This is a genomic window from Sphingobium sp. HDIP04, assembly GCF_000445085.1.
In the GTDB taxonomy this organism is placed as follows: domain Bacteria; phylum Pseudomonadota; class Alphaproteobacteria; order Sphingomonadales; family Sphingomonadaceae; genus Sphingobium; species Sphingobium indicum.
On sequence record NZ_ATDO01000086.1, the window covers coordinates 57,672 to 111,374 of the forward strand.

Here is a 53,703-nt window from a genome sequence, read left to right on the forward strand (position 1 = left end):
ATATCCAGGCGTCATGCCCTTGAGAGGCACCGCTGTTCCCGATGTGACGTTCGCCGACACCAAGGGCGCGCCGGGATTGCCGGTGTCGAAGTCGGGCTGTGGCCATTCCATCCGAAGGCGATCTTCGCGCGCGCGAAGCAAGCGGGACTGGACGATAAGCGCCTTGTCGCGCGTCGGCACGGGCGGAAGCGTCACGCGAAGGCCGAAGCGATTGCCGAGGCGATTTATGCGCTGCTCGGGGCCGCCGAGGAATGGGGTCAGAACGCCGCCAAAGTCGCGCAGGAAAGGCTCGGCGGCGCTCGGCACCACCCAATCGGGCATGGTGATGACAGCCATTATGGCACGCTATTCCAAACGACCGCGGCAACCGCAGCGAAAGACAGGACCATGCCTGTCGCAAACCAGCGGTTACCACTGATGGTCCTGCAGCGCTCGGCATCTATCCGCCCTTCGATTTCATGCTGGCAGGCGATGGTGAAGTGATGCTGCGACAAGAACGCGCAGTTGAAGGCGAGCATGGCGAGGAACAGGCCAACGCCCCATTCGGCGCGGGTGGCGGGTTCAATAAATAGGCCAACGCCGTTGATCAGCAGCAGGGCCAGCAAGAAATTCTCCGCAAGCGATGCTTGGATGCGGACCCGCTCGATATATTCCGCTTCAGCCTTGGTGGTCATATCATCTCCCCGGGATACGGCGGCGTGCCGCGCGCGCAGCGTCAGCCCCGGCCGCGCTGCGGGCCTGCATAGAGCCGGCGACCGCCATAGGCGCGGCCACGCCGGCAGCGCGCCGCTCGACGATCACGTCGAAGTAGGGTGAAGGGACAATATCAATCCGGCTGCGGCCGCCATTGTCGTTCGCGCCCGCCTTCTCGACGCGAATCCGCTCGCTTGCACTGACCTTCGCCGCTCCGACGCCGTTGATCGATAACAGGTTATTGTCTACGCCGCCGAAGCCGCTGATCGTCCCGCCGGTGGCAAGCCCAGGAAGGCGCCATGCACCGACGCTGTCGGCGAGATTTGCAACATTGGCGTTAGCGGCACTGATCGACCCAGCGAGTGAATTACCCCCACCGAACACCGAGGTTGCGGCGTTCAGCAGGCCCCCGATGATGCCTCCACTTCCCCCCGCTGCCTGCTGGATCTGAAGTTTGATCAGGTCCGCGATCAGCTGGTTGAACAGTTGCCCGGCCAGCCCCTTGAGCTTCAGCGTGTTTGCCGCGGCGTTGGCCAGCTGGTCGTTCATGTTGGCAAGCCCGTCGGCCGCGACCTTCTCGAATGCCTCGTTCACCTCGGCGGCCGTCTGGGGGAGGCTATCGAGATAGGAGGCCATGGGGCCCATGTTCTGCTGATTGATGTTTGCCGTGTCGATTGCGCGCTGCTGACCTAGCTTGCCCTTCTGCATGGCGGCCAGATCCTTTTCGGCCTGGCTGCTCTCTTGCGAGTTGATGACCTGATCGAGCTTGGCTTCCCGCAGCTTATATTCGAGGTCAAGGATCTCCAGTTCGATGCGGCGGCGAGCGTCTGCCGTGCGGGCAAGATTTAGCTGGCCCTGTAGATTGTCCTTCTGCGCCTCCAGATCGGCGGTGCGGACATCGAACGCTTCACGCGCCAGGCGCTCTTGCAAATCGCGCGAAATGCCTGCCGAAAGCGACTTGCTGCTGCCGCCAACCACAAGATCGCTGCCTTCGCCGGAAACTCCGTAGAGCGCCTTGAGGGCTTTCTGCTGCGCCGCCTTCTGATCGACGGTGAAATGCTCATCATTGGCGATCTGGGCCGAGCGTTCATTGAACTCCTCCAGCAAAAGCTGGCTCTGAAGGTCGGCGCGCTTTTCGGCGTCGGTGGTGAGTTCCAGTTCCGCCTGCAACTGCTCCTGGCGCAGGCGGGACAAATCCTGCTGATGCTTCGCCTCGATCTCGGCAGCGGTCGGTCCAGTGGACCTCTTCGGCCGCTCTGCCACCGTAGGCAGAGCGCCATCGCCGGGAGCCGGACGAGGTGTCCGCTTAGCGCGATCAGCAGCCAGGCGGTCCATTTGGTTGACGCGGTTCATGACGTTATTCAACGCCTTGAACTCGCGATCCAGGGCGGCGTTCGTGCTCGCCGAGTTGTTCGGGTTTCGCCGTGCTTCGGAGTTTGCCTGCAACTTATTTGCGGTCTCCGCCCTCAGGGCGTAGCGACCCTCAGGTGTGGCGAACAGGTTCTTGGCAGCTTGCGTGCTGCCCGCTAGAAAAACGCCTCGTAGATTACGAAAGTTGGAGAAATTCTGATATGCCTCGCCGGCCTTCTGCGCCAGCCAGCCGAGACCATCAGCAAGGTCATTGATTAGCTGCGAGTTCTGCGCGACTGCGCCCGCTATTTTCGCTTCCAGAACTTGCTTTAGTTCGGCCACCTTGTCGGCGGAGCTGTCCGCATTCGCGATTAGTTCGTCCGACAGAACGATGCCCAAGCGCTGCGCAGCATCAGTCAGTTCATTGACCCCCCCACTCCCACCAGAGAGCAATGTGTCGAGCTTCTGACCGGCCTTGCCGAACAGGTCTATCTCGACGCGCGCGCGGGTGGCCGGGTCTTTGATCTTGGAAATGGCGTCGGCCAGCTTCGGGATCAATTCGCCTGCGGTATATACGCGACCGTTGGCATCCTGAATAGCGACGCCAAGTTCCCGGAATACGGACGCCTGCGCTTTGCTGCCCGCCTTCGCCTCGCCGACCGTTCGGGTCAGCTTGGCAAGGCTCTTATCCATTTCCTCCTGAGAGATGCCGGCCTGTGAGGCCGCATAGCGGTAGGTTTGGAGATCTCTGGTAGTGACGCCGAGTTGCTGCGCGACCTCGCCCAGGCTGCTGGCATAATCCAGCGCGCGCTTTCCTGCCGCGACAATCTCGCTGCTGGCCCAAATGCCGGCAACCGACGCACCGAGATTGCGCAGCTTGGCGAACTCCGCCTGTATGGCGGAAACCTGCGTCTTAGCGGTCGAGCGAGCGCGCTTTGTGCCAGCCTCAAATTCAGCAGAATCGAGGCCCAGCGTAACCCTAAGCGCGCCAATCAATGCACCGCCTGTTGCCATATAGAGTTCCACCGTTGAATAAGGCCGGACCCGGAAGGAGACCGATCAGTGAAAAAGTGCCCGCAATGCGCTGAGGAGGTGCAGAACGAAGCGAAGAAGTGCCGCTATTGCGGGCACGAATTTGGACTGAAGCCGCCTCAGATCGGCTGCTGCGGGATCATGGTTCTGGCTTTTATAGCGTTTGTGGCATGGGCCTTGCTCAGGACACCTTCGCCTGAGGAAACTGCCAAGAACGATCAACTGATGAGGGACGCGCAGACGAGAGTGCGGGCAGAGCGCCTTGTGAAGAGCCGTTTGCGCGATCCATCCTCCGCTGAATTTCAGCATTTCGGGAACGGGTGCGGGCTGGTGAACGCGAAGAACGGGTTTGGCGGGATGGCTGGCGAGCAAGGATTTATAGTCACGAGCGACGGCGTGGTGGCTTTGCAAGGCCAGAGCGCCAATTTCAGCAAACTATGGGACGCCCATTGTAAATAAAAAGCCGCAGCAACTAGCGGCTCGTGGCTGAAACCCATGCCTGCATAATTTGCAGCATATCGTCCGGCGTTTGAGGCTGCGCCTCGCGCTCCTCACCCAGCATTGCTGCCAGGCTGGGGAACTTCTCCGTTCGAGGTAGGGCTGCGATATGCCACGCCTGCCACGCCGCCAGCCGTTGCTGCTTATCGATGCGGGCCTGATAAGCATCAATGACCGAGCGGATCAGCCTTGGAGTTTCGCTCCAGAAATGCCGGCTTTCCCCACCCGCTTCGACGTAGAGGCCGTGGAGCCGGTGCCAGTCCCACGGGTCGGCTTCGGAGGGTTTTCCCCGTCCTTACCCTCCGTGCCCGGTTCGCGAAGACCGAAAGCAGCGACCATCATATCCGTCAGCGCCGCCCGGACGGAGGGCACCCCGACCTCGCCGAGAATGTCGCCGGCCTCTAGTTCGTGGCAGGGATGGTTCCGCTGGAGCGCTGCCCACAGCAATGTGCGGGTTAGAAGGATGTCGTCACCGTCGGCAAGGAACGACGAAACCATTTCCAGCGGCTTCATTGCAAGCGCCGACTGCGCATAGCAGAAGGCGTTGACATCAAGCACCAGATGGTAAGCCGTCTCGCCGATAGCGATAGACGCCTCCCCGCGCAGTGGATTGGCGGCCGTCATGCGCCGGCAGCCGCCTGCGTCACAGCACCCGCGACGCGGATGGTGATGGTCGCAGTCTGGCGATCATCGATCGGGATGGTCTTTTCGTAGCCCTTCACGATGCCAGGGAAGGTGAATTCCTGGTTCGCGCCGGACACCGTCGGGATGGAGATGGTCACCTCGATCGGTGCCGTCTCGGCCATGGCGTCGTTGACTACGGTATCGGTTGCGGAGCCAGCGTCATAGTTGATGCCGATCGTGATCTCGCCGTTGTCCTTCAGACCGGGGATATATTCGCGGGCGCGATCCGGGCTCTGGAAGTGCGTCGCTTCGACGTCGGCGATTTGCGGATTGGGCAGGCCGATCGCCGTGACCTGACCCAGAAGAGCGGCGGCGGCCGCGCCGATCTTGAAGGACACGGTCGAACCGTGACCAATGGTAACATCTGCCATCTCAGGCTCCTTTTTAGAGGGACTTCCACCAAACAAAGAAATCAGCGCTGATGCCGCCGACCGCGCCCACGCCGTCCACGTCGACAAAGGGCATATCCCGCTCGCCTTCGAGGAAGGACATGCTGAATGCGGTTTGGCCGACCGTCCTGGGCTGCTCCATCTCGGCCTTCAGCGCGTCGAAGAGTGGCTCAAAGTCGCGCACCTCCAGACCGATGCTGTCGAACTGGATGTGACTGCCATAAAGGCCGCTATCGCCATCGAAGGTGTATTGGTTGCCGGGCGTAATCTTGTAGAGAACCATGGCGGGCAGAGGGTCGCCCTGCTTCCGCTTGTTCCAATAGATGCGCGGGCCCACGATGGCGCTGATCGCGGCGTTCGCCACCAGCCGGGAACGCAGATCAATGCGCATGGTCACCTATTCCGCCTCGCCAGCCGTTGGGCCGATTTGTAGATCTCGTCCCAGAGCAGGGTGCCAATGCCGTCGAGGACTTCCTTCTGCACGCCGTCCCATGCTGGCCGGGCGTGCGGCTGCGGCGCCTGATGGGCATTGCCGAATTCCGTCTGGATGCCTGCCGGATCATTGGTGCCGGCATAGACCTCCGCGAAGTTCTTCCCCTCCTTGCGGGCTGTTTTCGCCTGGCTCTTGTTGAGCTTCGTGCCGATCACATAGCTATCGCGCAGCGTGCCCGGCGGGCGGTTTGGCGTGCTCTCCGGATCGGCGTCGACCGGCGCGAGGTGGCGAACGTCGTCAATGAACGGCTCCAGCGCCTTCTTGCCCGCGCGAACGAGTGTGGCCCGGGCGGTCGACTTCGGCAGGTCGCCAAGGGCAAAATCCAGCGCGGCCAACCCCTCGATCGTCTCCGCCATCACCCCGCCGCCCTAATTGCCGTAAGCCGGACGCCCTCATTGAGGCCCAGATCCTGCTTCGCGGTGATGTTCCAGATGCCGCCGTCGAACGCGATGCGATGATTGATCACGCTGATGGCGCGGGTTTTGCTGTTGCTCAGCACCTCGAATGATGCCGTTTGCGATCCGCCCTGCTGCGCGGCTTCGCGCTGCTCTTTGCCGGATCCGTAAATTACGTCAGCCCAGGGTCGAGCATAGGGAGACCACGTTTCAACCTCGCCGCCATAGCCGTCCTCCGAGACGGTCCGCGCTTCAATCGTGATGCGCTTATCGCGGGCACCGGCATCGAGCGACATCAATACCAGACCCTGTACGGGGCAAGTAGCCGCTCAACCGTGACGGACATTGGCACCTGCGCGACCGTCATTGTCGCGAAGCTTGCGCGGCTGCGGAACAGATCGGCGACCATCAGGAGGATGGCCGCCTTGATCGGTGCAGGAATGATCTCATAGCCCGCGCGGTAGCTGATCTTGACGGCTTCCTGATCGTCCAGCCAGGTCGGCCAATTCGCACCAGACTTCCGCCAGACCTCCGCGCCCCGCAAATCATAGATGCTGGGATCAATTACATCCCAGCCGCTGCCGGTGCGGGCCTCGATACTCGTCACATCGATGATCGGCGGAAACGGCAGATGCAGGATGCGGTCGAACTCAGGCGCGGGAAGATAGGCCTCCAGCTCCTGCTCGCCAATGGCGCGGCCAAGCCAGCCGTCCGGCCCGTCGATATGTCCGGTCGCCGCGGCGATCAGGCTTTCGACGAAGAGCTTCTCCTCCTCATCACCTCCAAGGCGCAGGTGCGCGTCAGCCTCCTCCCAAGTCACCACCGGTGTGGGAGGAGTGACGACGACGACGCGCATCAGGAGTTGCTCGCGCCTTTCGTCTTGTCGTTTGCCTTGGGCTCCGCCTTGTTGCGCGGGGCGTGGGCCGCCTTATTGGCGATCGGCTGGATCTTCTTCTCGTCCACTTCCTCGTCCTCCTTGCCATCATCGGGGTGTTCGTCTTCGCCGACGATCTCGACGAGGCCGACCGCCTTCAGTTCTGCCGCGCGGGCGCGGGTGACGATATGGGTTGAACCGGCGATCACATTCTTGTCGACGTCCGTACCTTCGGCGCCGCTGTAGTCACGAAGAACCTTGATTTTCATGGGGCTTCTCCTTTTCGGACCGTCGCGGACGGCGGTCTGAAAAAGAGGGCCGCCGAAGCGGCCCCCTCACGCATACTGATTAAGCGACGTTGCCGAAGTCACCGTAGATCAGCGCCTCCGGGCGATAGACCGCCAGGCCCAGCCGCTCTTCAGCGCGGATCGTGACGAGGTTCTTGATGAAGTTGTCGCGATCCTCGGTCGACAGTTCGACATTGGCGTCTTCGCGGTCGAAGACCTGAGCGGCGAGCTTGAACGCGCCCGTCAGGAACTTGTCGACCGTCATCGCCGGGGTTTCGACGACCGGCAGGCGCCACAGGGTCGGCGTCGCACCGTTGGTGGGATTGCCGATGATGTAGCGGCCCTCGCCGTCCTTCATCGTCTCGATGCGAGCCCAGTCAATCGGGTTCAGCACGTGGCCGGTCGCAGGATATTCGGCCAGCACCGCCTGAAGCATGGCGTAGCGAAGCTGATCGATCATGTTGTCTGCGACGAGGCCGCCCGGCGCAGCATAGGCGGTAGCCTGCGGGATGATGCCCAGCAGGTTCGAGCCGGTGCCGTCGCCCTTCAGAAGCTGAAGCTCTTCGGCATAGGCCAGACCGTAGCGCAGACGACCGTCGATGTAGCTTTCCAGCATCGGCGCGTCGGCCAGGATCTGCTTCGACGCCTGCACCCAGTGCGCGATGGTCGCGACCGGCAGGGTCTTCAGATCGAACTTCAGTTCGGACTGAGCCTTCTGCGTGGTTTCGGCCGCCGTCGCCGCATTGTTGGTGAAGCCCGTCTCCTGCACAAACTGGATCGCGTTGGAGCTGGTGCGGCCCGGGGTGATCAGGTCGCGGACGGTCAGGCGGCGCTCCGGAGGAGCGACAATGCCGGACTGACGATCGGGGATGATCAGGTCGCCGGCCGAGCCATCGGCATCGGTGGTCAGCGAGGTGATGATGGCCTTGCATGCGAAGGCGACAGAGCCCTTCGACGGGGCGCGGTCCATAAAGGACTTGATGCCTTCGTCCGCGACGACCATCGAGCCGACAGACTTGCGCCCACCGTTGCCATCGGGATTGCCCGACCGCGCCAGCTTCTGCTCGATCTCGGTCATGGTGGCCGAAAGCTCGTTGAACTTCACCAGCGCTTCGTCCGCCTTTTCCTTCGCGGCGGCGGTGAGCTGCTCGCCCTTTTCGAGGCGGCCCTTCGCGTCTTCTGCGAATTCCTTCACCTTGTCGGTGGCGGCCTTCAGGTCGCGCGAAAGCTGTTTGATGTCCGGCTCGTCCGCTCCGCCGTCCTTGCGACCGAACTCGCGCGGCTGGAATTCGGGCGACACAACGGCGCCCATGGCCAGTGCCGCCATCGACGAGGCGGCCAGAATGTTGGGATGCTTCATTTTCTACTCCTCAGAGCTTGGGCAGGTTAAAGCCTGCAATGGCGTCGGAAATTGATTTGATGTCGCCGGCGCCCTCGGACTCTCTCCGGAGCAGGTGATCTAGGCCGTGGCTGGCGATTGCCGCGGCCTGCGATTTCGAGAAGGGGAAAGCCTCGCGCAGTGCCTTCTCGAATTCGGATTTCGTGGGGAGCTGTCCGCGTTCCAGCTTGAACTTCACCGCTTCGATACGGGCGTCGTCGTTCGCGGGGAACGTCACCAGGCTGACCTCCACCAGGTCCAGCTCGGTCAGCGTGCGGACCCCGGTCTTTTCGTCGTAGCTCGACTTGCGAACCCAATAGCCGATCGACAGGCCCGACACGGCACCGGCCTTCAGCAGCGCATGGGCCTCCCTCGCTTTGGGCACATCGTCGATCAGCAGCCGACCCGAAACTTTCAGGCCGTGCTCGTCTTCGGAAAGGGCCTCATAGACCCCCAGCGGCGCGGAGGACTGATGCTGCCACAGGACGGGGACGGGGCGCCCCTTCGCCGCGATCTCCTTCAGGCTCTGCGTGAACGCGCCGGCCGCGACGATCTCGCCGTAGCTGTCGGTCACGCCGAAGACAGAGCCATATCCCTCGAAGGTGCCGTCATCCTTCACAGCCTCGGCCTTGATCGACAGGCTGAAGTCGCGGACCTTCAGTTGCCCATGCTTGAAGTGCATCAGCATTCGATTTTCTCCGGTTCGAGCATGTGGCGCAGACCCAGCCAGTCGATGATCGACCGCTTTGCTGCCTCGCTTCCGGTGCTCGTGAGTTCGCCCAGCCGCCCGGCCGGGATCATGTTGGACTGGATCGTCAGATCGTCTCCGCCTTCGATCGGTGGCAGGTTCTCTAGGCGACGAACCTCGTTGCGCGTCATGATGCCGTTTTGCACCATGGCTGCGTAGAAGGAGGCGCGGCCGGCACTGTCGGCGCGCAGCAGCCCCTCGAAATTGATCTCGACCGTCACGGTGAGACGCTCGGCAGGCGTCAGCAACTGCTTCATGATCGCCTGTTCGATCCGCTTCAGCCGCTCGCGAAGGCCGAACATCAGCCATCCGAGCGTCTGCTGCTCGATGCTGCTCCCCAGATTGGTGTTGCCTGCCGTGTGGCCAATCATATGGGGCGGGACACCGAACCACCGGCAGCCGTCCTCCACAGAGAACTGCCGGCTTTCAATCATCTGCGAATCGACGGCCTTCATCTCGATGGCCTGCCAGCTCAGGCCGGCTTCGAGGACGAGCGGCTTGCCATTGTTCTCGCCGGCGAAGGGGTCGACGACATATTTGTAGATGTCATCGCGCTGGTCGGGCTTCAGCGTCTGATTGTTCTGCGTTGTCAGCACGCCCGAGGGACGGAGGCCGTTCTTGTATACTTGGGCGGCAGCTTCATCTGTTGCCATCGCCAGGCCGAAGGAGTGGCGGCCGAAGGCCAGCGTCGAAAGGCCGCCGAGCGGCGAGCCGCCGAACCCCCGGATGTGGAACATCTCGTCTTGCCCGATGTCGACGGTCTGGCCGGCGTCGACATAGCGATACCGGATTGAGCCATCGGCAACGCGACGAACCTGCACGATCTCGGGGCGGACCGGCGTCAGCGCGACCACCTTGCCACCCCGCCCGCGCGTGATCCGGGCGAAGGCGTTCCCCCAAAGCTCCAGGCTGACGCACATGAACTGCCAGAAATCCAGCGCCGACTGGTCGGCATTGGGGCTATCGTGCAGAATCCCATAGAGCGGGTGGGATTTGAAGATGGAGCGGCTGTCGTTCGGCCCGTCCTGATAGACCATGAACGGCAGCGACGAGATCGTGCCAGACACCAGCCGGACGCAGGCCCATACGGTCGATAGTGTCAGGGCGTTCGAGGCATTTACCGTCTTCCCGCTCGACGACGTGCCTACGAGCGCCGCCTTCCAGGCACTCGGGCTCAGCAGCGAGAGCGCGGTTCGGAACCCACGCCACATTTTCCGGCCGAGCGTCACGCGGCGCGCGCCCTGGCTGCGGCCAAGAAGTCATTCATGCCGTTGTCCTCTTCGGCGGGCAGCAGCATCGGGGCGGTCGCGTTGATCATGCCGTCCACCCCGTCGATTTTGTTCGGACTATTGGCCGTCTCCTTCTTCGGAAGGAGGCTGCCATCGGTTCGGCGATCGACAACCGCGTTGCCGATCATCCAGGTCATCACCGGATTATCGTCATGCTGCAGGCGGTGTGGCCCTGCCTTCACGCGCGCCTCGATCGCCTTCGCCGGATCCGTCGCATTGCGCGCGTTCTTCGCGAGCTGGACGGCGAACGGATGATCGGGTTCGCCGAAATCTTCGTTGAGGCGGCTCGCCATCGCTAGGCCGCTGTTCCATTGGTCGAACGTCGCCTTCTTGGCGGCCGTCCGTTCCTTCAGTTCGCGGATCAGATCCTCGATGCGGCGGTGATCGATGAAGTCCCCCTCTGTCGTCGTGAGGAAGCCTTCCTTTGCCCAGCGCCGGTACAGCTCAGTAATCTGCTTGACGTTGGTATCTTCGGACTTCAGCCGCGCTTCTGGCACGAAGAACCATGTCTTGACGAGCAGACGATCCTCCCGGTCGACGGCGGCCAGCACCACGGCGGAAAGGTCATCGACGTTGGAAAGGTCGGCGCCTATCCAGCAATCCAGCCCCTCGAAATCATCCAGCGACAGGTTCGAATCGCCGCACTTCTGCCATTGCGTGACGTTCAGCCAGGCGGACAGCGCGCCAATCCAGACGTTCAGGCGCTTGGTCTTGAACTCGCCTTCCGCTGCCGGATTGTTCTTCGCCTCGATCGCATAGGCGCGCAATTCTTCCACCTGAACGGCCGACCCAAGCAGCGGGTTAGCCTTGCACCAGTTGCGCTCATCGAATGGATCATCGCCGACCTTCCGGCCGTCGTCATAATCCTCGGCGCGATCCAGCGTGAAGATGATCGCGAAATAGTGCTCCGCCTCGATCGCCCGGTTCAGCACCTTGGCGGCGAAGGTGCGTTCCTCGTAACACGGCCCGTTGATGTCGGACCCGGCCGTGGTAATCGCCCACATAAGCGGCTGCTTCCGCGCGCCGAAGGCCGAACGCATCACGTTGTAGAGGCTGCGATCCTTGTGCGCGTGGAACTCGTCGAGCGTGACGAGGTGCGGGTTGTGTCCGTCCTGGCTCTTCGACTTCGCGTGCAGCGGTTGCATGTAACCGCCGTTGTCCGCGCAGGTGATTGACTTCGCCCAGGGCGTGACGCCGAACGCCTCCTGAAGGTCCGGCAGCTTTTCGACCATGCGCTTAGCCGGGTAGAAAACCTTCTTGGCCTGATCGAACGTCGTGGCGACCGTCAGGATTTGAGGACCGGCCTCGTTTTCGCAGCATAGCGTGTAGAGCGACACGCCTGCCGTCTTGGTCGACTTCGCGTTTTTGCGAGCGACCTCTTCATAGACCATCGTGAACCGGCGCAGGCCGTTGTCCTTGCGCCGCCATCCGAAGACGGTCGACAGGACGAAGATTTGCGCCGGCTCAAGGTCGATGCACCCGCAGCGATCGTCATGGACACCATCGGCAGCGCCGGGACATTTGCACCAGTTGCCCTCGATGTGCGGCAGCTTCTCGATGAAGTCGCAGACATCGTTCCCGTGCCAGTCCGAATAGGTGTAGGCGAACTCCTTGGTCTTCGCCCGTTTCAGATCGTCCAGATGGCGCTGGCATGCCTGCCGGACCATCTTGCAGTGCCGCTTCTGCTGCTTGTCCGCCACCGCCGCCTTAGCATAGGCCAGCGCGATAGCGGTATAGTCCCTAGCGTGACCCGTTGCGGGCGAATGGGTTGCGGTTTTTCGTCGGGTCATCGGTCACCTTGCCGACCCGGCTTTTGCGTCCAGCGATCCCCAGCAGCTCGGCATATTGCCGCAGCAGCGTCAGATAGGCGGCGCTGGGAGGCTCGCCGCCCGCCTTGAACGCCATGCGCACTAGCGCTTCGGCGGAGCAGTATCGGGCGAACAGGTCGCTATCGAGTTCGGACGTGCCGGCCGCCATCACGCGGCCGATGTTTTCCTGCCAGACATCGATCGCCTCGGGCGTCAGATAGTCCGGCATAGCCGGGGGACTGCCCGGCACAATGATCTCGGTTTTCAGTCCGTCGCGCACCGGCTGGAGGGTGCCGCGCGCCGCTTTCACGGCCTTCGGTTCAGGTTTTCGCCCTCGCTCCATGATGCCTCGCAACATTGTTGCGGGCCACGGTCGCAAAGTTTTAGAGGCCCGAAAGTTTAAATCGCACGCGCAGAAAAAGACCTCCGGCCCCGGTCCTACGCGCTAGGGGGCCTGACTTTCGACCCGCCCCACCCATTGGGTCCGATCCGGCCCGGTTATGGTCTCGCCCGTGCCCTCCGCGCCCTCGCCGCCTCCTCGGCCGTCTTGATGTCGTGACAGGGCTTGCAGATGCCTTGATAGTTCGCCCGGTCGCCCGTCCCGCCTTCGCTTAGGGGCTTGATATGGTCAGCGATGGTCGACGGGGTCACGCGGCCGGCGTCCGCACAGGGACGGCACAGCGGTTCCTCTTGCAGCACCATGACCCGCATCAGGTCATGCTCGCGGCCATAGCCGCGCTCCTGCCTGCTCTTGCGCGTGGTGGACCAAGCCTTGGCGCGAGGCTTAGCCTTCAGGCTGGGTGGGCGGCTTGGCATCAGATCGCATGGTCACGGTGACGACGCCCCGCACCTCCTCTCTCACCAACTCGTCGTCCCCCACGATAGCCTTGCCGTCTGCGTCTACGGCGAACTTCACGACCAGGCCGGCGTCCATGTCATAGGAGATGACCTGATCCTGCACGACGCCATCCACGCTGATCGACAGGCGCGGAGCAATAGACCAATCAACCGTCTCGTCATCAACCGACATGCGGCGCGGGATGGTGTCGGGCATATCGCCTCCTGAATGACTGCCGCTGACCCCTCCATCTCAGGGGTTACCGAAAGGCCAGCGGCTTCCACCGTTGCCGGGGGAACTGGAGCGAGTGGAACCAATTGTTCCGAAATGTCGTGACGCGGGCCGGGCTTGATACCGGCTGCTGGCGGGTGTCCCTCTGGCTGTACCCATCCGTTGCTGATCGGGGGCCTTGGCTGGTGGTTCGGTTAAGCCAGCGTTCCATGGCCTGCGCTTCCTTCAGCGCCGCCGCGTCGGGGGTGCCGGCCAGATTTCCTCTCGGTCTGTCCGGTCGGCAATTATGACCCGTCACCAGCGCGGACGCTCATAGCACGTCTGCCTTACCGCCCGCCGTGGCGACGGATTAGCTGCTGGCCTTGGGCAAGCCCGATAACTGGAACGGCGCATGCGCCGGGATAAACCAGTCAGAGCGGGAACATGAAGCCAACGAAAAAGGCCCACGCGTATCGCTGGGCCTTCGCTGGACACAATGGTCCTTGGGCTTTTTTGGACGATTTCGTGGCCACTTGCAAGAGGGTTTTTATAACCCTCGCGTAGACTTAAAGCTCTTTGCGTCTGCCTCCAATTGCGCAGCCCACGCTTCCTCCGCCATCGTGAAAGCTGCGTCGGGATGGAGGCGCTTCACAGCGCAGAGCAACGGTCGTGCGAGATACTCCATAACGCGGAGTTGCCCTCCCTTGCCGTCGGTGATGTCCCAGCCGAGCCGCCCCCAATATTCGTCAGCCTCGTCGCGCATCAGCTTGAGGAACTCGAAACGGGGATCGTCCATGGCGATCTCATCCTCGATGTCGATCTCGCACACGCCGAACAGATCTTCAGCGAGATCGTGAGCCCACTCGATTGTCTCGTCCTTCCAGCCGTGCTGCTCCACTTCCCATTCAAGCACCCCCACGCCAGGTTGATCACGCAAGCAAATTAACGCCATCAGGTTACCCCGCTAATCCTCGACCGAATGATGTCAGCGATGTCGGTCCAGTCCCGCAACATACCACGATCATCCAAGAACGCAGCATCGATCGGCGGCATCGCAGACGCGACGGACGTATCTGGACCGAGACGATTTTCAGGCTGCTCGTCGACTTCGTTAGACGCCAGCCGGATCGAAGGATTGAGCCAAGTCGGCTCGACTATCTGGCCATGGTTCATGGCGTCGATTTCCTCGGGCCCGACCAATGAGAACGCGGCGGCCACGCACAATGGCCAGCGATCTATTGCCGCTATGAGTTCGCGCCGAGCCCGCCGATTATGGACCCGGTAACGACGCGCCGCCACGGTGAACCCGATCGCGTCGCCTACGATCATGTCCAGCACCATCTGCTTGGGCATGGGCAGCATGTCTCGCCAATAGCCATATGCCAGGTGCATTCGGACCCTTAGCACGCCTTCTGCCGCCCGACCGCCACCGCGTGACTGATCGACGCGGGCCTCAAGGCTCGCCACCTTCACCGCCACGTCGGCCTCCAGGCTGCGATAGACGTTCGCGATCTGCGCTGCCCATTCGAGCTGGTCTTTGTCGATGGTGCCATTGCGGTGCAGTTGGACGAGTGAGCCATCATGCGTGCGGGTCGAGCGTTCCCACGTCTCAGGCGTGCCGTAAGCCTTGTGATTCCACGCCTCGCGAACCTGCACGGCTTCCTCGATGCCGGGTTCCAGCCGCATAGGACGCTCAACCATCTTCGGCTTTCTGCGGCCCTTCCGCTTACCCTCAATCACGCGTTCAACCGGGCGCGGAAGGCCCAGCACCAGATGCTCGACCCGCTGCTGCTCACGCTTCCGCGCCGCCGCCAGGCGCGCCATGCGGGCGTTGAACCGCGCCACGCCTTCCGGGTCCGCCGCATAGGCCGCCGCGAGATCAGCGCGAGCCTTTGCGATCCGTTCTGCCCGCGTCATCGTCTTGTCCGTCACCGCTTCATGCTCCCCAGGTCGTCAATCACGTCGTCTATTCGTTCGCAGGCTTCCCGCCGCAGTTCCGCCGCCAACGTCGGCATGGCGCCGTTCATCCCCTTGATGAGCAGCTTGACCGCCGTCAGAGACGCAGCAAGGTCGGCGGGGGTCGGACGGGAGCGCTTCACGATTTGCGCCTCATCCGGCGCATCATCTCGCGCACCGTCACTGGCGCATGATCGATGACGGAAAGCGGGAGTCGAAGATCGCCCCGCAAGGCCCGCTCGTCCACGTCCGATAAATACCGAGACGGGCTCGCCTCGACCTCATCGGCCATTCGCTCTGCCCAGGCGACCGTATCCGCAGAGGGAATACCGTCCCCACCTACGGCGATCTTGCGCCGCAGTGAACGGTATCGAAGCGAGTAGACGAGAGACGCGGCGGCGAAGCCCCAGGCTATTCCAACAGCCAGGGCGGCGAGCGGGGTAAAAGTCAGCGCGGCGGCAGGGGTGGGGCGGGGCTTACTCATGCGACCAGTTCCAGAGGAACATCGGTGCAGGCGACGAGTGCGCGCCGGACCTTCGCCGGGTCGACGCCGTCGCGGCAGATGATCTGCCCGACGACAGTCCAGAGCTTAACCACCCGTTCGTGGTGCTCCAGTTCGTGCCAATCTTGGCAACAGGCGAGGTCGCTCCGGAATAGGTGCGCCGCGACGCCGGCCCTATCGGGCCATTCGACCGCCATGACTTCGCCACCCGGCGTCCAGCAGAGCATCAGCCGGCCGAGGGGGATTTTGCGAACTTTAGCAACAATAGCAGCTTTAGCATCAGCCCTGCTAAAGAGGCTATAAAACATATCAATGTTCATAATATGTTCCATCATTATTATATATATAACAATAGGTTATCCGCCCTCCATTCCCTGTTGGAACGTGGTGGATCAGGCCTGTCGATGAAAACTTTAGCGGCACTTTAGCAGCCTCCTTGCTAAAGCTATGGGCCAGAGCGCGGGGCGAATGCCTGCCACATTGGCACCTGCCCTAAGCGCTCCATCCGGGGGTATCGAAGCAGTGAGCCGCGCTGGTCGGCAAGGTGCCAGCCATCCGCGTCTACTGCGCAGACCGTCAGAGGCGAGAGCATCCGGCCGATCGTCATGGCGACGCCATTTCGATCGACCCTGCGGGCTGCCGGGTCAGGATTGCAGCCGAACATATCCAACATCGTCCAGCCGTACCGCAGGCCGTCATCGGCCCATTCGGTAGCGAACTGGTGAACGCGCCAGCAGAAGGTATCCCAGCCTTGCCGCGACATGAAGGCGGGGTCCGGAAGCCGTAACAGGGCATCTACGCCCTTCGCCCAATCCTTGCCCCCTGCTAAAGCTGCTAAAGCTGCTAAAGTCTCAGCCCGGTTCATGCGGAACCGGCGGAAATCCTCGGCTTTTGCCGATATTTCGAATGCATCAAGACTATCGCTTGGGGCTGCTATAGTTTGCGAAAGAGCGCGGTTACGCATGGCGGACCTGTATCCTCCAGCACTCGCGCACCTTCTTGCCGGACACCATGCCGCCGCCGGTCATAGGGGCGGAAAGATGGTCGTGGCGGACAAGGGCGGCGATGATTTCCTTGATCTGGTCGGCGTTACGCTTTCTGATCTGGGCTGGGCCGCGCTGTTGAATGGCGCCGACCGAAATCAGGTTTTCCTTCCAGTCGTTTTTCAGCCAGTCGGAGACTACCTGGGCGTCGACCAAAACTTGGTTGGGAGAGGCGACGCCGAACAGGCGGACCGCCTCTGTGAGGTAATATCGTGCGAGGGTAATGCCGGACGCGAGCATCTCGTCCTCAATGGCGTCGATCTTCGGCCCGAAATGAAATACCGCCAGCACTGCGGCTATGCGTGCCGCCTGCTCCGGAAGTTTTGTGGCGAATCCGCGAACGTCTGCTAGATCGCCACCCTTGCCGATCCTCCGCTCCAACTCGTTTGCGAATGCCCACCAAATTTCCTTCGCCATCGGCGTCAGCGGAATAGCCTTTGGCTTCAGCGCGCGGGTTTCCTCATCCATCGGAAGTTTCGCCCGGATGATTTGCGCAAGCCTTCGGTCAAAGCCTTCGATCGCCTGAGCTATTGCCGGATCGGCCGGCGCACGGGGATCAACAAGGCGCGTCCCCGCAAGACTTTCCGGCTGGGCAACCAGCAGGCGGCTGAGAAAGCCCTGTCCCTTGAACTCCGCGTCACCGAGCAGCCTGCCGGCGAGGATGGGTTGGATCATCATGTGAAATGTCAGGCGGCGGCCGTACAGGGACGTGGAGCCTTCGCCGGCCGTCAGCCTCTGGACCGGCTTGCCGTCCCAAAGATCGCTGAGCGTCGACACGGTGAACAGGCGGCTGTCTTCCGATAGCCCGTATCCGCCCAGCCATGACCCGCCCTCATCGGACATCAGGCCCAACGATGGCCGGGCGTGCTCGAATTGCTTGATCAGGCCCTGCGTCGTGCCGACGCGGACCGTTATGACCGGCGTCATCGGGTCTTGAGGGCGCGGGCCGAGATCCTTTAGCGCCTGCTCGATCGCCTCCCGGCCCTTCTTCTTCGACTGGGTCAGCGCTTCGCTCTTGCTGGTATCCCAGGCGAGTTTGCGGGCCATGAGTTCATGCTCCATTCGGGCATGCTGCTCCTGAAGGTCGCGCTGATACTGACCGATTTCATTTGTCGCGATGTCGTCGGTTGTCGATTTGCGGTCGCCGCTCTCAGCCACCGTGACCAGAAACAGGCTGACCGGGCGCGCCTGATCAGTCGGCAGCAGGACGTTGACATAGGGCTGAACGGCCAGGGAGCAGGCGCTCAAAACCGAATTGGCGGCGAGCGCCGGGGGCACCATCACCTTGCGCGATATGGCCGCGACAGCCGATCCGATCGTTTCGCCCAACGCCTCCAGCGGGTATTCCTCGCCCTTGCTGATCTCCCCCGTCAACGGCAGGGGTTCAGGGCGGGCAAAATCGGCTTCGTCCATCTTTTGCGCGAGCGTCGCCATCAGTTGCGCACCCCCCGCAATTGATCATTCCAGTCCTTGAAAGGGGGGTCGGGAAAGATGGCGCCTACCGCCAAGCCTAGCCGCATATACGCGGCGGTCGCCTCATCGACCGCAACCCGTCCGGCGCTGCCGTTGTCACCTGCCAGGGTGATGAATTGCACCTCTGAGGGTATCGACACGCGGGGCATGAGCGCGGTGCCGCATGCAACCCAGACCGTTTTGTCCGGAAGCTGCTGCCGCAGCGTCAGTCCGTCCTCTGGACCTTCGCATATGATGAGATGATCGGACGGGGGGCCGATCCGAAACGCTGATCCGATCACAGCCCCATAGCTGAGTTTCGCCTTCGCCCTGGTGCCGTCATCCTTGATGCGTTCGTATTTCCTCCGGCCACCATGAGCGAGGAAGACACATTGCACGCCGACGACTGCCCCGGTTCCGTCCTGTAGCGCGCAAGCCATGGCGGGAAAATCGCGGCCGACCTCCCCCGTCTCCGGATCACGCCAGCGCGGCGTCATGACGAACCGGACCGTCTCCGGCAGGTCCATCGTGATTCCGCGCGACCGGGCATAGACTTCGGCGGGAGTGCCAGATGCAGGTACTGATCTCGACCAGATCGAGCGGGCAAGCGCGATGCGCTCGGCCATGTCCCGTTCGTCCTCGGCCTTTCGCTTCGCGCGCTCCTCGTCAGAGATCACGGGGAAGGCCTCGCCCATCAGGCACTCAACAGCCTGGATGAATGTCATCCCTTCCTTGTTGACCAGGAAGCGGATGGCATCGCCGGCCGCGCCGCATCCCCAGCAATGATAGGTGCCCTTGGCGTCATTGACTTCGAAGCTGGGCGACCGCTCGCTATGGAACGGGCACAGTCCTACCAGCTCGCGCGGGCCGCGTTTCTTCAGGTTGGTGTGGCGCGCGACAATATCGGACAGGCTATGCCTCGCCTTCGCTTCTTCCACGATGCGCTGGAACTGCGCCGCCTCTGCCGCCGACCGCTGCTGACGATATGATCTGCCCCCAGACATCGGCGTCACTCCGCCTCGGCAGGAGCAGCGAAGATGTCGGGCCGAATGAGGTGCTTTGGCACGCCGGTTGCCTGCTCAGCGGCCAACACCCATTCAGCAGGCATGGGATGCCCCTTGCTGAGATGATACCAAACCCGCTGTTGGGATGTTCCGACCTTGCGGCCGAGATTTGCTTGGCCACCCGCCTTCTGAACTGCGGTGGCGAATGCTTCTTGAGGCGACATGGCAGGGACCATAGCCGCTTTACCAGACTTTAACAATTATTTTTGTAGGGATTTCGCGCGTCAGAGGGGGTATGACAAAAAAATGAGTGGATATAAACAAGAGAGCATTGCTGGGCTGGCGGAATTTATCCGCAACTCGCGCCGGACGTTGAACATCTCCACCGCAGAGCTTGCCGATCTCGCGCGCGCGAAAGCGAGGGCAGCGGGAGATAATATCGGCCTCTCACAGCAAACCATCTCTGCCTTTGAGCAGGGCCGGGCAAAGCGCATGCCGGGCTGGGCTCAATATGTCTATGAAGCGCTCAGCGAACTGGCTAGCGATGAAGGAAACCGCACCTTCGAGCGTGGCACCGCGTCTGTCGACGTCGAGGTTCTACCGACGTATGCGGGCGCCGGCGGAGGAGGAACCGGGGAGGGCGATGTTGAGAAGATAGCCTTCTCTCGCGCCCTGGTCGAATATGAACTCAGGGCCAAACCCAAAGACCTTCTTGCAATCCAGATAGAAGGAAATTCCATGACGCCAGACTTTCAGTCCGGCGATCAACTTCTGGTCGACAAGCGGAAAACGTCCCTCGCGCAGCCAGGCGCGTTCTGCCTCTGGGACGGCGACGGCTATGTCGTAAAATATCTGGAGAAGATTCACGACAGCGAGCCACCGAAGGTTAGGGTGATCAGCCGCAACGAGATATATCGAACAACCGAACGATTAGCTGAGGAAGTTCAAATACTTGGCCGCGTCGTGTGGTTCGCTCGCCGCGTGTAACGATTTTTCAACAAAAATAATTGTTGCAGTAACCAGAAAACTGGTTATCTCTTGTCGCGTCACCTGATCGCCCACGGGTCGAAGACGGTGATGCAGGCAGGAGCGCGCTGGCGTCCGTAGCCCCTCGGTAGGGGCAAGCGCACGGTCTCTCCTGTCACTTAGACACAGGAGACCCCGACTATGCCTAACGGCAACACGTCGCGGAGCGATGCTGCTCCGCGAGCAGCAGAATTGCATGCCGAAAAGACGGCGACTTCCATCATAGAGATGGCCCGCCATATCGCCAAAGCCGAAGCGCTCCATACCCGCGCAGAACGACTGGCATCCGTGCGCAAAAACGTCGCATTTCAGAATGTCAGCACCATCTCTTTCAAGGTTTTGACGGAGGCCCAATACGCCCTTCTCCACCTTCACCCCGAAGGTGATGATCGCGACCTCATGATTCTGGCCGGATTGGCATCCGCCATGGCCGATCAATTGCCCGACATCGTGCCCGAAACCGAGGACGATGCCACCAAACTGTGCGAAGGCATCAAGGCAGCGCTCCGCACCATCAGCGCCTATCTGTCGCAGACCTGGCCGGCAGGGGCGGAGTCTGTTGATCCGATCTACCCGGAATTGGCCCGCAATATCCGCCAGGACGTCCTTGTCGTCAACGCGCTCCGCGCCGATGCTGAAGAGGGGGCGCCCCATGTCCGCGCCTAATAAAATCCACATTCACACGGGGCAGCGGGCGCTGCCTGAGTGGATCGCAGAGCGGGTCCTGTCGGAACTAGACGCCGACGGTAGCTTCAATCTTGATGCATCTGACGGAGAGACCCAGGTCCAGCGTGGCTTTGCGGTCTTCGAAATCAATAATGGCGTGTACGCCTGCCTCCCCAAGGTGATGCCCGAAAAGCTGAAGCAGATCGCCGGAGCCGACAATGAGGTCGTGGCCGATCTTAGCGAGAAAACCGAAGCGATGAAGGCGCAGAGGCAAGCCTTTCGGTCCGGCCGCAAGTCGAGGATCGGCATGGATAAGCCGCTGCGGATCAAGCCAGCGATCGGAACGCCCCCAGCGCCACAGTTCCAGCCGCTGGAGAACCTCAAGGTGGATGACACCTATCAGCGCTCGATCGAGGGCGGGGCGTCGCGGACGCTGATCGTGAAGATCGCGGAAAATTGGGATTGGCGCCTCTGCCTTCCCTTGCTCGTCTCGCGCCGCAATGGCGAACTGTTCGTGATCGACGGCCAGCACCGGCTGGAAGCAGCGAGCCTTCGCGGGGACATTCCGCATCTGCCGGTCGTCATATTCGATTTCGATGATCCGAAGGCCGAAGCGGAACTGTTCGTGCAAGCGAACAGGTCGCGGCGGGCGATGGGCATGCTGGACGATTTCCATGCGGCGGTCGTGGCGGGTGACAAGAAGGCGCTGGAGATCAACGAGACAGTGCAGCGCGCCGGGCTGGCCGTAGGCCGGATCGCAGCTTGGCAATATTGGAAGCCGGGCGAAGTTGTTTTCGTCAACGCCATTAAGCGGGCCTTGACGGCGCAGGGACAGGAGGTCGCCGTCCTCGCTCTCTCCACCATGGCTAAGGCCTTCGAAGGGCTGGCGATGGTTGGCGGCAGTTCCATTTTCGACGCGCTGTGTAAGCTCATCCATGAAGCCAACACCTCGGGCAATCCCCTCGATCTTGACCTCATGCAGATCGTGCTGGCGGAAGTCGGCCTGCCCGGTTGGCAGGAGGTCACGCGCGGGGTCGAGGGCGGGATGGAGCGCGCCGAAGTGATGCTTCGGGCGCTGCGCAAATCCTATGAAGAGGCAGGAGCGGAATGATGCACCAGCGTCACGGCGTCTTCTTTGGGGAAACGCAAAAGCTACTGGCTCTTGCCCTGCATGATGCTGGCCAGACTGACCGTGAGATCGCTGATGCGATCCCGACATCGGTCAATAACATCATCCACTGGCGTAAAGATGCTGGACTACCTGAGAACCTGCCCAATGGGCAGGCCGCGCCGGCGCCCGCCCCGGTCAAGCGGTACGTGGAGTCCCGACCGCGCGCTTCAGACTTCGGGTTCGAGGGCAAGCCAAAGGCTGCTCGCCCCGCCGCGCCCCTGCGCGATGCAGCAAGCATCACTCCCGAAGAGGCCCAGATTGCATTTGCGGCACCAGTGCAGCCGCAAGGAGAAAATGCGTTGGAGATCGGCACTTTCTCCGGGCGGACGGTATCGCTCGATCTGGAAGAACTGCTGACCACCAGGCTCTTGGTTCAGGGAAACAGCGGCAGCGGCAAAAGCCACCTGCTCCGGAAGATCATCGAAGAGAGCACCGGGATCGTGCAGCAGATCATCATCGATCCCGAAGGTGATTTTGTCGGGCTGGGCGAGACCTTCGGCCACACAATCATCCATGCCCATGACCATAAGGTCAGCAAGCTCGCGGAGATCGCGATGCGAGCCCGCCAACATCGGGGCTCCGTTGTCCTGAACCTCGAAGCCTACGATGCCGAGCAGCAGATGGAATGCGTCGGCGCCTTCATTGGCGGACTGTTCGATGCCCCCCGCGAACACTGGCTCCCGGCGTTGGTGTTTGTCGATGAAGCACAGTTGTTCGCCCCCGCCAACGACGGAGGCGAAGACAGGGAAATCCGCAAAGGAGTCCTGCTGGCCATGACGAACCTCATGTGCCGGGGCCGCAAGCGTGGGCTTGCCGGCATACTGGCCACGCAGCGGCTGGCGAAGCTGCATAAGAACGTCGCGGCCGAGGCATCCAACTTTCTGATGGGGCGCACCTTCCTCGACATCGACATCAAGCGCGCTGGCGATCTGCTCGGTCTCGTACCAAAGGACGTCGAGCGCATCCGCGATCTGAAGCGCGGGGAATTTCTCGGACTTGGGCCAGCGATAGCTCGGCGCCCCGTTCAGGTCGCGGTCGGCACGGTCATGACGAGCGGCACCAACGGAGCCCAAGGCCTTGTTCCGCTGCCTGCGACATCGGCCGAGGACATGCAGAGCGCGCTTCTCGGTGATGCGGAGGACGAACAGGCCGCCCCAGCGCTGAGGATCGTGAAATGACGCAGGACAATGACAAGCGGATAACGCCTGAGGTCGCGGCGCAGATTGTCGAACTGCTTCCGAGCGTCATGAGCCTGCGCGACCTGCGCGCGATCACCGGATTGCGGCTGGATACGATCCGCCGCGTGGCTGCTCCTTTTCTGGCGATCATGAAATTGCAGGGCACTCATCCCAAATGCGGGTGCGGAAGGGACCGCTTCCATCCCTACGGATGCGTGGACAGCTATGTCAAAGGGCACCGCCACAATCGAGTGCCTGGGCAGTCCTATGCGTCATCGCCAGCCGTACTGGAACGTCGGCAGCGGGTGATCGCGCTTTTGGTCGAGGGTCATCGGTTCGTGGACATCAACACGACCATGGGGTTCAAGAATAAGGATGCGCGAAGGTATCTGCGCTTCCTAACCCCGGAGCAACTGGAGGCCCGCGCCCGCGCCATCGAGGCGCGAGGGCCGATCCCGGCAAAGCGTCGCCAGACCAAGGCAAGCGCCGCAGCACGCAGCCCGGCGAGCAATCAACCCATCAAGGAGGAAGCGCCATGCTGAGACGCTACGGCACTTGCGGTAAATGCATTCATTGGCGCCAGGGCGCTGAAGCGGACATGATGAAGCCTGTCGTCGCTAAAGAAGATGCAGACACGGGCGTTTGCGAAGCTGCATTCCCGATGACCTTTGAGGTCGGCGGCGTGCTGATCAATGCCCAGCCGGAAACCCATCGCTCCCGATCTTGCAGCGACTTCAGCAATGGAGACCGGCGGCCTGACGGTGGCGATGACGACGGTCCAGATGATGGCGACGGGGAACCCGTCCCCGCCCCGCGCAGTCGCGTCAGGCAGCTTTTCCCGATCACCCCCGCGCCGATAGCGGCATGAAGGAGCACGGCACCATGTCGAAGAGCAAGGCCGTCGTCGTTCCCCGCGAGAGCTATGCCTTCATGGCTTGGCGGCGCAACCCGGAACGCGATCCCCGGTATCGGCTTCAGACCGAGGGCGAGGCGTTGGCCGAAGCTGAGCGCCTGGCAAAGCAGCGCCCCGGATCAACCTACATCGTCATGCGTGAAATCGCTCGCGTGACATTCAGCAATCCAGTTCCGGCCGCTTCGCCCCCTGCGGCGGCTGGCGGAGCCGGGCAGCATGCCCCCTCGCTGCCCGGCTCCAAAGGGCGGCGCTAATGCATGGTCGCGCCCATTCCGCTGAGCATGAGCGGGTCATGGCCTATCTGCGCCACGTCGAGAACACGAAGGGCACTATGAGCGGGCCAACCGATCTCCAGATCAAGGTCCAGGCTGAAATCGCCAGCGAGCGTCGCGTTCAGGAAATCCTAGCCGACCTGTCTGATGCCCGCCGCATCCAGATCAATCGGCAAGGCCGTGGCCGTGCAATCGTCACTTTCGCGGATCGTTTCGACGATAGTGACGAAATCAGCGCGCGGATCAGGGCTCAAAAACCATTGGATCCGAATAAGGCGGAATCGCCCAGGAACTCGACCTTAAACCCGCAGAAATCTGCGGCTTCTGGGGTGGATTCGGCCCAAAAGGAACTCATTGGAATCGCCCGGCCGCAGTCACCAGGCAGCAGCGGCCAGAAGGCCCGGAAATCTGCCATTTCTTCCCGGCCGGAAACCAGGGCCAGCACCACCCGCAAGAAATGGCCCGCTGCCAAGGGCATGCCGCCATCTATCGAGAACCGGAACCCCGCCGAACTCAACCTTGACGACAGCTATCAGAGGTCGACCGACAACGGCGCCAGCCGGGCGCTGATTACCAAGATCGCCAATGGCTGGGACTGGCGCATGTGCCTGCCGCTGGTCGTTTCGAAGCGCGACGACGGGACGCTCTGGGTCATCGACGGCCAGCACAGGCTCGCGGCGGCGAAGCTGCGCGGCGACATTCCGTTCCTGCCCTGCTGCGTCGCGGTCTATGGATCGGTCGCGGACGAGGCGGCGATGTTCGTCGCTATGAACCGGACCCGAAAGGCAATGAACCGGCTGGACGACTTCCACGCGGCCATCGCCAGCGGCGACAGCGAGGCGATTGTGATCGCCCGGCTGATCACCGACGCGGGCTTCACAGTCTCGCGCAAGACAGGATCGCAGAGTTGGGTGCCAGGCGAGGTCGCCTTTACCAGCGCCATCGCCAAAGTGCTGCGCAAGCATGGTGAGAAGGTCTGCGCCGACGCGCTCCGCACTATGGCCGAGGCGTTCCCCGATGAAGTGCTGAACGCCGGCGCCAGCATGTTCACGGCGCTGACGAAACTCGCGATTTCACCGCCTGAGGCATATGATCCGGATCGCATGTTCCGGACGCTGTTGACCCGCAATCAACGGGAATGGGCAAGCTTCCTGAATGAGACCAAGGGCGGCGGCGATGACCGGGCCATGCAACTCCGCCAGGTGTTGCTGATGGCCTATGAGGAAGTGCCGGATGATCCAGATGCCGCCACCGGGTGCGCTGATGACGCGCTGCCCGGTTCGGCGGAAGATTGGTCGGAGGTGGTCGATGCCTGAGTTTTACGACCTAGCCGCAAAACTCAACGGGCCGAATTTTCGGCCGCCAAGGAGGGCGAGCGAGCGATACTTAGACCTTTCGGCCCCTTGCGAGTGCCTGTCCTGCCTCGACCCGCGCCGCATCTACCCCTGCTTAATTGAGGATAATGATCAATGACCGAGGGCACCGGCATCCTCTTGCTGCTGGCCATCATCTGGATCGGCTGGCCCCTGTCGCGGATCGCGGACCATCTCGGAGCGCTGCGAAAGCTTGCGGAAAGGAACAGGCGATGACGAACCGCCTCATCACGCTCGCAGAGGTCAAGGAGATCACCGGCCTGGGCAAGACAATGATCTATCGCCTGATACGGCAGGGCAATTTTCCACAACAATATAAGCCTGGGGGCTTTGCAAGCCGCTGGAGCGAGTGCGAAATATTGGCGTGGCGCGATTCGCAGCGCGAGGCACAGCAGGGGGAATGATGGAACGACAGAATGAAACGCTGGAACAATCGATCGAGCAACTTGCCGACGATTTTGCCACGGGCATCAGCGATCTGGCGACGGGCGGCTATCTTCGTGAAGGCGTCATGAAGCAAGGCGTTACAGCCGTCATCTGGGCTGTTTACCACGCCTTTCCCGACCAGCGGTTTGAGCTTGCGGAGTTCCTTGAAGATTGGCCCAACGTGATAAATAACGCGATCCGGGACGACAAGAGTGAGGAGCGCGCCTGATGCGGTTCTTCACTGATACCAAAGGCCGATCTTTCCCCGTAAGCCGGGTCAGAAAGGTACATGAGCCTCGCAAGCTGCCCGACTCCAAGGTGGACACTGTTCGCGTCGATCTAGATGGGGACGACGCCGTAGAGGTATACCCCTCGGACGCAAAGACGATAACGGAAGGCCCAATTCAGTTCATTCCGGCCGACGCTGGCACCTACTTCCTTTATGCCGGTGACAGCGCCGATGATGGGGTTTATCGCACCACTGTCATCGGGTGGGCTCTCTGCGCCGATGGCAATGTTCGAGCGGTGACGCCGGACGGCCCCGATGACGGAGGCGTCAGCAACGCAGACACGATCCTGTTGCCGAACGGCAGAGTGCATCGCTACGAGGAAGAACACGCTTCGGAAGCTGCTTGGCTCGCCGCGAAGTTCAAATCGTAACGCGGCCCGGTCCAGTCGCCGCGTACCGTATCGGCTGCCCCAGATGGATTTCGGGTGGCCAGAACCCATCAAGCAATATGTCCGCCCACTCCTGTGCCAGTTCGCGCCGACGTTCCATATAGGCGGCGCGGTTGTACGAGCCCTCTACCCGGTTCGATGGAACATGCGCCAGCATGAGATCAATGATCGCCCGATCATCCACGTTGCCCAATAGCTTGGCGCGCTCATTCATATAGGTCGAGAAGGCGGCGCGGCAGCCGTGGGGCACATGCCGCCCACCATAACCGCCTCGGATCAGCAGTTCCCGCAGCGTATTCTCCGACATAGGCCGGTGCGGATTGCGCTCGCCGGGGAAGATCAGCGGGAAACCACCGGTGACCATCCGGGCCGCATCCAGCACAGCTATTGCCTGCCGCGACAGCGGTACCATGTGATCGCCATCGACCTCGCCCTTACGCCCCTCATCGCCCTTCATGCGGGCGGCCGGAATGATCCATGTTGGCTCCGGACCGTCCAGATCGTGCATCTCATCCCAGCGCGCGCCGTGCACTTCATTGGGGCGAACGGCGGTCAGGGCGATGAAGCGCAAGGCGAGTTTGGTCGTGGCGCGGCAACGCTCCGCTTCGCAGTCCAGCAGCATCTGGCGGATAGCCTCGATCCGGGCCTCCTGCGTCCGCTTGCCGTCGATGATGGAGGGCTGCTTCTTCGGTCGGGGCTTGTCCTTCAGATTCGCGCCCAGCCCGGCCGCCGGGTTCATTTCGCAAAGGCCAGCGCCGATGCCATAGGCGAAGACGCCCGCGCATCGCTGGCGCAGGCGATGGGCCGTCTCGATCGCGCCGCGTTTCTCGATCCTCTGCAAGACGTCCAGCAGCTTGGGGGCCTTGATGACGGTAATGGGGAGCGCGCCGATCTCAGGGAATATATCGCGCTCCAGGCTGGTGATCACGTCGGCGCTGTGGACCGCCGACCACGGCGCCGGGGAGGTCTTCCACCGCTCCGCCGATTTGTGCGACCATTTCCCGGCGTTCGCGTCCCGGTAGGCACGCAACTTCTCCATCGACCAGCCGCTGTTGAGTTCGAACCATCGCTCAGCGACCGCCTGAAAGGTGTTGGCGTTCTCTTCGGTCCTGACCTTGACGGCGATCCTCTTCTCGACGGCCGGGTCTTTGCCATCCCGCAGCAGCAGCTTTGCCGCGTCGCGCTTTGCGCGCGCCTCCACCAGCGACACGGCAGGATAGGAGCCGAAGGCGAGCGTCTTCTGGGCCGGGCTTCCCTTGGCGTTCTTCCCGTAGGTGTAATTCATGCGCCAGTGCTTGCCGCCAGCGCGGGAGACCTGAAGATATAGCTGCCCGGAATCGGAGAGCCGATAATCCTTGTCCCTCGGCTTTGCCGCCTTGATCTTCGCGTCGTTCAGCATCCTGCCCTCGATACCATGGATGCCATGGCCCGATACCATGGCATCTACCATGCCGAGCGGTGAACGATTGTGAACGAATACGGAACACCGCTAAAGGCATATATGCGCGAAAACCCCGGAAAATCAAGGTTTCGTGAACGTATGAGAACCGTTGCGGAAGCAGTTATGGCGGAGAGGGAGGGATTCGAACCCTCGGTACCGTTGCCGGCACGCCGCATTTCGAGTGCGGTGCATTCGACCACTCTGCCACCTCTCCGCAGAAGGGTCCGGCGCGCGCCGTCCCGGTCGAGCGGCGGCCATTAGCGAATGATTCCTACCTTGCCAAGCAGCGGCGAGCATTTTTCTTGTTTCGCAACGCAACCATCCTAAATTGCATCATATGAACGACATGATTCAGATTTTCGGACCCGATGTTACCGCCCCGCCGATCGTCCACGCCCGTTTCAGCCTCGGCGATGTGGTGCAACATCGCCTTTTCGGTTTTCGCGGCGTGGTGTTCGATATAGATCCGGTCTTCGCCAATACCGAAGAATGGTACCAGGCCATTCCCGAGGAGGTCCGGCCGGACAAGCACCAGCCCTTCTACCACCTGCTCGCCGAAAATGGCGAAAGCAGCTATGTCGCCTATGTCAGCCAGCAGAATCTGGTCGCGGACGACAGCGAGGAGCCTGTCGACCATCCCGCCATCTCCGGCATGTTCGGCACCTATGCGAACGGCAAATATCAACTCCGTCCGCTGCATCGGCATTAAGGTCGCGTCCGCGCTGCTCGGCCTTGGCCTGCTGATCGGGCCGGGCGGCGCGTTGCGGGCAGCGGAGCCGCAGGTCCCGGCGCCCACTATTCCGGCGCCCAGGATCAACGCCGACCCCGCCTTCCCCTTTTCCCGGGAGATCGAGGCCTTCGCCAAGGCCAATGAGGCGGGGCCGGTAGTCGCCGACGCCACGCTGTTCCTGGGCAGTTCCAGCATCCGCCTGTGGGACATTGGCGGGAGTTTTCCGGACATCGGCACGGTCAATCGCGGCTTTGGCGGCGCGACCACGCCCGACGTGCTGCATTATTACAAGCGCCTGCTGCCCAGGGCGAAGCCGCGCTCCATCCTGGTCTATGTCGGGGAAAATGATTTGGCGGCGGGCGCATCGCCGGGCGAGGTCGCCAACAATGTCCTGACCCTGCTGAGACAACTCCGCACCGATTATCCCAAGGCGCATATCGCCTATCTGTCCCTGAAACCCAGCCCGATCCGCTGGACGCTCTGGCCGAAGATGGCGGCGGTCAACATGACGGTGGCGGCGCGGTCGCGGGTGACGCGCTTCGATTATCTGGATGTCGGCCGAGTGCTGCTGGCGGCCGACGGCCTGCCCGACGCATCGCTGTTCCGGCCCGACGGGCTGCACATGAACCCGCGCGGCTATATGCTCTGGACCCGGCTGGTCGACGCCTATCTGGACGAGGCCATCGCCGCCGACCGCAAGCCGGTTTCCCCTTCCTGACACTTTCCGATTGATCCACGCGCAAGCAACATTATTACCGGACATCGATAAAACAGCCGCAGGCAAGGGGACAGACAAGTGACAGGTGATTCGGCCAGGGCGGCCCCGATGGCGGAGCTGACGCTTCGCGGCGTGATATTGGGCGCGCTCATCACATTGTTGTTCACGGCGGCGAACGTCTATCTGGGGCTGAAGATCGGCCTGACCTTCGCCACGTCGATCCCCGCCGCCGTCATATCCATGGCGGTGCTGCGGATGTTCGCGACCGGCACGATTCTGGAGAACAATATCGTCCAGACCATCGCGTCGGCGGCGGGCACCTTGTCCGCGATCATCTTCGTGCTGCCGGGGCTGGTCATCATCGGCTGGTGGCAGGGCTTTCCCTATTGGCTCTCCGCCTTCACCATCGCGCTGGGCGGCATATTGGGCGTCATGTATTCGGTGCCGCTGCGCCGGGCGCTGGTGACGGGATCGGACCTGCCCTATCCCGAAGGCGTGGCCGCCGCCGAAGTGCTGAAGGTCGGCGCAGGCTCCCGCGAGGGGCTGGAGGAGAATAAGCGCGGGCTGGCCGCCATCGTCGCCAGTTCGGTCGCCGCCGCCGCCTTCTCCGTCCTCGCCAAGACGAAGCTGATCGCGGAGGAAGCCGCGACCTTTTTCAAATTCGGCGCGGGCGCGACGAGCGTCTCCACCAGCTTTTCCATGGCGCTGATCGGCGTCGGCCATCTGGTCGGCCTGTCGGTGGGCGTGGCCATGTTCTTCGGCCTGCTGATAAGCTGGGTCGGGCTGGTGCCCTATCTCACCGCGCCGCTGCCTTCGGGCGCGGACCTTTCGGAGATCGTCGGCGCCACCTTCCGCATGAAGGCCCGCTTCATCGGCGCGGGCACCATCGGCGTCGCGGCGATCTGGACGTTGCTCAAGATCCTTGGCCCCATCGTCAGCGGCATCCGGTCCGCCCTCGCCGCCGCCAAGGTGCGAAAGGGCGGCAATGCCGGGCTGCTGGAACTGACCGAGCGCGACCTGCCCATCGGCATCGTCGGCGGCACCATTCTCGCCTCTCTGATCCCCATCGCCATCCTGCTGTGGCTGTTCGCGCAGGGCGGGCCGATCGCGGCCAATCCGGTGCCGATCATCGGCCTGACGCTGGCCTATATATTGGTCGCGGGCATCGTGATCGCGTCGGTCTGCGGCTATATGGCGGGCCTGATCGGGGCGTCGAACAGCCCGATTTCCGGCGTCGGCATCCTTGCGGTGCTGGGCGCTTCGCTGATCCTGGCCGCGATCTACGGGTCGGGCGGCGATCCGAAGCAGGCCCAGGCGCTGATCGCCTATGCGCTGTTCACGACCGCCATTATCTTTGGGATCGCGACCATTTCCAACGATAATTTGCAGGATCTGAAGACCGGCCAGTTGGTCGGCGCGACCCCCTGGAAGCAGCAGGTCGCGCTGGTGCTGGGCGTGATCTTCGGCGCGCTGGTGATCCCGCCGGTGCTGGACCTGCTCAACAGCGCCTTCGGTTTCGCGGGCGCGCCGGGCGCCAAGGAGACCGCCCTGCCCGCCCCGCAGGCGGCGCTGATTTCGGCGCTGGCGAAGGGCGTGCTGGGCGGCGATCTCGACTGGGGCCTGATCGGCTTCGGCGCGGGCATCGGCGTGGTCGTCGTCGCCATCGACGAACTGCTGGGCAAGGCTGGCAAGCTGCGCCTGCCGCCGCTGGCCGTGGGCATGGGCATCTACCTGCCGATGGCGCTGACCTTGCTGATCCCGGTTGGCGCGGTGATCGGGCATGTCTACAACCGCTGGGCGCTGCGCCAGTCCAACCCCGAATTCGCCGAGCGCATGGGCGTGCTGATGGCGACCGGCTTCATCGTGGGGGAGAGCCTGTTCGGCGTGGCCTTCGCTGGGATGGTCGCGGCGACCGACAGCGATGCGCCGCTGGCGCTGGTGGCGGAAAATGGCTGGGCGGTGCCCTTGTCGATCCTTGCCTTCTTTGGCGTGATCGCGGCGCTGTACGGGCGGCTGCGGCGTTGGGCGAGCGCGCCGTTGGGGTAAGGAAGAGGGGGAAGGAGCGCGACCTGTGCTGCTTCCCCTCCACCATGCTTCGCATGGTCCCCCTCCCCACGCTTCGCGTAGGGAGGAATGAAAAGGGCGGTGGATCGCTCCACCGCCCTTCCTTTTACCTGGAGGCGAACCAGGCGGTCAGCGCGGGTTTCAGCCGCGCCCGCGTCTCGATCCGCGTCTTGATCGCAGCGATGGAGCGGTCCACCACCTTGCGCGATTCCGGCGTCAGATATTGGGTGGCATAGGCGTCGAGCTTCGTCGCCATCGCCGGATCGGCCGAATTGCCGCCCAGCCGCGCAATCGCCTGGCTGCGCGCCGACACGTCGATCATCGCCTCATATTGCTGCCGATGCGCCAGCACATAATCCACCGCCAGCATCGAATGCTCCCCGCCCACGGCGGAGATGATCGCCGCGCTGGTGGTCTTGCCCGGCTCGTCGGTCATGGCGAGGTCGAGCGCCTTCTTCGCCAGCGCTTCATCCTTCGCCACGCCCAGCAGCGCGAAGACCGTGCTCTTTTCCAGGTCCGACTTCGCGCCATTGGCCATGGCGCGCAGCTTGTCCCAGGTCGCGGCGTCGGCATTTTCAGCGATGATGCGCAGCCAGACATTGCGCAGCGGCCCGTCCAGCGCCGCCGGATTGGACGCCAGCGCGGCGAAGCGCTTGTTCGCCTCCGCCACCACGGCCTTGTCGCCCATGCCGCCCAGCGTGGAGACCAGCGCCGAACGCAGCACCGGCACCTGCGGATTTTCGCCGGGCTTCGCGTCGAAACCGACGGTCGCCAGCACCGGGCTTAGCTTTTTAGAGGCATAGGCCGCGACCCGCGCCTGCGCCGCCTTGTCGCTTTCCAGCATGGTATGGGCGCTGTCGAGATAGTCCGGCACCTCCGCCAGCACGGCGGGGCTGGCGTCGGCGGGCACGGCATCCACCAGGTCGAGCGCCAGGCCCATGGGCTGATAGCCGCCCAGGCCAAGCTGGAAATTGTCCGCCAGCAGGCCGATCTGGTCCATGGAGGCGAGCTTCGTAAAGTCCTTCGCCAGCGCCTTGACGTTCGCTTCCGGATAGAGCGAGCGATAATAGCCGGTCTGGCCCGCATTGATCACATAGGCGCCGCAGCCCGGCAGCGTGACCTGCGCCGATCCGTTCAGGATCAGCCGCTGCTGCGCGCCGCCAACGGTCTGCGCCATGACGGGCACATTCCATTTGAGCGGCGTCTTGTCCTTGCGGTCGCGGCTGAATTCGCCTTGGCTCAGCGACAGCAGGGTCGAACCGCCCTGGCATTGGGCGCTGTCCACCTTCACCAGCGGAATGCCCGGCTGGCTGGTGAAGTCGTGGGCGATGCCGACCACGCCCTTCGCGCCCGCGCCCTCGACTGCCTTCCACAGGTCGTCGGTGACGGTGTTCCCGTATGCGTGCTGCTTCATATAGGCGCGGATGCCCGAACGCCACGCATCCTCGCCGGCAAAGCCCTCCAGCATGGTGATGACCGCCTCGCCCTTTTCATAGGTGATGTCGTCGAACGCCTGGTTCACTTCATCGACGGTGTGGATCTTCTGGAGGATCGGGTGGGTCGTCACCAGCGAATCCAGACTCATCGCCCGCTCGCGGCCATTGACGCGGCTCAGCAGCATTTCCCATTCGGGGTTCAGCTTGTCCGTGACCTTGGTCGCCATCCAGCTTGCGAAGCCTTCGTTCAGCCAGAGATCGTCCCACCAGGCCATGGTGACGAGGTCGCCGAACCATTGATGCGCCATTTCATGCGCGACGATGGAATAGATGGTCCGCCGCGTGCTTTCCGACGTGAAGCGCGGATCGACCAGCAAGGCGCGTTCGAAGGTGAAGATGGCGCCCCAATTCTCCATGGCGGAGAAGAACTGGCTCTGGCCCGGCCCGGCGACATTGTCGAGCTTCGGCAGCGGGAAGGGGACGCCGAAATAGTCGTTATAATAGGGCAGGATCGCCGCCGACGCGTCCAATGCCAGTTGCGCCTTGCCGGTATTCCCCTTGCCGGTAATCACGCCGACTTCGGTCGCGCCGGACATTTTCGTTGCGCGCTCCAGCTCGCCCAGGCCGAAGAAGAGCAGGTAGGAGGACATTTTGGGGCTGGTGCCGAACGTCACCAGCTTTTTGCCCGATCCGGCGTCGGCGCTGCTCTTGACCGGCATGTTGCTGACGGCAAGCTGGTCGGCGGGGATGACGGCGGAAAGGTCAAAGGTCGCCTTGTAGCTGGGCTCGTCGAAGCTGGGGACGAAGCGGCGGGCGTCGGGCGCCTCGAACTGGGTGAAGAGAGCGCGCTTCGCCTTGCCGTCATTGTCGCTATAGTCGAGCGCGAACAGGCCGTTCGCCTGGGTGTTGATGATGCCCGCATAGTCGATGGCGAGCGTGTAGCTGCCCGGCTGGACCGGCTTGCCGAAATCGAAGGTCACGGTCTGGGCGTCGGCGTCGACCTTCGCGGATCCCTTGATCGCCTTGCCCTTGGCCGGGGTCAGGGTGACGCCGCTGACGGTGAGATCGGCGGCGTTCAGCACCAGCGCGGGCATGGCCTGCGCCACGGCGAGGTCGATCTTAACCTTGCCCGTGAACTTCAGATTGGCCGCATCGGGGGTGACGGTGATGGCATAATGGCTGGGCGCGGCACCACGGGGCAATTGGGTGGTGACGCCTGCAGGCGCGGTCTGCGCCAGGGCGGGCGCCGCCATGGCAAGGGGCGCGGCCGCCAGCATCAACGGGAGAATCTTCGAAAAGGACATGAGGTTCGCAACTCCGACAGGTTGGAACGGCGCGGCGGAAACGCGCCGCGCCCGGATGACAGGGGGATCGTCCCTTTCCGCCCACCGGTCAAGCCGGGCGCTCCGCCGTCGATGTCGTTGGTCGAATCTTGTTGTTCGTTTGTCAAACAAAGCGATGTCGAAGCTGGCGTGCTCCTGCGAAGGCAGGAGCCCAGGTCTACGGTCTGAACTGGGTTCCTGCCTTCGCAGGAACACGGTGGAACCGATTTAAACTCACCCCCGGCCGCGATAGCCCGGCACGTCCTGCGGCGGCAGCCAGAGGCCTGCGGGCGGCTCGCTGGATTGCCAGAACACGTCGATGGGAATGCCGCCGCGCGGATACCAATAGCCGCCGATGCGCAGCCAGAACGGGTTCATCTCCGCGAACAGGCGTTCGCCTATTCCCACCGTGCAATCCTCATGAAAGGCGGCATGGTTGCGGAAGGAGCCGAGGAACAGCTTCAGCGACTTGGATTCCACGATGGTCGCGGCGGGCGCATAGTCAATCACCAGATGGGCGAAGTCCGGCTGGCCTGTCACGGGGCAGAGCGACGTGAATTCCGGCACGGCGAAGCGGACAAGATAGGGCTTGCCCGGCCGGGGATTGGGCACATAGTCCAGCACGGCCTCTTCGGGGCGGGTCGGCAGGGCGCTGGTCTGGCCCAGATGAATCGGAGACGGCATGTCAGTCATGGGCAGGCCATCTACGCCATTGCACGCCATATGTCATCGTCGCGCCTCTCTTGCCTTTCGTTCATGGCGGGTTCACTGGGGCTTATGCCTTGGCTGCGACCCATGGGGTTCCGTTTCCTGTCTCTGTTCGCCGCGCCGCTGCTGCTGGCCGCGCCCGCCTTCGCCCAGCAGGACAATGGCGCGGAGCCGGTCTTCAACCTGCCGCGCACGCCCGCGCAGCCGCGGACCGATCCCAATGCGCAGGGGCCGGAACTGGACGTGTTCCGCGGCGCGCCGACCCCAGCGACGCCGCCGCCGGTCGTCGCGCCGACGATTCAGCTTCCGCCCATCGCCGCGCCGGTCCCGACGCCGGCACCGGCGCAAAACCAACCTGTCCAGCGATCCGCCGAGCCGGTGCGCCCGCCGCAAGCCGCACCGCAAAGCCAGGCCCCGGCCGAAAGCGCGGTTCCCGGCGAAGCCGCTCCGCCGCCGCCTCCCGCCGCCGACCAGAACCTCCCCTCTGCCGACAACGGCACTGTTTCGGGTCCGACGCCGGTATCGCCAAGTCCGCCTGAGCCTCCAGCCGCGCCCGCATGGCCCTGGATCGCCGCCGCAGCGGCGGCCGCCATGCTGCTGATCGGGGGCTATTCCTGGCTGCGCCGCCGCAGGCAGGACGCGGCGGAGGAACCGCCTTACGAAGCCGAAGCCGACACCGCGCCGCCGCCGCCCCCTCCGCCTCCCAGCGCAACGCCTGCCCCACCCGAACCCGAAGCCGCGCCGGACGATGCCGACCGCCCATGGATCGAACTTGTCATGGACGTGCAGGCCGCCCGCCTGACATTGCTGGGCGCGACCATCGGCTATCGGCTGACGCTCCGCAATCGCGGCACCCGCGCGGCGGAGGACATCCTCGTCCGCAGCCTGATCGCCAATGCCGATGCGCAGCAACAGGCGCTGTTCCAGTCGTTCTTCGCGGGCGAAACCGGCCTTCCCGTCCATTCGGTGGTATCCATCGCGCCGGGCGAGACGCAGAAGCTCAGCGGGGAAATGCGCCTCGACGCCCAGGCGATCGCCGCGATCCCCATGGGCCAGCGCGCCCTGCTGATCCCGCTGATCGCCTTCGACGCCCATTATCGCTGGACGGGCGAGAGCGAAGGGACGGGACGCAGCGGCGGCGTCTTCATCGTCGGGGAGGAACAGTCGCCCCCGGCCGAGCGCCTTTCCCCCTTCCGCCTTGACCTTGGCCCGCGCCAATACCGCGCGCCGGGCAGCCGCGCGACCGCGCTCAGCCTCTCCAGCTAAGGCCAATCGGCCCTTTCCACCTCCGCCTGCCGCTCCTAGAATGGCTCCGCGCCACCCCTGCGGGTGGCCGAACCAGCCAGGGAGCAAGGGCGCGCATGGACATATTGGTATCGACCGACTGGCTTGAGGGGGAATTGGGCAAGCCCGACCTGCGGATCGTCGACGCCAGCCTGTTCCTGCCCGGCGTGCCCCGCGACCCCAGGGCCGAGTTCGAGGCCGCCCATATCCCCGGCGCCGCGTTCCTCGACCTCCCCACCCTGGCCGATCCCGACGATCCACGCCCCGGCATGCTGCCGACCGACGATTTCATGACGGAACGCTGCCGCCGGCTTGGCATCGACGCGGACAGCCGCATCGTCGTCTATGACAACAGCCCGACCCACAGCGCGGCACGCGGCTGGTGGATGATGCGCCTCTATGGCGTGGGCAAGAGCGCGGCGATCCTGGACGGCGGCCTGCCCAAATGGCTGGCGGAGGGACGGCCGACGGAAAGCGGCATGCCGACGCCGCCCCCCGGCAATGCCGTGGCGAAGCGCGCCGCGGGCCAGGTCCGCACCAAGGAGGATCTTCTCGCCAATGTCGAAAGTCAGGCCGAACAGGTGCTGGACGCGCGCGGCGCGCCGCGCTTCACGGGCGAGGAGAAGGAGCCCCGCCCAGGCATGGCGTCGGGCCATATTCCGGGCAGCCGCAACATTCCCTCCTCCGCCTTCTACCATGCCGACAACAGCATGAAGCGGGGCGAGGAACTGCGCCGCCTGTTCCTTGACGCCGGGACGGATTTCGACCGCCCGATCATCACGAGCTGCGGCAGCGGCGTGACGGCGGCAATCCTGCTCGCGGGCCTCGAACTGCTCGGCAAGACCGACGTCACCCTCTATGACGGAAGCTGGTCCGAATGGGGGCTGGACCCCGCCACGCCGAAAGCGACCGGCCCCGCCGCATGAGCCGCGATCCCGACAAGCGGCGCGACCGCAAGCCCCTGACCCAGATCGCGCAGGCGGGCCGCAAGCCTGAATGGACCGGCATGCCCGGCCAGCCCGGCGGCATCGTCAACCCGCCGGTCTGGCGCGCATCGACCATCCTGTACGACGATGTCGCGCATCTGCGTAGCGCGGCAGGGCGCAGCACGCATGAACGCCTGTTCTACGGCCGCAAGGGCACGCCGACGGCATGGAGCCTGGCCGACGCCCTCACCGAAATGGAGCCGGGCGCCGAAGGCACCATGCTCTATCCGTCGGGCGTGGCGGCCATCGCCTGCGCGCTGATGGCGGTGCTGAAGCCGGGCGACCAACTGCTGATGGTCGACAGCGCCTATGACCCGACGCGCAATTTCTGCGAACAGATGCTGCGGCCGCTGGGGATCGAGACCGTCTATTACGATCCGACCGTGGGCGCTGGGATCGCGGACCTCATCACCGACGCCACCCGCGCCATCTTCCTGGAAAGCCCCGGCAGCCTGACCTTCGAGGTGCAGGACGTTCCCGCCATCACCGCCATAGCCCGCGACCGGGGCATCGCAACCCTGATCGACAACACATGGGCCACGCCCTGGTTCTTCCCGGCGCTCAGCCATGGCGTCGACATCAGCATCCTTGCCTGCACCAAATATATCGTCGGCCACAGCGACGTGATGATCGGATCGGTGACGGCCACCCCGGCCTTCTTCGCGAAAATCCGCCAAGCCGCCTATCTGTTCGGGCAGATGACCAGCCCCGACGACGCCTGGCTCGCGGCGCGGGGCCTGCGCACCCTGGGCGTCCGCCTCAACCAGCACCAGGCCAGCGCCCTGCGCATCGCGCAATGGCTGGCGCCGCAGCCCGACGTCGCCCGCGTGCTTCATCCGGCCCTGCCCTCCTGCCCTGGCCATGCCCTGTGGCAGCGTGATTTCACCGGCTCCAGCGGGCTGTTCAGCTTCGTCCTCAAGGGCGGCGATGAAAAGGCGCGCGCCGCCCTAATCGACGGCCTCGCCCATTTCGGCATCGGTTATAGCTGGGGCGGCTTCGAAAGCCTCGCGCTTCCCGTCGATCCGGCCAGATACCGCACGGCCACCGCCTGGCAGGCGGAGGGGCCGGTCGTCCGCCTCCAGATCGGGCTGGAGGACAGCGACGACCTGATGGCGGATCTGGACGCCGGCCTTGCCCGCTTCCGGGCCGCGCGCGGATGACGCCTGGCCTGCCCGACCTCCTGTCCCTGTTGCCTGGCGATCCGGCTGTCGTCCACCCACTGGTCGCGCTGGCGCTGGCCGTCGCCATCCATCTGGTCGCCAGCGCCGTCGCCCGATTCGCCTCGCCTCGCCTGCGCCGCCGATTCCGCGCTTTGGGGGAGGCGCTGGCCGGGCATCTGCGCCCGATCCTGCGCCACGCCATCGCCGCCGCCGTCATGGCTCTGGCTGTCGCCCTCTGGCCGATCGGGGATTTCGCCCATCTGATCCTGGGCGCCGCGCTCGCCCTCTCGCTCTCGCTGCTGGCGGTGCACATATTGCGCAGCCTCGCAATTCCGCGCCTTGCGGTGCTGCCGATTGCCCTGCTGCTGTTCGTGATGGTCCTTTCCGGCAGCAGCGGCGGCTTCGCCCCGGTGGCGGACATGCTGGACGGCGTGGGCCTGGACCTGGGCAAGCGGCGCGTCACGCTGCTGGGGCTGGTCAGCATGGCGGCGATCTGCGTCGCGCTGTTCGCCTTGGTCCGCCTTGCCAACCGCATCGTCGGGCGCAGCATCACCCGCGCCCATGGGCTGGACGCCACGCAGAAGCTGCTCGCGCAGAAGCTGGCCGCCATAGTCGTTGTCGTCGCCGCCTTCTTCATCGGCGTCGACCTGCTGGGGATAGACCTGACCGCCTTCGCCGTCTTTTCGGGCGCGCTGGGGCTGGCGGTCGGCTTCGGCCTGCAAAAGACCTTCGGCAACCTGATCGCCGGGATCATCCTGCTGATGGACCGATCGATCAAGCCGGGCGACGTCATCGTCGTTGGCGACAGCTTCGGCTGGGTGAACAAGATCGGCGTGCGCGCCGTCAGCGTCATCACCCGCGACGGCAAGGAACATCTGATCCCCAACGAGAACCTGATGACGCAGGAGGTGGAGAACTGGTCCTATTCCGACCGCAACGTCCGCGTCCGCATCCCCGTCGGCATCGGTTATGACAGCGACCTGAAGCTGGCGCAGGAATTGATGCTGCGCGCCGCGCAGGAAAGCCCCCGCGTGCTGCGCAATCCCAAGCCCAATGTCTGGCTCACCGCCTTTGGCGAGAACCGGGTCGAACATGACATATTGGTGTGGATCAGCGATCCGGAAAGCGGCGTCGGCAATGTGAAGTCCGATGTTCTCGGCCGGTTGTGGCTGCTGTTCCGCGAACATGGCATCACCATTCCCTATCCGCAGCGCGTCATTCACGCGGCGCGGGACGCAGCGCCTCCTCTCCGGTAACGGCTGGCCCGTCAATTGCGGCGAAAACCGCGCGGAGCGGCGCGCGGCGCCATAATCATGCCTGATTTTGTTGCAGATCAGCAACATTACAGAATCAAAAGACACCAAATAGCAATAAAATCTTGTGCGCCGCAGCGGGGGCAGGCATCCCTCCCTCGTTGAGGCAACCCGGTCCATCCCGTGCAGGGCAATAGAGATCCGGGACCATGACGCAGGTGGGACGATCGCAGATACCATCAAGGGGAAATCACATGCGTAAGTCCATATTCGGCCTCTCGGCCCTTGCCCTTGCCGCCATGTCGGCGCCGGCCTTCGCCCAGGACGAGCCCGCTCCGGAACTCACCGTGACCGGCAACGCTGCCGTGGTCACGGATTATCGCTTCCGCGGCATTTCGCAGACCGACAAGCGCTTCGCGTTGCAGGGCGGCCTCACCGTGACCCATGCGTCCGGCTTCTATGTCTCGACCTGGGGTTCTTCCATCGATGACTATGTCGCCGCTGGCAGCGACCAGGAACTCGACCTGATCGCCGGCTATTCCAAGACCGTCGGCGCGGCCACCTTCGATCTCGGCGTGCTCTATTACTATTATCCCGGCTCGGGCGGCGGCAACACCGACTTCGTCGAGCCCTATGCCTCGGTCAAGGGCACGTTCGGCCCGGCGACCGCCAAGCTGAGCGCAGCCTATGCGCCCAAGGCGAAGGCCCTGTCCGTCGGCAACGGCAAGGAAGACAATCTGTACCTCGCAGGCGACCTGTCGGCCAGCATCCCGAACACCCCGCTGGGCGTGTCGGCGCATCTGGGCCACAGCTTCGGTCCCAGCTATCTGGTTCCCGTCGGCAAGGGCTATACCGACTGGAGCGTCGGCGCGACCTATACATGGAGCCATCTGACCTTCGGCGTCAGCTATGTGGACACCGACACCCATTTCCGGCCCAATGCTGGCGTCGGCAACTTCCGCGACGCGGCAAGGGGTGGCGTGGTCGGTTCGGTCACCGCGTCCTTCTGATCGACGGAAAAGTCTTGGGGGGCCGTGATCCATTGGATCGCGGCCCTTTTTCCTTTGCCCTTTTTGCGGGTCGCCTGAACAGGCTCCTCGCCCTATAAGGGCGCGCATGAACGCCCTGCCGCCGATCCTGATCTTCCTGGCCACCGTCGCCGCGATGGAGGGCTTCGCCTATGTCATGCACCGCTGGGTCATGCACGGGCCGGGCTGGTTCCTGCACGCCAGCCACCATCGGGAACGCACCGGCCGCTGGGAAGCGAACGACCTCTATTTCGTGATCTTCGCCATGCCCTCCATCCTGCTGCTGCTGGGCGGCGTGCAATGGCAATGGGGCGACTGGGCGACGGCGATGGGCGCCGGCATCGCGGCCTATGGCGCCATCTATCTCGGCTTTCACGACATCATCGTCCACCGCCGCGTCGGCCATCGCCATGTCCCGCGCTCCGCCTATATGAAGCGGATCGTCCAGGCCCATCGCCTGCACCATGCAGTAGAGACGAAACAGGGCTGCGTCAGCTTCGGCTTCCTCGTCGCACCAAGCCCGGAAGCGTTGAAACGCACGCTCGCGCGGAACGGCAAGGCGGGGCTGCGCGCCGCCAAGGGCGTTTTGGAGAGCTGAGCGAGCGAACGGAAGCTGTCCCGTCGTCTAACCACTTCCCACTCCGCCAAAACCCCGGTAAGTGCCGGCAATGGCTTCGCATCCCGCGCCCATCGCGCGTTCGCTTTTCGTCTTCTCGATCTTCTACGGCGGCATGGTCTGCATCGCGGGCGTGCTCGGCAACAAGCAGGTGACGCTGGGGCCGCTGTCGGCCATCGGCCCCTGGTTCGGCCTTGGCCCGCTGGCGGTGGAGGCGGGCATCTTCGCCTTCCTGCTGCTGGTGACGATTTCCAGCGCAGTGGCGGAATTGCACGGCCGCGCCGTCGCCAACCGGCTGGTGCAGGTGGGCTTCCTGCCGCTGATCGCCTCCATATTGCTGTCCATCGCCGTGCTGGCCGTGCCCGCCGCGAGCGACATGGACCCGGCAAGGCGAGACGCCTTCGCGCTGATGATGGGCGGCACGCCGCGCATCTGGCTGGGCGGCATCGTCGCCTACGGCATTTCCCAGACGCTGAACGTCACCCTCTTCGCCGCGCTGAAGGGCAGGGAGGGCGGCCGCCTCCTCTGGCTGCGCGCCGCGGTGGCCAGCATCCTCTCCCAGATCGCGGACACGCTTCTCTTCGTGTCCATCGCCTTCTACGGCGTGTTCCCCATCGGCGAACTGCTGCTGGGCCAGATGCTGGCGAAGGTCGCGCTGTCGGCCCTGCTGGTGCCGCCGGTCATCTACGCGCTGGTCGCGCTGGGGCGGCGGCTCGACCGCTAACTTGCAGCGGGGGGCATAAAGCCCTATGCGCCCGCGCATGAACAGCAAGCACGCCCCCGATCCGGCGCTCCTCGCCAAGGCCGAAACCCTCGTCGAGGCATTGCCCTATATGCAGCGATATGCGGGCAAGACCTTCGTCGTGAAATATGGCGGCCACGCCATGGGCGATCCGGAGGCGGCCCGCGATTTCGCGGAGGACGTGGTGCTGATGAAGGCGGTCGGCATCAATGTCGTCGTCGTCCATGGCGGCGGGCCGCAGATCGGCGCGATGCTCAAGAAGCTGGGCGTCGAATCGCAGTTCGTCGGCGGCCTACGCGTCACCGACAAGGAAACCGCGCAGATCGCGGAAATGGTCTTGGCCGGTTCCATCAACAAGGAAATCGTCGGCTGGATCTCCGGCGCCGGCGGGCGCGCGGTCGGCATTTCGGGCAAGGATGGCGGCCTGGTCCTGTGCGAAAAGGTGCTGGGCAAGCGTGAGGCGGACCCCAATTCCGGCATAGAGCGCAATGTCGACCTGGGCTTTGTCGGCGATCCGGTGAGGGTCGACCGCAGCATCCTGGACACGCTGACCCAGAACGGCATCATTCCGGTGGTCGCGCCGGTGGGCATCGGCGCGGACGGGCACACCTATAATGTCAATGCCGACACCATGGCGGGCGCCATCGCGGCGGAATTGCAGGCGGCACGCTTCTTCCTCCTCACCGACGTGGCGGGCGTGCTGGACAAGCAGGGCCAGTTGCTGACCGATCTCGACCCGGAGGCGATCAACGGGCTGGAGGCGGACGGCACGATCAGCGGCGGCATGATCCCGAAGCTGGAAACCTGCGTCCGCGCGGTCGAAGGCGGGGTGGACGCCGCCGTCATCCTGGACGGCCGCGTGCCGCATGCGATGCTGCTGGAAATCTTCACCGATCGCGGCGCAGGCACCCTGGTGCGCCGCTAACCCATTCCTCCCCATGCCTGCATGGGGAGGGGGACCGTCGGCGCAGCCGATGGTGGAGGGGAAATACGCAGGTCACGCCCCATTCCCTCCACCAGCCTTCGACCGCCCAACCCAATCAAATCTCCCACCATGGCTTGTCCCGCGCCGCCCGCCTCGGCTAGAGCAATCCCAATCAAATCGGAGATCGCATGGCCTACGCCCTCTATCAGATCATCGTCATCCTGCTCGATGTGCTGTGGTGGATCATCATCATCCAGGCCATCATGAGCTGGCTGATCGCCTTCAACGTCGTCAATCTTTCCAATGATTTCGTGCGCACGGTGATGGTGGCGCTGGATCGGATGACGGCGCCCATCTACAATCCGATCCGCCGGGTGCTGCCGGACCTGGGGGCGCTGGACCTGTCGCCCATGGTCGTGCTGCTGGGCATTCTGATCATCCGCCAGGCCATATTGCCGCCGCTGTTCGGACTGGTGTGACGGTCTGGAGCCGGGACGGAGACGACCTCATCCTTTCCGTCCGGTTGACGCCGGGCGCGGCGCGGGAAGAGATCGGCGGCGTCTGGACGGACGACAAGGGCGCGACATGGCTGAGCGCCCGCGTCCGCGCCGTGCCGGAAAGGGGCAAGGCCAATGCGGCGCTGATCGCGCTGCTGGCGAAGCGGCTGGATTGGCCACGCGGGGCGATTTCGCTGGAATCGGGCGACGCCAACCGGCTAAAGCGGCTGCGGATCAAGGGGGGCGGTGAAGCGTTGGCCTCTGGCCGGCTCTCCACCATTATCGAATAACAGGGTGAAGCATCATGACCATCGGCAAGATCATCGACGGCAAGGCCTTTGCGGAGACGCTTCGCGGCAAGGTCGCGGACGGGGTCGGCGCCTTCATCGCCAAGACCGGGCGCAAGCCGGGGCTGGCCGTGGTGCTGGTCGGCGAAGATCCGGCCAGTTCCGTCTACGTCCGCAACAAGGGCAAGATGACCGTCGCCGCGGGCATGGAGAGCATGGAGTTCAAGCTGCCCGCCTCCATAGGCGAGGAGGAATTGCTGGACCTGGTCGAGGAACTGAATGCCGACGAGCGGGTGGACGGCATCCTGGTCCAGTTGCCCCTGCCGCCGCACATCAACGAGGCGTCCGTGATCGGCACGATCGATCCCGCCAAGGATGTGGATGGGTTCCATGTCGTCAATTCGGGCCTGCTCGCCACCGGGCAGGAGGCGATGGTGCCCTGCACGCCGCTGGGCTGCATCATGCTGCTGAAGGATGAGCTGGGCGACCTTTCGGGGCTGGAAGCCGTGGTGGTCGGCCGCTCCAACATCGTGGGCAAGCCGATGGCGCAATTGCTGCTGGCGGAAAATTGCACGGTCACCATCGCGCACAGCCGCACGCGGGACATTGCCTCGGTCGTGCATCGCGCCGACATCGTCGTCGCCGCCGTAGGCCGGGCGGAGATGGTGAAGGGCGAATGGATCAAGCCGGGCGCGACCGTGATCGACGTCGGCATCAACCGCGTCACCGATACGGAGGACGGCAAGAGCCGGATCGTCGGCGACGTCGCCACGGCCGAAGCGCTGGCGCATGTCCGCGCCATCACGCCGGTGCCGGGCGGCGTCGGGCCGATGACCATCGCCGTCCTGCTGCGCAATACGCTGGTGGCGGCGCATGCGCGGGCCGGACTGCCCAGGCCGGAGGGGCTGTGAAGGCGCGCGCCGCGCTTCTTGCCCTGACATTGCCGGCGCTGGCTGGCGCCCGCCCGCCCATGCGCTATCAGCCCGACCCCAGTTCCGTGTTCGCCGCCGAACTCGCCTTCAACCGGCTGGCGCAGCAGAAGGGGCAATGGACCGCCTTCCGCGAAACCGCTGCGGACGAGGCCGTCATGTTCGTGCCGCAGCGGGTCTTGGCGAAGCAATGGCTGAAGGGGCGGGCCGACCCCCCTGCCCCGGTAAGCTGGACGCCGTCGGCCATCTACGTGTCCTGCGACGGCGATCTGGCGGCCAGCACCGGCGGCTGGAAGCGGCCGGACGGATCGGTCGGCTATTTCACCACCATCTGGCAGCGGGACAGGAAGGGCGAGTGGAAGTGGATCATGGACCATGGCGACACGCTCGCCAGCGCCCGTGAAGCGCCCGAATTCCTCATCGGCAAGGTCGCGACCTGCAAGCGCGCCCGCGCAGGAGGGGCCCCGCGCCCCGCCAGCCCTCCGCCGGGCCGCAAAGCGGCAAAGGGCGAGATGCCGACGGCTCCCCGCGACGAAAGCCTGAGCTGGAACGCAGAGGCCGCAGCCGACGGCAGCCGCCGCGTGACAGTGCGCATGTGGAATGGGACCGACTATGAAACCGTGATCGACGACAGGGTGGCCGCGGCGCCATGACGGAACTGTTCATCTCCGCCTTCGTCACCCTGTTCGTGGTGATCGATCCGCCGGGCTGCGCGCCGATCTATGCCAGCCTCACCACCGGCGCGACGCAGGTCCAGCGGCGCAGCATGGCGATCCGCGCCGTCGCCATCGCGGCCGGAATCCTGCTGCTGTTCGCGCTCTGGGGCAAGCAGTTGCTGGGCACTCTGGGGATCGAACTGGACAGCTTCCGCATCGCGGGCGGAATCATGCTGTTCATCATCGCCATGGACATGGTGTTCGAAAAGCGCACCCAGCGGCGCGAAGACCGGGCGCAGAAGATCGCGGAGACGCCCGAGGTGGAGGATGTGTCGGTCTTCCCCATGGCGATGCCGATGATCGCCGGACCGGGTTCGATCGCCACGGTGATGCTGCTGATGTCGCGGGCGGAAGGGCTGAGCGAACGACTGGTGGTGATCGGCGCCGTGGTCGTGACGCTGGTGCTGATGTTGGCGTCGCTGCTGGCCGCTGGGCCGATCATGGCGCTGCTCGGCGCCAAGATCGAGGCGGTCATCACGCGGCTGCTGGGCGTCCTGCTGGCGGCACTGGCCGCTCAGTTCGTGATCGACGGGCTGAAGGCGAGTTTCTAGAGCGCACCGCGTTAATCGGGCGCGGGCAGGAGCCCGGTTGACACGTCTGAACCGCGCAGACGGAACAAACTTCAGCCGCCCGTCGCCCAATGACGGAATGGACTTAGCGGCTCCACCGGGCCCAGATCGCGGTGGGCAGCATCAATCCGCGTGCCTCTTCGCGCACCGCCAGTTCGCCCGCTTCCACGGTGCCCGGCAGATCGGCAAAGGCTTGGCGCAACAATTCCCCGATGGCCAGCGCCGACATGCGGACGGCATAGACAGTCAGGAACAGGAAGCGGCTGTCCGCGTCCAGCAATTGGCGGCAATGCGCGATCAGTCCCGGCAGATCCTCTTCCAGCCGCCAGACCTCGCCATCGGGACCACGCCCATATTTGGGCGGATCGAGCAATATGCCGTCATAGCGCCGGCCGCGCCGCACCTCCCGCGCCACGAACTTGGCCGCGTCGTCGACGATCCAGCGGACCGGGCGATCCTCCAGCCCCGACAGCGCCGCATTGGCCCGCGCCTGCGCCACCGACTTCTTGGAAGCGTCGACATGCACCATCTGCGCGCCCGCCGCCGCCATCGCCAGCGTGCCGACGCCGGTATAGCCAAACAGGTTCATGACCTGCGCCTGGTCCTTGTCCGCGATCCTGCCGCGCATCCAGTCCCAGACCGGCGCCATGTCGGGAAAGAAGCCCAGATGGCGGAAGGGCGTGCAACTGGCCTGGAACGTCACCTCTTGCCAGTGCAGCGGCCAGCCTTCGGCCGGGACGGGCCGTTCGTAGAACCAGCGCCCGCCGCCTTCCTCGTCGGAACCGGGGATGAATTCGCCGTCGGCCTGCCAGTCGTCCTGCGCGGGCGCCCACATGGCCTGCGGCTCCGGCCGGATGAAGCGGTAGCGGCCATAGCGTTCCAGCTTCCGTCCATGGCCCGAATCGATCAGGCCGTAATCGGACCAGGGTTCGCCGGGAAGGGTCTGGAGGTTCACCTCAGCCCCTCGGCGTCGCCCGCTCCGCGACATAGGCGGTGACCGCTTCGAAGGTGCCGGGCAGCTTGGCATAGGCCTCTTCCCGCGCAAACAGGTCGCCCACCCGCGAAGGCAGAGACGGGCGGATGCCGGTGGCCCGCTCGACCGCCGTGGGGAATTTCGCCGCATGCGCCGTCGCCAGCGTGACCACGGGCACCGCCGGATCGAGGTCGATCGAGCGCGCCGCCGCCAGGCCGATGGCGCTGTGCGGATCGATCACCTGCCCCGCCGCGTCATAGGCCCAGCGCATCGCCATGGTCATGGCGTCGGCATCGACCCGCGCCGAGGTGAACAGCGCGGACGCGCCATCCCGCTGGGCGTTGGTGAGGCGCATCGCCTTGCTGGCTTCAAAGCCCTTCATCTGTTCGGCGAGCGCCTTGCCGTCGCGGCCGCCCGCGTCGAACAGCAGCCGTTCGAAGTTCGAACTGACCTGGATGTCCATGCTGGGGGTCGCGGTCGCCACCACCTGGCCCTGGCTATAGTCGCCCTCCGCCAAGGCGCGGTGGAGGATGTCGTTGACGTTGGTCGCGACCATCAGCTTGGCGACGGGCAGGCCCATCTTCGCCGCGACATAGCCTGCGAACACGTCGCCGAAATTGCCTGTGGGGACGGAGAAGGCGATGGCCCTGTCCGGCGCGCCCAGGCGCACGGCGGCGTAGAAATAATAGACGACCTGCGCCATCAGCCGCGCCCAGTTGATGCTGTTCACCGCCGACAGGTTGAAGCGGCGCGCAAAATCGGCGTCGTTGAACATCGCCTTCACCAGCGCCTGCGCGTCGTCGAAGCTGCCGTCGATGGCGATGTTATGGACGTTGGGAGCGAGCACCGTGGTCATCTGGCGGCGCTGCACGTCCGACACGCGGCCGTCGGGATGCAGCATGAAGATGTCGATCTTCTCTCGCCCCGCCACCGCGTCGATGGCCGCCGATCCAGTGTCGCCGGAGGTCGCGCCAACGATGGTCAGATGAGCGTCCCGCCGCGACAGGAAGCGTTCGAACAACTGGCCGAGCAGTTGCAGCGCCACATCCTTGAACGCCAGGGTCGGCCCGTGGAACAGTTCCAGCAGCCAGTGGCGATGATCGAGCTGCACCAGCGGCGTCACCGCGTCGTGGCTGAACCGGCCATAGGCGGCGGCGCACAGTTCGCGCAGTTCCTCTTCGTTAAGCGATCCGGCGACGAAGGGCGCCATGACCCGCACCGCCGTTTCGACATAGGAAAGGCCCGAAAGCGCGCGAATCTGGTCGGCGGAGAAGCTGGGCCAGCTTTCCGGCACATAGAGTCCGCCATCGGACGCCAGCCCGGCCAGCGTCACATCCTCGAACCCGAGCGCGGGCGCGCTTCCCCTGGTGCTCACATAGTGCATGGGGGTAGCCCGGTAGCGCTCGACGCGCCTTCGGGCAAGCATTTAAGGTCGCGGCGTCCGTCTGCGCAGCGCGAGCAGGTAGATGACCACCGCGACGGCGGCGAAGAAGAACCATTGCCCGGCATAGGCCAGATGGTTGTTGGGCACGTCGGCGGCGGTGGGCGGCGCCAGCGGCTTGAGGCCAGGCACCGGCTCCCCGGCGATCAGCATGGGGCGGAGCGGCATGGCCTGGCCGCCGATGCGCGACAGAAGGGATCGGTGATCGGGTTCCTCCCCTATCCAGCCGCGCATCTGGCCGCCCTGCCATTGGGGCCTTGCGTCAGGCGTCTTCGCGACGCCCGCCGCGACCAGCACGCCGGGGCCTTCCGCGCCGGTCGCGCATTCGGCGATATAGCGGTAGCCGACCGATCCGTCAGCGGCGCGCCCGGCTTCGCTGCGCCAGTGGACCACGCGCAGGCAATGGGCGGAGGAGCGGCGGAACAGAAGTTCGGGCGGCACGGGCGGATGGGCCGGGAAGGCCACGGGGGGCTTGGCCGGATTGGCGGCGACCAGGGCCAGCGTCGATTCCTTTTCGGCGCGGCGCTGGAGTTGCCAGACGCCGAGGCCGATCATGACCAGCACCGCCGCCGCGACGATCAGCGTGGGGATGAGGGGCAGGCGGCGGCTCATGCTTCGCGGTCCCTTGCGATCAGGCGGCCCTCGCGCGCCTTGTTGCGATATTCGAGGATGAGCAGCGCGCCCTTCGCCACGCGCAGGCTGGCCATCACCGCCGCCACGGTCAGCGGCGTCCAGAGCAGGAGGTGCAGCCAGAGCGGCGGATGGACCTTCAGTTCCAATATCAGCGCCATCGCCACCATCAGCGCGCCGATGATCAGCGTCAGGAAGGCCGCGGGGCCGTCGCCGACATTGAACTGGCCGTAATCCAGTCCGCAGGCGCGGCATGAGGGGGCGAAACGGACCGGGCCGGAAAACAGCGTGGGCGCGCCGCATTGCGGGCAGGCGCCTGCCATCGCGCCGATTAGCAAGGGCTGCGGCGCGGGCGGATGAGGATCGGGGGCCGACATGGCGTCAGGCATAGTGCCCGCCGCCGAAAAAGAAAACGGCCGGAACAGGTCCGGCCGTTATTCGTGCACTCATCGGCGGAAGGATCAGCCGCCGTGGACCGGCGCGCCCCAGCCGCCCCAGACATAGATGGCGACGAAGAGGAACAGCCACACCACGTCGACGAAATGCCAGTACCAGGCGGCGGCTTCGAAGCCGAAATGCTGGCGCGGGGTGAAATCGCCCCGATGCGCGCGGATCAGGTTCACGATCAGGAAGATCGTGCCCACCAGCACGTGGAAGCCGTGGAAGCCGGTCGCCATGTAGAAGGCCGAGCTGTAGGGGCTGCCGCCGAAGGGGAAAGGCGCATGGGCATATTCATAGGCCTGGATCGCGGAGAAGAGCGCGCCCAGGATGACCGTCAGCGTCAACCCCTTCTTCAGCCCGTCCCGGTCGCCATGGATCAGGGCGTGGTGCGCCCAGGTCACGGTCGTGCCGGAGCAGAGCAGGATCAGCGTGTTGAGCAACGGCAGTTCAAAGGCGTTCATCACCTCTATGCCCTTCGAGGGGAACATCCCCTCGATCGGCGCCAACTGGCTGGGGAAGAGCGAGAAGTCGAAGAAGGACCAGAACCAGCCCACGAAGAACATGACTTCCGATGCGATGAACAGGATCATGCCGTAGCGCAGGTGGAGCTGCACCACCGGCGTATGGTCGCCGGCATGCGCCTCCGTAATGACATTGGCCCACCAGCTATACATGGTGAACAGCACGCCCGCGAGGCCGATCAGGAAAACCCAGCCGCCGCCAGCCGGCGTGGCGTCCGGATGCATCCACATGATCGCGCCGAAAGCCATGACCAGCACCGACATGGAGCCGAAAAAGGGCCAGATGCTGGGCGGAAGAATATGATAATCGTGGTTCTTGGCGCCTGCCATGACGTTTCTCATCCCCGTTCGCGTTATGATTGTGCCTTAGCTTGGCTTTTTATCCTGCTCAACAGGATAGAAGGTGTAGCTCAGCGTGATTTCCTGCGTGTCCTTATTGTCGGCATCCGTCAATATCTTCGGATCGACATAATAGATCACCGGCATGCGCACCTGCTCCCCCGGCTGTAGCGTTTGCTGGGTGAAACAGAAGCACTGGATCTTGGTGAAATAGGCGCCCGCCTGGGATGGCGTGACGTTGAAGGTGGCGGTGCCCGTGACCGGCCGGTCCGACAGGTTCTTCGCGACGAAGATCGCCATGTTGCGGGCGCCGACCGTCACCGTCTGGGTGTGGCGTTCCGGGTGGAACTGCCACGGCATGCCCGGCGTCACGTTGGAATCGAAGCGGATCGACATGCGATGCCCCGCCGCTTCTGCAACCTGCACATCGGCGTCCGCCCGCTGCGTGGTGCCGCCAAAGCCGGTCCGCTCGCAGAAGATGCGGTAGAGCGGGACCGAGGCGAAACCCAGGCCCAGCATGGCAAGGCCAACGCCGGCCATGCCGATCATCGTCCGCCGGTTGCGGCGATCCCGGTCGAAGGGCGAAGGAGGAAGGCTGGCCATCACTGTCCCCCACCGATCTTGGCGATGGTGATCGCGTAGAAAAGGATGACCAGCGCGCCCAGCAGCACCCCCGTCACGATGGCGCGGGATTTCTGCCGCGTCCGGACCTGCCTGTCTTCGTCGGGAGTCATGCGAACACCCAGCGGTCGACCACGACCGCGCCGAAGAGGAGGAAGAGATAGAGGATCGAATATTTGAACAGCCGCCGTTCGGGCGCCATGCGGGCGGGGTCGCTTTCCCGCCGCCGCAGCACCTGGAAGGCCATGGCGACGAACAGCGCCGTGCCGAGCAGGGCCGTCGTGCCGTAGATCGGGCCGGTAAGGCGCAGCAGCACGGGCGCCATGGCGGCGACAGCCATGATCGCGGTGTAGAACCATATCTGGCGGCGGGTCGCGACCTCGCCGGAGACGACCGGCAGCATGGGGATGCCCGCCGCCGCATAATCGGTCTTCACGAACAGGGCCAGCGCCCAGAAATGGGGCGGCGTCCAGAAGAAGATCAGCATGAACAGCGCGACCGGCAGCGCGCCGATGTCGCCCGTCACCGCCGCCCAGCCGATGACCGGGGGGAAAGCGCCCGCCGCGCCGCCGATGACGATGTTCTGCGCCGTCCGGGGCTTGAGCCAGATGGTGTAGACGAAGACGTAGAAGAGGATCGACACCGCCAGCACGGCCGCCGCCAGCCAGTTGGTCGCGACGCCCATCAGCAGCACGGAGAAGAAGGACAGGCCGACGCCGAAATGCAGCGCGGATTGCCGGTCCATCCGGCCCGCGGGCAGCGGGCGGTTGGCGGTGCGCTTCATCTTCGCGTCGATGTCCGCCTCATACCATTGGTTTAGCGCGGCCGCCGCGCCCGCACCGAGCGCGATGCAGAGAATCGCCGTGAAGGCCAGCACCGGATGGATATGCCCCGGCGCCGCGAGCAGACCGCACAGCCCGGTAAAGACGACCAGCGTCATCACCCTGGGCTTGGTCAGCGCGACAAAGTCCCGCCAATGCGCGGGAATCACGGGAAGCGGACCTTCGGACATGAACGGCGAACTTGCCATAGTCTCCTCATGCGGCATCCCGGCGCGGCGACCGTGCCGGGATTGCCTGATTCCAGGAACTGGCGGCCTTTACGCCAATCCCGGCGTTCCGGCAAACCGGAACGCCCCCGGCTGCGGTCAGTCGATGACCGGCAGCGTTTCGAACTGGTGGAAGGGCGGCGGGCTGGACAGGGTCCATTCCAGCGTGGTGGCGCCTTCGCCCCAGGGATTGCCCTCCGCCTTCTTGCCCGCGGCCAGCGACCAGATGAGGTTGACGAAGAAGATCAGCATGCCGGCGGCCATGATCTCATAGCCGTAGCTGGCAAACTTGTTCCAATAGGCGAACGCCTCCGGATAGTCCGGATAGCGGCGCGGCATGCCCGACAGGCCCAGGAAGTGCATCGGGAAGAACAGCATGTTCACGCCGACGAAGAACACCCAGAAGTGCAGATGGCCGAGGAATTCGTTGTACATCCGGCCCGACATCTTCGGGAACCAGTAGTAGAAGCCCGCGAACAGGCCGAACACCGCGCCCAGCGAGAGCACATAGTGGAAGTGCGCGACGACATAATAAGTGTCGTGCAGCACGTCGTCGACGCCGCCATTCGCCAGCACCACGCCGGTGACGCCGCCCACGGTGAACAGGAAGATGAAGCCCAGCGCCCAGACCATCGGGGTCTTGTAGCTGATCGAGCCGCCCCAGATCGTCGCGATCCAGGAGAAGATCTTGATGCCGGTCGGCACCGCGATCACCATGGTGGCGGCGGTGAAGTACATCTTCACGTTCACCGACATGCCGGTGGTGAACATGTGGTGCGCCCAGACGACGAAGCCGACGACGCCGATCGCGACCATGGCGTAGGCCATGCCGAGATAGCCGAACACCGGCTTGCGGCTGAAGGTCGAGACGATCTGGCTGATGATGCCGAAGCCCGGCAGGATCATGATGTACACTTCGGGGTGGCCGAAAAACCAGAAGAGATGCTGGTAGAGTTCGGGATCGCCGCCGCCAGCGGCATCATAGAAGGTGGTGCCGAAATTGCGGTCGGTCAGCAGCATGGTGATCGCCGCGGCCAGAACCGGCAGCGCGAGCAGCAGCAGGAAGGCGGTGACCAGCACCGACCAGACGAACAGCGGCATCTTGTGCAGGGTCATGCCCGGCGCGCGCATGTTGAGGATGGTGGTGATGAAGTTGATCGCGCCCAGGATCGAGCTGACGCCCGCGACGTGGAGCGACAGGATCGCCATGTCCACCGCCGGACCCGCCGAACCGCTGGTCGAGAGCGGGGCATAGACCGTCCAGCCGGTGCCAGCGCCGTTGCCGGTGCCGCCGGGCACGAAGGTCGAGCCGAGCAGCAGGACGAAGGCGGGGATGAGCAGCCAGAAGCTGATATTGTTCATCCGCGGGAAGGCCATGTCCGGCGCGCCGATCATGATCGGCACGAACCAGTTGCCGAAGCCTCCGATCATCGCGGGCATCACCATGAAGAAGACCATGATGAGGCCGTGGGCGGTGATCAGCACGTTCCAGAGGTGATAGGCCTGGTCCAGCGTCGCTTCGGGACCGTCGCTGAACTGCGCCCAGGTCTGGAGATACTGGATGCCCGGCTGCGCCAGTTCGGCGCGCATCAGGCCCGAAATCGCGCCGCCGATGATGCCGGCGACGATCGCGAAGATCAGGTAGAGCGTGC

66 protein-coding genes and 1 tRNA gene (2 of these 67 running past the window's edge) are annotated in these 53,703 nt (G+C 64.1%); 28 read left to right on the forward strand and 39 right to left on the reverse strand.

Features of this window, described 5'->3' with window-relative positions; all coding sequences use genetic code 11:
• The 3 genes in view from L286_RS35895 to L286_RS35905 are tightly spaced (at most 1 nt apart) and all read right to left on the reverse strand, a layout consistent with a single transcriptional unit that may run on beyond the window.
• Window positions 1-336, reverse strand: the 5' portion of a protein-coding gene (locus L286_RS35895) for a hypothetical protein (protein ID WP_020820017.1). 267 nt of this gene lie to the left of the window's left edge; the window shows 336 of its 603 coding nt (coding positions 1-336); its start codon is at window positions 334-336; its stop codon lies beyond the left edge, outside the window.
• Window positions 336-674: a hypothetical protein gene (locus L286_RS35900; protein WP_020820018.1), complete on the reverse strand. Its 339-nt coding sequence runs from the start codon at window positions 672-674 to the stop codon at window positions 336-338. Before L286_RS35900 ends, L286_RS35895 begins: the two co-directional genes overlap by 1 nt.
• Window position 675: 1 nt before the next feature.
• The gene (locus L286_RS35905) at window positions 676-3,057 is read right to left on the reverse strand and encodes a phage tail tape measure protein (protein WP_152520605.1); all 2,382 of its coding nucleotides are present in this window, start codon (window positions 3,055-3,057) and stop codon (window positions 676-678) included.
• A gap of 48 nt (window positions 3,058-3,105) precedes the next feature.
• Here L286_RS35905 and L286_RS0124650 point away from each other — a divergent pair, with 48 nt between their 5' ends.
• Entirely contained in the window at window positions 3,106-3,534 is a 429-nt protein-coding gene (locus L286_RS0124650; protein ID WP_020820020.1) for a zinc ribbon domain-containing protein, read from the forward strand.
• 222 nt (window positions 3,535-3,756) lie between these two features.
• On the opposite strand, the gene L286_RS35910 is transcribed toward L286_RS0124650, so the two are convergent.
• The 23 genes from L286_RS35910 to L286_RS36005 all read right to left on the reverse strand — a co-directional run bounded on the left by L286_RS35910 (window position 3,757) and on the right by L286_RS36005 (window position 19,159).
• Window positions 3,757-4,197: a hypothetical protein gene (locus L286_RS35910; RefSeq protein WP_020820021.1), complete on the reverse strand. Its 441-nt coding sequence runs from the start codon at window positions 4,195-4,197 to the stop codon at window positions 3,757-3,759.
• Entirely contained in the window at window positions 4,194-4,628 is a 435-nt protein-coding gene (locus L286_RS0124655) for a phage tail tube protein (RefSeq protein ID WP_020820022.1), read from the reverse strand. Before L286_RS0124655 ends, L286_RS35910 begins: the two co-directional genes overlap by 4 nt.
• A 13-nt stretch (window positions 4,629-4,641) precedes the next feature.
• Window positions 4,642-5,043, reverse strand: a complete 402-nt coding sequence (locus L286_RS47520; RefSeq protein WP_021223473.1) for a hypothetical protein — start codon at window positions 5,041-5,043, stop codon at window positions 4,642-4,644.
• Window positions 5,040-5,495: a hypothetical protein gene (locus tag L286_RS35915; protein ID WP_021223474.1), complete on the reverse strand. Its 456-nt coding sequence runs from the start codon at window positions 5,493-5,495 to the stop codon at window positions 5,040-5,042. The genes L286_RS47520 and L286_RS35915 overlap by 4 nt, the downstream gene beginning before the upstream one ends.
• On the reverse strand, window positions 5,495-5,830 hold the full coding sequence (locus L286_RS35920; RefSeq protein WP_020820025.1) for a phage head closure protein: 336 nt from the start codon (window positions 5,828-5,830) through the stop codon (window positions 5,495-5,497). Before L286_RS35920 ends, L286_RS35915 begins: the two co-directional genes overlap by 1 nt.
• Window positions 5,830-6,390 (reverse strand): head-tail connector protein, encoded by a 561-nt coding sequence (locus L286_RS35925; protein ID WP_020820026.1) that lies wholly within the window; start codon window positions 6,388-6,390, stop codon window positions 5,830-5,832. The genes L286_RS35920 and L286_RS35925 overlap by 1 nt, the downstream gene beginning before the upstream one ends.
• A complete protein-coding gene (locus L286_RS35930; RefSeq protein WP_020820027.1) occupies window positions 6,390-6,677 on the reverse strand; it encodes a hypothetical protein in 288 nt (95 codons plus the stop codon). The genes L286_RS35925 and L286_RS35930 overlap by 1 nt, the downstream gene beginning before the upstream one ends.
• Before the next feature lie 79 nt (window positions 6,678-6,756).
• Entirely contained in the window at window positions 6,757-8,055 is a 1,299-nt protein-coding gene (locus L286_RS35935) for a phage major capsid protein (RefSeq protein WP_020820028.1), read from the reverse strand.
• Window positions 8,056-8,065: 10 nt separating this feature from the next.
• Window positions 8,066-8,761 carry an HK97 family phage prohead protease gene (locus L286_RS35940; RefSeq protein WP_020820029.1) on the reverse strand — a complete coding sequence of 232 codons (696 nt, stop codon included), beginning with the start codon at window positions 8,759-8,761 and terminating at the stop codon, window positions 8,066-8,068.
• Entirely contained in the window at window positions 8,755-10,050 is a 1,296-nt protein-coding gene (locus tag L286_RS35945; RefSeq protein WP_020820030.1) for a phage portal protein, read from the reverse strand. Before L286_RS35945 ends, L286_RS35940 begins: the two co-directional genes overlap by 7 nt.
• Entirely contained in the window at window positions 10,047-11,900 is a 1,854-nt protein-coding gene (locus tag L286_RS35950; protein WP_029986383.1) for a terminase large subunit, read from the reverse strand. The genes L286_RS35945 and L286_RS35950 overlap by 4 nt, the downstream gene beginning before the upstream one ends.
• A complete protein-coding gene (locus tag L286_RS35955) occupies window positions 11,851-12,276 on the reverse strand; it encodes a hypothetical protein (protein ID WP_021223476.1) in 426 nt (141 codons plus the stop codon). The genes L286_RS35950 and L286_RS35955 overlap by 50 nt, the downstream gene beginning before the upstream one ends.
• Before the next feature lie 140 nt (window positions 12,277-12,416).
• Window positions 12,417-12,734 (reverse strand): HNH endonuclease, encoded by a 318-nt coding sequence (locus tag L286_RS35960; RefSeq protein WP_020820033.1) that lies wholly within the window; start codon window positions 12,732-12,734, stop codon window positions 12,417-12,419.
• Window positions 12,703-12,972: a hypothetical protein gene (locus tag L286_RS35965; RefSeq protein ID WP_020820034.1), complete on the reverse strand. Its 270-nt coding sequence runs from the start codon at window positions 12,970-12,972 to the stop codon at window positions 12,703-12,705. Before L286_RS35965 ends, L286_RS35960 begins: the two co-directional genes overlap by 32 nt.
• Window positions 12,973-13,513: 541 nt before the next feature.
• Window positions 13,514-13,903: a hypothetical protein gene (locus L286_RS35970; RefSeq protein ID WP_152520607.1), complete on the reverse strand. Its 390-nt coding sequence runs from the start codon at window positions 13,901-13,903 to the stop codon at window positions 13,514-13,516.
• Between the two features lie 14 nt (window positions 13,904-13,917).
• On the reverse strand, window positions 13,918-14,898 hold the full coding sequence (locus L286_RS35975) for a hypothetical protein (protein ID WP_020820036.1): 981 nt from the start codon (window positions 14,896-14,898) through the stop codon (window positions 13,918-13,920).
• Entirely contained in the window at window positions 14,895-15,065 is a 171-nt protein-coding gene (locus L286_RS49000; protein WP_020820037.1) for a hypothetical protein, read from the reverse strand. Before L286_RS49000 ends, L286_RS35975 begins: the two co-directional genes overlap by 4 nt.
• Window positions 15,062-15,406, reverse strand: coding sequence for a hypothetical protein (locus L286_RS35980; protein ID WP_020820038.1), 345 nt, complete (start codon window positions 15,404-15,406; stop codon window positions 15,062-15,064). The genes L286_RS49000 and L286_RS35980 overlap by 4 nt, the downstream gene beginning before the upstream one ends.
• On the reverse strand, window positions 15,403-15,744 hold the full coding sequence (locus L286_RS35985) for a hypothetical protein (RefSeq protein ID WP_152520608.1): 342 nt from the start codon (window positions 15,742-15,744) through the stop codon (window positions 15,403-15,405). The genes L286_RS35980 and L286_RS35985 overlap by 4 nt, the downstream gene beginning before the upstream one ends.
• Before the next feature lie 125 nt (window positions 15,745-15,869).
• On the reverse strand, window positions 15,870-16,388 hold the full coding sequence (locus tag L286_RS35990) for a hypothetical protein (RefSeq protein WP_020820040.1): 519 nt from the start codon (window positions 16,386-16,388) through the stop codon (window positions 15,870-15,872).
• Window positions 16,381-17,901 (reverse strand): YfjI family protein, encoded by a 1,521-nt coding sequence (locus L286_RS35995; RefSeq protein ID WP_020820041.1) that lies wholly within the window; start codon window positions 17,899-17,901, stop codon window positions 16,381-16,383. The genes L286_RS35990 and L286_RS35995 overlap by 8 nt, the downstream gene beginning before the upstream one ends.
• Window positions 17,901-18,857, reverse strand: a complete 957-nt coding sequence (locus L286_RS36000) for a CHC2 zinc finger domain-containing protein (protein WP_238559314.1) — start codon at window positions 18,855-18,857, stop codon at window positions 17,901-17,903. The genes L286_RS35995 and L286_RS36000 overlap by 1 nt, the downstream gene beginning before the upstream one ends.
• A 71-nt stretch (window positions 18,858-18,928) precedes the next feature.
• Window positions 18,929-19,159, reverse strand: coding sequence for a transcriptional regulator (locus L286_RS36005; protein ID WP_021223479.1), 231 nt, complete (start codon window positions 19,157-19,159; stop codon window positions 18,929-18,931).
• Between L286_RS36005 and L286_RS47525 the strand changes: the two genes are divergently transcribed.
• The 11 genes from L286_RS47525 (at window position 19,146) to L286_RS36065 (ending at window position 26,608) form a co-directional block, all read left to right on the forward strand.
• Entirely contained in the window at window positions 19,146-19,910 is a 765-nt protein-coding gene (locus L286_RS47525; RefSeq protein WP_020820044.1) for a LexA family transcriptional regulator, read from the forward strand. The genes L286_RS36005 and L286_RS47525 overlap by 14 nt on opposite strands.
• 267 nt (window positions 19,911-20,177) lie before the next feature.
• Window positions 20,178-20,615 carry a hypothetical protein gene (locus L286_RS49005; RefSeq protein WP_193746240.1) on the forward strand — a complete coding sequence of 146 codons (438 nt, stop codon included), beginning with the start codon at window positions 20,178-20,180 and terminating at the stop codon, window positions 20,613-20,615.
• Window positions 20,602-21,726, forward strand: a complete 1,125-nt coding sequence (locus L286_RS47530; protein ID WP_020820046.1) for a DUF6551 family protein — start codon at window positions 20,602-20,604, stop codon at window positions 21,724-21,726. The genes L286_RS49005 and L286_RS47530 overlap by 14 nt, the downstream gene beginning before the upstream one ends.
• The gene (locus L286_RS36025) at window positions 21,723-22,964 is read left to right on the forward strand and encodes a helicase HerA domain-containing protein (RefSeq protein ID WP_443214721.1); all 1,242 of its coding nucleotides are present in this window, start codon (window positions 21,723-21,725) and stop codon (window positions 22,962-22,964) included. The genes L286_RS47530 and L286_RS36025 overlap by 4 nt, the downstream gene beginning before the upstream one ends.
• Window positions 22,961-23,506: a hypothetical protein gene (locus tag L286_RS36030; protein ID WP_020820048.1), complete on the forward strand. Its 546-nt coding sequence runs from the start codon at window positions 22,961-22,963 to the stop codon at window positions 23,504-23,506. The genes L286_RS36025 and L286_RS36030 overlap by 4 nt, the downstream gene beginning before the upstream one ends.
• Window positions 23,500-23,832 carry a hypothetical protein gene (locus L286_RS48535; RefSeq protein WP_020820049.1) on the forward strand — a complete coding sequence of 111 codons (333 nt, stop codon included), beginning with the start codon at window positions 23,500-23,502 and terminating at the stop codon, window positions 23,830-23,832. The genes L286_RS36030 and L286_RS48535 overlap by 7 nt, the downstream gene beginning before the upstream one ends.
• 14 nt (window positions 23,833-23,846) lie before the next feature.
• Window positions 23,847-24,131 (forward strand): hypothetical protein, encoded by a 285-nt coding sequence (locus L286_RS36040; RefSeq protein WP_152520611.1) that lies wholly within the window; start codon window positions 23,847-23,849, stop codon window positions 24,129-24,131.
• 38 nt (window positions 24,132-24,169) lie between these two features.
• Window positions 24,170-25,465 (forward strand): DUF6551 family protein, encoded by a 1,296-nt coding sequence (locus tag L286_RS47535; protein ID WP_152520612.1) that lies wholly within the window; start codon window positions 24,170-24,172, stop codon window positions 25,463-25,465.
• A gap of 269 nt (window positions 25,466-25,734) precedes the next feature.
• Window positions 25,735-25,926 (forward strand): helix-turn-helix transcriptional regulator, encoded by a 192-nt coding sequence (locus L286_RS36055; protein WP_020820053.1) that lies wholly within the window; start codon window positions 25,735-25,737, stop codon window positions 25,924-25,926.
• The gene (locus L286_RS36060) at window positions 25,923-26,177 is read left to right on the forward strand and encodes a hypothetical protein (RefSeq protein ID WP_021223483.1); all 255 of its coding nucleotides are present in this window, start codon (window positions 25,923-25,925) and stop codon (window positions 26,175-26,177) included. Before L286_RS36055 ends, L286_RS36060 begins: the two co-directional genes overlap by 4 nt.
• Window positions 26,177-26,608 carry a hypothetical protein gene (locus tag L286_RS36065; protein ID WP_020820055.1) on the forward strand — a complete coding sequence of 144 codons (432 nt, stop codon included), beginning with the start codon at window positions 26,177-26,179 and terminating at the stop codon, window positions 26,606-26,608. Before L286_RS36060 ends, L286_RS36065 begins: the two co-directional genes overlap by 1 nt.
• Here L286_RS36065 and L286_RS36070 read toward each other — a convergent pair.
• Window positions 26,598-28,064, reverse strand: coding sequence for a tyrosine-type recombinase/integrase (locus L286_RS36070; RefSeq protein ID WP_020820056.1), 1,467 nt, complete (start codon window positions 28,062-28,064; stop codon window positions 26,598-26,600). The two genes, L286_RS36065 and L286_RS36070, sit on opposite strands and share 11 nt — an antisense overlap.
• 127 nt (window positions 28,065-28,191) lie before the next feature.
• A tRNA-Ser gene (locus L286_RS36075) sits at window positions 28,192-28,281 on the reverse strand.
• A gap of 123 nt (window positions 28,282-28,404) precedes the next feature.
• Here L286_RS36075 and hspQ point away from each other — a divergent pair.
• The 3 genes from hspQ (at window position 28,405) to L286_RS36090 (ending at window position 31,561) form a co-directional block, all read left to right on the forward strand.
• Entirely contained in the window at window positions 28,405-28,776 is a 372-nt protein-coding gene (gene hspQ / locus L286_RS36080; RefSeq protein WP_007688595.1) for a heat shock protein HspQ, read from the forward strand.
• Window positions 28,733-29,515, forward strand: coding sequence for a GDSL-type esterase/lipase family protein (locus L286_RS36085; RefSeq protein ID WP_020819347.1), 783 nt, complete (start codon window positions 28,733-28,735; stop codon window positions 29,513-29,515). Before hspQ ends, L286_RS36085 begins: the two co-directional genes overlap by 44 nt.
• A 108-nt stretch (window positions 29,516-29,623) precedes the next feature.
• A complete protein-coding gene (locus tag L286_RS36090; protein ID WP_020819348.1) occupies window positions 29,624-31,561 on the forward strand; it encodes an OPT family oligopeptide transporter in 1,938 nt (645 codons plus the stop codon).
• Between the two features lie 124 nt (window positions 31,562-31,685).
• On the opposite strand, the gene L286_RS36095 is transcribed toward L286_RS36090, so the two are convergent.
• Both L286_RS36095 and queF read right to left on the reverse strand, forming a co-directional pair.
• Window positions 31,686-34,319 (reverse strand): M1 family metallopeptidase, encoded by a 2,634-nt coding sequence (locus tag L286_RS36095; protein WP_025160464.1) that lies wholly within the window; start codon window positions 34,317-34,319, stop codon window positions 31,686-31,688.
• Between the two features lie 252 nt (window positions 34,320-34,571).
• Window positions 34,572-35,030, reverse strand: coding sequence for a preQ(1) synthase (queF, locus tag L286_RS36100; RefSeq protein ID WP_025160463.1), 459 nt, complete (start codon window positions 35,028-35,030; stop codon window positions 34,572-34,574).
• A 102-nt stretch (window positions 35,031-35,132) separates the two neighbouring features.
• Between queF and L286_RS36105 the strand changes: the two genes are divergently transcribed.
• The 13 genes from L286_RS36105 to L286_RS36165 all read left to right on the forward strand — a co-directional run bounded on the left by L286_RS36105 (window position 35,133) and on the right by L286_RS36165 (window position 46,019).
• The gene (locus L286_RS36105; RefSeq protein ID WP_020819351.1) at window positions 35,133-36,311 is read left to right on the forward strand and encodes a hypothetical protein; all 1,179 of its coding nucleotides are present in this window, start codon (window positions 35,133-35,135) and stop codon (window positions 36,309-36,311) included.
• Window positions 36,312-36,406: 95 nt separating this feature from the next.
• Window positions 36,407-37,255 carry a 3-mercaptopyruvate sulfurtransferase gene (sseA, locus tag L286_RS36110; protein WP_020819352.1) on the forward strand — a complete coding sequence of 283 codons (849 nt, stop codon included), beginning with the start codon at window positions 36,407-36,409 and terminating at the stop codon, window positions 37,253-37,255.
• A complete protein-coding gene (gene metC, locus L286_RS36115) occupies window positions 37,252-38,475 on the forward strand; it encodes a cystathionine beta-lyase (protein ID WP_025160462.1) in 1,224 nt (407 codons plus the stop codon). The genes sseA and metC overlap by 4 nt, the downstream gene beginning before the upstream one ends.
• The gene (locus L286_RS36120) at window positions 38,472-39,731 is read left to right on the forward strand and encodes a mechanosensitive ion channel family protein (protein ID WP_020819354.1); all 1,260 of its coding nucleotides are present in this window, start codon (window positions 38,472-38,474) and stop codon (window positions 39,729-39,731) included. Before metC ends, L286_RS36120 begins: the two co-directional genes overlap by 4 nt.
• A 251-nt stretch (window positions 39,732-39,982) precedes the next feature.
• Window positions 39,983-40,738: a TorF family putative porin gene (locus L286_RS36125; RefSeq protein WP_020819355.1), complete on the forward strand. Its 756-nt coding sequence runs from the start codon at window positions 39,983-39,985 to the stop codon at window positions 40,736-40,738.
• Between the two features lie 106 nt (window positions 40,739-40,844).
• Window positions 40,845-41,354 (forward strand): sterol desaturase family protein, encoded by a 510-nt coding sequence (locus L286_RS36130; protein WP_007688574.1) that lies wholly within the window; start codon window positions 40,845-40,847, stop codon window positions 41,352-41,354.
• A 70-nt stretch (window positions 41,355-41,424) separates the two neighbouring features.
• Complete coding sequence (locus tag L286_RS36135) at window positions 41,425-42,096, forward strand: queuosine precursor transporter (RefSeq protein WP_020819356.1); 672 nt, start codon at window positions 41,425-41,427, stop codon at window positions 42,094-42,096.
• 25 nt (window positions 42,097-42,121) lie between these two features.
• Window positions 42,122-43,039 (forward strand): acetylglutamate kinase, encoded by a 918-nt coding sequence (argB, locus tag L286_RS36140; protein WP_020819357.1) that lies wholly within the window; start codon window positions 42,122-42,124, stop codon window positions 43,037-43,039.
• 188 nt (window positions 43,040-43,227) lie between these two features.
• Entirely contained in the window at window positions 43,228-43,518 is a 291-nt protein-coding gene (locus L286_RS36145; RefSeq protein WP_007688568.1) for a YggT family protein, read from the forward strand.
• Window positions 43,515-43,826 carry a DUF167 family protein gene (locus tag L286_RS36150; RefSeq protein ID WP_020819358.1) on the forward strand — a complete coding sequence of 104 codons (312 nt, stop codon included), beginning with the start codon at window positions 43,515-43,517 and terminating at the stop codon, window positions 43,824-43,826. Before L286_RS36145 ends, L286_RS36150 begins: the two co-directional genes overlap by 4 nt.
• A gap of 14 nt (window positions 43,827-43,840) precedes the next feature.
• Entirely contained in the window at window positions 43,841-44,734 is an 894-nt protein-coding gene (folD, locus tag L286_RS36155; RefSeq protein WP_007688566.1) for a bifunctional methylenetetrahydrofolate dehydrogenase/methenyltetrahydrofolate cyclohydrolase FolD, read from the forward strand.
• On the forward strand, window positions 44,731-45,405 hold the full coding sequence (locus tag L286_RS36160) for a YybH family protein (RefSeq protein ID WP_020819359.1): 675 nt from the start codon (window positions 44,731-44,733) through the stop codon (window positions 45,403-45,405). The genes folD and L286_RS36160 overlap by 4 nt, the downstream gene beginning before the upstream one ends.
• Window positions 45,402-46,019: a MarC family protein gene (locus L286_RS36165; protein ID WP_007688564.1), complete on the forward strand. Its 618-nt coding sequence runs from the start codon at window positions 45,402-45,404 to the stop codon at window positions 46,017-46,019. The genes L286_RS36160 and L286_RS36165 overlap by 4 nt, the downstream gene beginning before the upstream one ends.
• 103 nt (window positions 46,020-46,122) lie before the next feature.
• Here L286_RS36165 and L286_RS36170 read toward each other — a convergent pair whose 3' ends face one another.
• The 9 genes from L286_RS36170 to ctaD all read right to left on the reverse strand — a co-directional run.
• Entirely contained in the window at window positions 46,123-46,992 is an 870-nt protein-coding gene (locus L286_RS36170; RefSeq protein ID WP_007688563.1) for a class I SAM-dependent methyltransferase, read from the reverse strand.
• 1 nt (window position 46,993) lies between these two features.
• The gene (thrC, locus tag L286_RS36175) at window positions 46,994-48,394 is read right to left on the reverse strand and encodes a threonine synthase (protein ID WP_020819360.1); all 1,401 of its coding nucleotides are present in this window, start codon (window positions 48,392-48,394) and stop codon (window positions 46,994-46,996) included.
• A gap of 42 nt (window positions 48,395-48,436) precedes the next feature.
• Window positions 48,437-49,063 (reverse strand): SURF1 family protein, encoded by a 627-nt coding sequence (locus tag L286_RS36180; protein WP_020819361.1) that lies wholly within the window; start codon window positions 49,061-49,063, stop codon window positions 48,437-48,439.
• On the reverse strand, window positions 49,060-49,470 hold the full coding sequence (locus tag L286_RS36185) for a DUF983 domain-containing protein (protein WP_021222952.1): 411 nt from the start codon (window positions 49,468-49,470) through the stop codon (window positions 49,060-49,062). Before L286_RS36185 ends, L286_RS36180 begins: the two co-directional genes overlap by 4 nt.
• Window positions 49,471-49,542: 72 nt before the next feature.
• Window positions 49,543-50,373, reverse strand: a complete 831-nt coding sequence (locus L286_RS36190; RefSeq protein ID WP_007688559.1) for a cytochrome c oxidase subunit 3 — start codon at window positions 50,371-50,373, stop codon at window positions 49,543-49,545.
• A gap of 36 nt (window positions 50,374-50,409) precedes the next feature.
• Window positions 50,410-50,985, reverse strand: a complete 576-nt coding sequence (locus L286_RS36195; RefSeq protein ID WP_013039199.1) for a cytochrome c oxidase assembly protein — start codon at window positions 50,983-50,985, stop codon at window positions 50,410-50,412.
• Window positions 50,985-51,116: a hypothetical protein gene (locus tag L286_RS49595; protein ID WP_007688554.1), complete on the reverse strand. Its 132-nt coding sequence runs from the start codon at window positions 51,114-51,116 to the stop codon at window positions 50,985-50,987. The genes L286_RS36195 and L286_RS49595 overlap by 1 nt, the downstream gene beginning before the upstream one ends.
• Window positions 51,113-52,033, reverse strand: coding sequence for a heme o synthase (locus tag L286_RS36200; RefSeq protein ID WP_007688552.1), 921 nt, complete (start codon window positions 52,031-52,033; stop codon window positions 51,113-51,115). Before L286_RS36200 ends, L286_RS49595 begins: the two co-directional genes overlap by 4 nt.
• Before the next feature lie 117 nt (window positions 52,034-52,150).
• Window positions 52,151-53,703: the 3' portion of a cytochrome c oxidase subunit I gene (gene ctaD, locus L286_RS36205; RefSeq protein ID WP_020819363.1), read on the reverse strand. 115 nt of this gene lie beyond the right edge of the window; the window shows 1,553 of its 1,668 coding nt (coding positions 116-1,668); its start codon lies beyond the right edge, outside the window; it ends in the stop codon at window positions 52,151-52,153.

Excerpts from the sequence above, each read along its gene's own strand:
- L286_RS36070 (WP_020820056.1), bottom strand. The coding sequence starts at position 28,064 with ATGGTATCGGGCCATGGCATCCATGGTATCGAGGGCAGGATGCTGAAC.
- L286_RS35900 (WP_020820018.1), bottom strand. The coding sequence starts at position 674 with ATGACCACCAAGGCTGAAGCGGAATATATCGAGCGGGTCCGCATCCAA.
- L286_RS36195 (WP_013039199.1), bottom strand. The coding sequence starts at position 50,985 with ATGGCCAGCCTTCCTCCTTCGCCCTTCGACCGGGATCGCCGCAACCGG.
- L286_RS35980 (WP_020820038.1), bottom strand. The coding sequence starts at position 15,406 with ATGAGTAAGCCCCGCCCCACCCCTGCCGCCGCGCTGACTTTTACCCCG.
- sseA (WP_020819352.1), top strand. The coding sequence starts at position 36,407 with ATGGACATATTGGTATCGACCGACTGGCTTGAGGGGGAATTGGGCAAG.
- L286_RS36190 (WP_007688559.1), bottom strand. The coding sequence starts at position 50,373 with ATGGCAGGCGCCAAGAACCACGATTATCATATTCTTCCGCCCAGCATC.
- L286_RS35955 (WP_021223476.1), bottom strand. The coding sequence starts at position 12,276 with ATGTTGCGAGGCATCATGGAGCGAGGGCGAAAACCTGAACCGAAGGCC.
- L286_RS36165 (WP_007688564.1), top strand. The coding sequence starts at position 45,402 with ATGACGGAACTGTTCATCTCCGCCTTCGTCACCCTGTTCGTGGTGATC.
- L286_RS47535 (WP_152520612.1), top strand. The coding sequence starts at position 24,170 with ATGGCCTATCTGCGCCACGTCGAGAACACGAAGGGCACTATGAGCGGG.
- L286_RS35930 (WP_020820027.1), bottom strand. The coding sequence starts at position 6,677 with ATGAAAATCAAGGTTCTTCGTGACTACAGCGGCGCCGAAGGTACGGAC.
- metC (WP_025160462.1), top strand. The coding sequence starts at position 37,252 with ATGAGCCGCGATCCCGACAAGCGGCGCGACCGCAAGCCCCTGACCCAG.
- L286_RS35940 (WP_020820029.1), bottom strand. The coding sequence starts at position 8,761 with ATGCTGATGCACTTCAAGCATGGGCAACTGAAGGTCCGCGACTTCAGC.
- L286_RS36040 (WP_152520611.1), top strand. The coding sequence starts at position 23,847 with ATGTCGAAGAGCAAGGCCGTCGTCGTTCCCCGCGAGAGCTATGCCTTC.
- L286_RS35910 (WP_020820021.1), bottom strand. The coding sequence starts at position 4,197 with ATGACGGCCGCCAATCCACTGCGCGGGGAGGCGTCTATCGCTATCGGC.
- L286_RS35935 (WP_020820028.1), bottom strand. The coding sequence starts at position 8,055 with ATGAAGCATCCCAACATTCTGGCCGCCTCGTCGATGGCGGCACTGGCC.
- L286_RS36025 (WP_443214721.1), top strand. The coding sequence starts at position 21,723 with ATGATGCACCAGCGTCACGGCGTCTTCTTTGGGGAAACGCAAAAGCTA.
- L286_RS0124655 (WP_020820022.1), bottom strand. The coding sequence starts at position 4,628 with ATGGCAGATGTTACCATTGGTCACGGTTCGACCGTGTCCTTCAAGATC.
- L286_RS35920 (WP_020820025.1), bottom strand. The coding sequence starts at position 5,830 with ATGTCGCTCGATGCCGGTGCCCGCGATAAGCGCATCACGATTGAAGCG.
- L286_RS36055 (WP_020820053.1), top strand. The coding sequence starts at position 25,735 with ATGACGAACCGCCTCATCACGCTCGCAGAGGTCAAGGAGATCACCGGC.
- L286_RS36125 (WP_020819355.1), top strand. The coding sequence starts at position 39,983 with ATGCGTAAGTCCATATTCGGCCTCTCGGCCCTTGCCCTTGCCGCCATG.
- folD (WP_007688566.1), top strand. The coding sequence starts at position 43,841 with ATGACCATCGGCAAGATCATCGACGGCAAGGCCTTTGCGGAGACGCTT.
- L286_RS36005 (WP_021223479.1), bottom strand. The coding sequence starts at position 19,159 with ATGGTCCCTGCCATGTCGCCTCAAGAAGCATTCGCCACCGCAGTTCAG.
- L286_RS35925 (WP_020820026.1), bottom strand. The coding sequence starts at position 6,390 with ATGCGCGTCGTCGTCGTCACTCCTCCCACACCGGTGGTGACTTGGGAG.
- L286_RS35985 (WP_152520608.1), bottom strand. The coding sequence starts at position 15,744 with ATGAACATTGATATGTTTTATAGCCTCTTTAGCAGGGCTGATGCTAAA.
- hspQ (WP_007688595.1), top strand. The coding sequence starts at position 28,405 with ATGAACGACATGATTCAGATTTTCGGACCCGATGTTACCGCCCCGCCG.
- L286_RS36200 (WP_007688552.1), bottom strand. The coding sequence starts at position 52,033 with ATGGCAAGTTCGCCGTTCATGTCCGAAGGTCCGCTTCCCGTGATTCCC.
- argB (WP_020819357.1), top strand. The coding sequence starts at position 42,122 with ATGCGCCCGCGCATGAACAGCAAGCACGCCCCCGATCCGGCGCTCCTC.
- L286_RS47525 (WP_020820044.1), top strand. The coding sequence starts at position 19,146 with ATGGCAGGGACCATAGCCGCTTTACCAGACTTTAACAATTATTTTTGT.
- L286_RS36130 (WP_007688574.1), top strand. The coding sequence starts at position 40,845 with ATGAACGCCCTGCCGCCGATCCTGATCTTCCTGGCCACCGTCGCCGCG.
- L286_RS35995 (WP_020820041.1), bottom strand. The coding sequence starts at position 17,901 with ATGGCGACGCTCGCGCAAAAGATGGACGAAGCCGATTTTGCCCGCCCT.
- L286_RS36090 (WP_020819348.1), top strand. The coding sequence starts at position 29,624 with ATGGCGGAGCTGACGCTTCGCGGCGTGATATTGGGCGCGCTCATCACA.
- L286_RS36085 (WP_020819347.1), top strand. The coding sequence starts at position 28,733 with ATGCGAACGGCAAATATCAACTCCGTCCGCTGCATCGGCATTAAGGTC.
- L286_RS36145 (WP_007688568.1), top strand. The coding sequence starts at position 43,228 with ATGGCCTACGCCCTCTATCAGATCATCGTCATCCTGCTCGATGTGCTG.
- L286_RS36065 (WP_020820055.1), top strand. The coding sequence starts at position 26,177 with ATGCGGTTCTTCACTGATACCAAAGGCCGATCTTTCCCCGTAAGCCGG.
- queF (WP_025160463.1), bottom strand. The coding sequence starts at position 35,030 with ATGACTGACATGCCGTCTCCGATTCATCTGGGCCAGACCAGCGCCCTG.
- L286_RS35950 (WP_029986383.1), bottom strand. The coding sequence starts at position 11,900 with ATGACCCGACGAAAAACCGCAACCCATTCGCCCGCAACGGGTCACGCT.
- L286_RS35915 (WP_021223474.1), bottom strand. The coding sequence starts at position 5,495 with ATGGCGGAGACGATCGAGGGGTTGGCCGCGCTGGATTTTGCCCTTGGC.
- L286_RS48535 (WP_020820049.1), top strand. The coding sequence starts at position 23,500 with ATGCTGAGACGCTACGGCACTTGCGGTAAATGCATTCATTGGCGCCAG.
- L286_RS36105 (WP_020819351.1), top strand. The coding sequence starts at position 35,133 with ATGGGGTTCCGTTTCCTGTCTCTGTTCGCCGCGCCGCTGCTGCTGGCC.
- L286_RS36030 (WP_020820048.1), top strand. The coding sequence starts at position 22,961 with ATGACGCAGGACAATGACAAGCGGATAACGCCTGAGGTCGCGGCGCAG.
- thrC (WP_020819360.1), bottom strand. The coding sequence starts at position 48,394 with ATGCACTATGTGAGCACCAGGGGAAGCGCGCCCGCGCTCGGGTTCGAG.
- L286_RS35990 (WP_020820040.1), bottom strand. The coding sequence starts at position 16,388 with ATGCGTAACCGCGCTCTTTCGCAAACTATAGCAGCCCCAAGCGATAGT.
- L286_RS49595 (WP_007688554.1), bottom strand. The coding sequence starts at position 51,116 with ATGACTCCCGACGAAGACAGGCAGGTCCGGACGCGGCAGAAATCCCGC.
- L286_RS35965 (WP_020820034.1), bottom strand. The coding sequence starts at position 12,972 with ATGCCCGACACCATCCCGCGCCGCATGTCGGTTGATGACGAGACGGTT.
- L286_RS35960 (WP_020820033.1), bottom strand. The coding sequence starts at position 12,734 with ATGCCAAGCCGCCCACCCAGCCTGAAGGCTAAGCCTCGCGCCAAGGCT.
- L286_RS47530 (WP_020820046.1), top strand. The coding sequence starts at position 20,602 with ATGTCCGCGCCTAATAAAATCCACATTCACACGGGGCAGCGGGCGCTG.
- L286_RS49005 (WP_193746240.1), top strand. The coding sequence starts at position 20,178 with ATGGCCCGCCATATCGCCAAAGCCGAAGCGCTCCATACCCGCGCAGAA.
- L286_RS36060 (WP_021223483.1), top strand. The coding sequence starts at position 25,923 with ATGATGGAACGACAGAATGAAACGCTGGAACAATCGATCGAGCAACTT.
- L286_RS36185 (WP_021222952.1), bottom strand. The coding sequence starts at position 49,470 with ATGCCTGACGCCATGTCGGCCCCCGATCCTCATCCGCCCGCGCCGCAG.
- L286_RS36120 (WP_020819354.1), top strand. The coding sequence starts at position 38,472 with ATGACGCCTGGCCTGCCCGACCTCCTGTCCCTGTTGCCTGGCGATCCG.
- L286_RS36095 (WP_025160464.1), bottom strand. The coding sequence starts at position 34,319 with ATGTCCTTTTCGAAGATTCTCCCGTTGATGCTGGCGGCCGCGCCCCTT.
- L286_RS35905 (WP_152520605.1), bottom strand. The coding sequence starts at position 3,057 with ATGGCAACAGGCGGTGCATTGATTGGCGCGCTTAGGGTTACGCTGGGC.
- L286_RS36135 (WP_020819356.1), top strand. The coding sequence starts at position 41,425 with ATGGCTTCGCATCCCGCGCCCATCGCGCGTTCGCTTTTCGTCTTCTCG.
- L286_RS36180 (WP_020819361.1), bottom strand. The coding sequence starts at position 49,063 with ATGAGCCGCCGCCTGCCCCTCATCCCCACGCTGATCGTCGCGGCGGCG.